Origin of the sequence: Atlantibacter hermannii (assembly GCF_009907385.1) — a bacterium.
Classification (GTDB): domain Bacteria; phylum Pseudomonadota; class Gammaproteobacteria; order Enterobacterales; family Enterobacteriaceae; genus Atlantibacter; species Atlantibacter hermannii_A.
The window spans coordinates 1-57,006 of sequence record NZ_JAAATR010000082.1 but is presented as its reverse complement, the minus strand read 5'-3'; the positions used below and the strand labels follow the sequence as shown (position 1 = coordinate 57,006).

Sequence of the window (57,006 nt, the reverse complement as noted above, 5' to 3'; positions counted from 1 at the left end):
ATGGCGACGGTGCTCTCCACCCTGCAGAACTATTTCGAAAACCAGCTTAACCGTCAGGAGCGTGATCCCAAATGAGCGCGATTTCAGTCAAACAACTGGTGAAGAAATTCCATGGGCAGACGGTGCTGCACGGTATCGATCTTGAGGTCAAACCCGGCGAAGTGGTGGCGATTATCGGGCCGAGCGGCTCCGGAAAAACCACTTTGCTGCGCAGCATTAATCTGCTCGAGCAACCCGATGCCGGCACCATTCAGGTGGGCGATATCACTATTGATGCCGCCAAATCCATGGGGCAGCAAAAGGAGCGGGTGCGCCAGCTGCGCCAGCACGTGGGGTTCGTGTTCCAGAACTTCAATCTGTTTCCCCATCGCACCGTGCTGGAGAACATCATTGAAGGCCCGGTGATCGTGAAAGGAGAGCCGAAAGAGGAAGCCGTGACCCGCGCCCGGGAGCTGCTGGCTAAAGTTGGGTTAACCGGCAAAGAGACCAGCTATCCACGCCGCTTATCCGGCGGCCAGCAGCAGCGAGTGGCCATCGCCCGCGCTCTGGCGATGCGTCCGGATGTGATTTTGTTTGATGAGCCCACCTCGGCGCTCGATCCGGAACTGGTTGGCGAGGTGCTGAGCACCATCCGTCAGCTCGCCGAAGAGAAGCGCACCATGGTGATCGTAACGCATGAAATGAGCTTTGCGCGCGATGTGGCAGACCGGGCAATTTTTATGGACCAGGGGCGAATTGTCGAGCAGGGCCCGGCAAAAGCGCTGTTTGCCCATCCGCAACAGCCACGTACCCGGCAGTTCCTTGAGAAATTCCTCATGCAGTAAGCCAAAGGGCATTATGTGCCGTTAACGCCGGGCTTGCGTCGATGCGCGAGCCCGTAAAGTTTGGCATCAGTGGAAACCATGAAAAATTGCGCCTTAGAGAGTGAATTCATCTTTCTCGTGAATGTTAAGCCCTGCATTCATAGATAAGATAAAGTCCCATTTATGGTAATTTATCCCATCAAAATAATTAATCAATCATACCGGGAACACGTAACGCAGAATGACGGAAAGTGACTTTTTCAAATGGCGGAAAAAGGTTTTCAATCGTTTTCAGGAAACCCGAGACAGTGCAGACGTAGAACATATTCTGGCGAGCGAAACGCAAGCCATGGCGTTCGATTATTATTCGCTGTGCATAAGGCATCCCGTGCCGTTTACTCGCCCTAAACTTACGCTTTTTACCACCTACCGCGACGAGTGGGCGCAGCATTACTATGCGGAAAACTATTTTGCTGTCGATCCGGTGTTAAACCCCAATAATTTGCATCGCGGTTATCTGCCCTGGACCGATGAACTGTTTAGCGGTGCGCCGGATTTCTGGGATGCCGCGCGGGACTTTGGTTTGCGTAACGGCGTTACCCAGACGGCGATGGCGCCGGGACGCGCGCTGGGATTCCTCTCGGCATCGAACCTGCGCGTTCAGGATGCCTGGCTGTCGGAAGATGAACTGGCGTTGCGGCTGCATTATCTGGCCGATCTCAGCATGATGGCGCTGCTGCGCATGAACTCCCCGGCGATGATCGGGCTGGAGATGAAATTCAGCAAACGCGAGCGTGAAATCCTGCAATGGACGGCGGAAGGGAAAACCTCAGCGGAAATTGCCATGATCCTGTCGATTTCGGAAAATACGGTGAACTTCCATCAGAAGAATATGCAGAAGAAATTCAATGCGCCGAATAAAACTCAGGTGGCGTGCTACGCGGTGGCGATGGGACTCATTTAACCGGAGAGAGGCAGATGCGGCAGCAAACGGACGCGGCGGTGATAACGATCACCGCCGCGTTTTTGTTTACTGGCGGTAGGCCTGTTTGATTTGCTTAACGGTATTGCTGAACAGCTCCGCCTGGGCGGTATCTTCCATCTGAGCGATCTGCTTTTCCATCTTAATGATGACACGGCCCGCATCTGCCTGGCCCATCGCCTGGAGCATAAGCGTCAGCAGGTTCTTCATGCAGGAGACTTCCAGTGCCAGTTCCTGAAGATTGTCAGTGGTGGAAAAATCAGGGGTGCTCATTTCTTTACCTCAATGGAATGTTAACGCGCAAACAGGCGTGTTGTTAATCTCAAAGGCGCGGAGTATATCACACCCAATGGAAGTCGGGAGTGGTTGTTTTTTAATCTTGTTGAGGCAAGGTTTATTTAAATAAACATTCCGGTTGAACAGCACTTACTGACTCGCTTGTCAGGACTGAATTATTTGTTTCAACAAAGTTTTTAAATCGTTAAATACTGTCTTTATGGAAAAGGCTTTCACGTTTTCTTCAATGTGTTTTAGATTTTGTTAAAACGATATAAATATAATTAATTGATTAATAATGGTTTTTATTGATTGGCGCGGGCGATTTACGCGGAAATTTAAGAGAAATATTTCCAGAAATGCGAGCATGAACCGCAAAGTACTTTTTTTGCGTTTTAAAGTTGACTTAAAACCCGTTAATATATGGAAAATTATCTGTCAGCAGCGTTATCCCTATTCTGGAGATGTTTCCTTTGATCAACGTTCTTCTTGTTGATGACCATGAACTGGTGCGCGCAGGGATACGACGCATTCTTGATGATATCAAGGGCATTAAAGTCGCAGGTGAAGCCTGTTGCGGCGAGGACGCCGTGAAATGGTGCCGTTCTAACCCGGTGGATGTTGTCCTGATGGACATGAACATGCCCGGCATCGGGGGCCTTGAAGCCACGCGTAAAATCGCGCGCTCAGGTTCTGATATCAAAGTCATTATGTTAACTATACACACCGAAAACCCGCTTCCCGCTAAGGTGATGCAGGCCGGTGCCGCTGGCTATCTCAGCAAAGGCGCTGCGCCGTCCGAAGTGGTGAGCGCAATACGCTCCGTTCACGCGGGGCAACGCTATATCGCATCGGATATCGCCCAACAGATGGCGCTGAGCCAGATTGAGCCTGCAAAAGCGGAATCACCGTTCTCCAGTTTGTCTGAACGGGAATTGCAGATTATGCTCATGATTACCAAAGGCCAGAAGGTGAACGAGATTTCCGAGCAGCTCAATCTCAGCCCGAAAACGGTGAACAGCTACCGTTACCGGATGTTCAGCAAACTGAACATCCACGGCGATGTTGAATTGACCCATCTTGCGATCCGCCATGGCCTGTGCAATGCCCAAACATTAGCCAGCCAGTGAGAGAAGTGTTCGATTCTAAATCTTTTTTAAAAACCGTCACCAACAAGCCCGGCGTCTACCGAATGTATGATGCCGGCGGTACGGTCATTTATGTCGGTAAAGCGAAAGATCTCAAAAAGCGTCTTTCAAGCTATTTCCGTGTCCAGCTTTCCAGCCGCAAGACGGAAGCGCTGGTGGCGCAGATTGAAAATATCGATGTCACCGTCACCCATACCGAGACCGAAGCGCTGCTGCTGGAGCATAACTACATCAAGCTCTATCAGCCACGCTATAACGTGCTGCTGCGCGACGATAAGTCCTATCCGTTTATCTTCCTGAGCGGCGACACCCATCCGCGCCTGGCGGTGCATCGCGGTGCCAAACATGCCAAAGGGGAATATTTCGGTCCGTTTCCTAACGGCTATGCGGTGCGCGAAACGCTCGCCCTGCTGCAAAAGATTTTCCCGATCCGCCAGTGCGAAAACAGCGTCTATCGCAATCGCTCCCGGCCCTGTCTGCAATATCAAATTGGTCGCTGCCTTGGGCCCTGCGTTGAGGGGCTGGTCAGCGAGGAAGAGTACGCGCAACAGGTGGAATATGTGCGTCTGTTTCTGGCCGGTAAAGACGACCAGGTGCTCACGCAACTGGTTACGCGGATGGAAAAGGCCAGCCAGGATCTCGAATTTGAAGAGGCGGCGCGCATTCGCGATCAAATCCAGGCGGTACGCCGCGTCACTGAAAAACAGTTCGTCTCCAATACCGGCGACGATCTGGACGTGATCGGCGTGGCGTTCGATGCCGGAATGGCCTGCGTGCATGTGCTGTTTATCCGCCAGGGTAAAGTGCTGGGCAGCCGCAGCTATTATCCTAAAGTCCCCGGCGGCACTGAACTGGCGGAAGTGGTGGAAACCTTTGTCGGGCAGTTTTATCTGCAAGGCAGCCAGATGCGTACACTGCCATCAGAAATCTTGCTCGACTTTAAACTCTCTGACGAAAGCGTGCTGGCCGATTCGCTTTCAGAAGTGGCGGGCCGCCGCGTCAATGTGCAAACCCGCCCGCGCGGCGACCGGGCGCGCTACCTGAAGCTGGCGCGCACCAATGCCGCTACCGCGCTGGTGACGCGCCTGTCGCAGCAATCCACCATCTCTCAGCGCTTAACGGCGCTGGCGGCGACCCTGAAGCTGCCGGAGATTAAGCGCATGGAGTGTTTTGACATCAGCCACACCATGGGCGAACAGACGGTGGCTTCCTGCGTGGTATTCGACCCAAATGGCCCGCTGCGCGCTGAATATCGGCGCTACAACATCACCGGCATCACGCCCGGCGATGACTATGCGGCGATGAACCAGGTGCTGCGCCGTCGCTATGGCAAAGCTATCGAAGAGAGCAAAATTCCCGATGTGATTTTAATCGACGGCGGCAAAGGGCAGTTGGCCCAGGCGAAAGCGGTATTCGCCGAGCTTGATGTGCCGTGGGATAAACATCACCCGCTGCTGCTCGGCGTGGCGAAAGGCGCGGATCGTAAAGCCGGGCTGGAAACGCTGTTTTTTGAGCCGGAAGGGGAGGGGTTTTCGCTGCCGCCGGATTCACCGGCGCTGCATGTGATCCAACATATCCGCGATGAGTCGCACGATCATGCCATCAGCGGTCACCGTAAAAAACGCGCCAAAGTTAAAAATACCAGTACCCTCGAAACCATCGAAGGGATTGGCCCGAAGCGCCGCCAGATGTTGCTGAAATACATGGGCGGTTTACAGCCGTTGTTAAATGCCAGCATCGAAGAGATCGCCAAAGTTCCTGGTATCTCACAGGCTCTGGCAGAAAAGATCTACTACTCGTTGAAACATTAGGGGCTATGTAGCAACATAGCCTTAATTTCCACTGACTACAGACAGTTACCCTGCGCCATGCGAATGAATATTCCGACTTTACTTACTCTGTTTCGTGTCGTCCTGATCCCGTTTTTCGTGTTGGCGTTCTACCTGCCGTTTAACTGGGCCCCGTTCGCCTGCGCGTTTATTTTTTGGGTGGCGGCGGTGACCGACTGGTTCGACGGCTACCTGGCGCGTCGCTGGAACCAAAGCACCCGATTTGGCGCGTTCCTCGATCCGGTGGCGGATAAAGTGCTGGTTGGCATCGCGATGGTGCTGGTGGTCGAACATTATCACAGCTGGTGGATCACGCTGCCTGCGGCCACCATGATTGCCCGTGAAATCATTATCTCTGCGCTGCGTGAGTGGATGGCGGAGATTGGCAAACGCGCACGCGTGGCGGTGTCCTGGATCGGCAAAGTTAAAACCACCGCGCAGATGGTCGCGCTAATTGGCCTGCTGTGGCGTCCGAATATCTGGGTTGAATACGCCGGAATCGGGCTTTTCTTCGTCGCTGCGGTGCTGACGTTCTGGTCGATGTTCCAGTATTTGCACGCGGCGCGCGGCGATTTGCTTGAACCGTGATCGAATAGACGCAAAATTCAGCAAACGAATCAGTATCAAAGAAAATTTCGTTGACTCATTGCGTCAGGTCAGTAGAATGCAACGCATCGAACGGCAGCACGGTTTGCCAGAAGATAGCAAAATCAAGTAATTAGATTATTACCTGATGAATGCGGGAATAGCTCAGTTGGTAGAGCACGACCTTGCCAAGGTCGGGGTCGCGAGTTCGAGTCTCGTTTCCCGCTCCAGATTTTGATACCGGCAAGTTTGCAGGTGTCCGCCTGAAAAGGCAGCAGTATTCGGCGCGTTAGCAAAGCGGTTATGTAGCGGATTGCAAATCCGTCTAGTCCGGTTCGACTCCGGAACGCGCCTCCAATTTTCCCGAGCCCGGGTGGTGAAATCGGTAGACACAAGGGATTTAAAATCCCTCGGCGTTCGCGCTGTGCGGGTTCAAGTCCCGCCCCGGGCACCACGGGAAATAAAGAATAAAATCAATGATAAGCAGTGTCGTGTAAACCACCTTCGGGTGGTTTTTTATTGCCTGAAATTTGGCGCTGCCTGATACGTTGCGCATAAATCCGTCCAGTTTATTTTGCTAACCCCGGCCTGACCCTGTCCCACAGCGCCGGGTTATCGCTTTCGTCCTTCAGGCCCACTCCCGTCAACCGCCGCAAAAATGCCTGCTCCAGCAGCCAGGCCAGTTTAAACGCCGCCGCATCATAGCCCAGCCCCTCCGGGCGGATGTTGGAAATGCAATTGCGCTCTGATTCAATGCGCGCGCGCTCAGGTTTCCACGTCAGATAGACGCCGAGGCTATCCGGCGACGACAGCCCTGGCCGTTCGCCGATCAGGATCGCTACCGCCTTGCTGTTCAGGCATTCGCCGATATCGTCGCCCAGCGCGACCCGCGACTGGTGGGCCAGCACCACCGGGCCGGTGGATAACCCCAGCGTCGCCAGAAAGGGCAGCAGCGCCTTCACCAACGGCACCGCCTGACGGTGAACGGCATGGGAAGAGAGCCCGTCGCCAATCACCAGCAGCACATCGTGCGGCGATGCGCGCCGGGCCGTCAGCATCTCGCGGCTCGGCTCATCCAGACGCCGCCCCAGATCGGGCCGGTTAAGATACACAGCACGATCGGACGCCTGGCTGTGAACCGTCAATGTTTCCAGATCCAGCGCGGCGAGCTGGGCGGCGAGGGTATCACTGTCAAACGGCTGATGAATGGCGTCCCGCGCCTGAGCGTGGGCCAGGCCAAATTTCAGCACTTCGGCGGTGGGCAGGCTTGCGCCGCTGCGTCCCAGCGCAATCCGGGCGTCGGTAAACTGATTGAGCGCTTTCCAGGCATCGGGCGCGTGCATGGCTTCTCCTTACGGCATGGCAGTGAGCAGGGGATGGCTGGCGCCGGTTAAGCGCAGCTGCCCCTGGCTATCGATAATCTGCATCTGGCTCAGCCAGTGGGCGAATTCCGGCGCGTGTTTTAGCCCCAGCAATCGCCGCGCGTACAGCGCGTCGTGGAAAGACGTGCTCTGGTAATTCAGCATGATGTCATCCGCACCCGGTACGCCGATCAGAAAAGTCAGCCCGGCGTTGCACAGCAGCGTCAGCAGGGTATCCATATCATCCTGATCCGCCTCGGCGTGATTGGTATAACAGACGTCGCAGCCCAGCGGCAGCCCCATCAACTTGCCGCAGAAATGGTCCTCCAGCCCGGCGCGGATAATCTGCTTGCCGTCGTACAGGTATTCCGGGCCGATAAATCCCACCACGGTATTCACCAGCAGCGGATCGAAATGGCGCGCCACCGCGTAGGCGCGCGCTTCGCAGGTTTGCTGGTCGACGCCGTGGTGGGCGTTGGCCGACAGGCAGCTCCCCTGGCCGGTCTCGAAATACATCACGTTGTCGCCGAGCGTGCCGCGCTTCAGCGACAGCGCCGCGTCGCGCGCTTCCGCCAGCAAAGAGAGGGAAATCCCAAATCCACGGTTCGCCGCCTCTGTGCCGGCCACCGACTGGAATACCAGGTCCACCGGCGAGCCGCGCTCGATAAGCTGGAGGGTATTCGTCACGTGCGTTAACACGCATGACTGCGTGGGAATGGCGAAGCGCTGGATAATGTCATCCAGCATATGATTGAGCCGATCCAGCACCGGCAGGCTGTCGCTGGCCGGATTAATGCCCACTACCGCATCGCCCGCCCCGTACAGCAGGCCGTCGAGCAAGCTGGCGGCGATGCCTTTGAGATCGTCCGTGGGATGGTTGGGCTGGAGCCGCACGCTTAAGTGGCCTGGCAGGCCAATGGTGTTGCGAAAGCGCGTGACCACCCGGCATTTGCTGGCCACCAGTATCAAATCCTGATTACGCATCAGCTTGCTCACCGCCGCCGCCATCTCTGGCGTCACGCCGCGCGCGATACGGCTCAGCGTGGCGCTGTCTGCCTCATCGCTCAGCAGCCAGTCGCGAAAATCGCCTACCGTTAAATGGCTGATGGGCGCAAAGGCATCGGCGTCGTGGGTATCGACAATTAAGCGCGTCACTTCATCGGATTCATAAGGAATCAGGGGATGGGTCAGCAGGTCGCGCAACGGAACATCGGCAAGCGCCATCTTCGCCGCCATGCGCGCTTCGGCGCTCTCCGCCGCCACGCCCGCCAGGCTGTCGCCGGAACGGGCGGGTGTCGCCTTCGCCATCACGTCTTTCAGGCTGGCGAACCGGTAAACCCGGTGCGCCAGAGTGGTGCGATACATGCGTTTCTCCTTACGACAGCGCCCGCAATTGCGGGTCGAGCGCCGCGCGCTGGCGCGCCGGGGCTGAGATGCGGAACCACACGTAGCCGCCCAGCATCATGGCGGCGAAAATCAGCGCCAGCACCGTGTTGTAATAAATCATCGCCGCCAGACACAGCACCGCCATTCCCAGGGCAAACGCAGGCGCGACCGGGAACAGCGGCGCGTTAAACGGGCGGATCAGATTCGGCTCGCTGCGGCGCAGCTTAAACAGCGCCAGCATAGAAACGATATACATAACAATAGCGCCAAATACCGACATGGTGACGATGCACGCCGTTAACGGCATCCCGCTGATGGTGATCAGCGAATCAGAGAAGATAGCTGCGATGCCCACCACGCCGCCCGCGAGGATCGCCAGATGCGGGGTGCGGGTGCGGCGATTGACCTTCGCCAGCGAGGCGGGGAGGAACCCGGCGCGCGCCAGGGAAAATATTTGCCGGGAATAGCCCATGATAATGCCGTGGAACGACGCCACCAGTCCGAACAGCCCCAGCCAGACCAGCATATGCAGCCAGCCGCTGCTGCTGCCGACCACCATCTTCATCGCCTGCGGCAGCGGATCGTTGATAGTCGACAGCGTGCGCCAGTCGCCCACGCCGCCCGCGAACACCATCACGCCCACCGCCAGCACCGTTAAGGTGACAATGCCGCCTCCCAGCGCGCGGGGAATGGTGCGTTGCGGGTCGCGGGCTTCTTCCGCCGCCATCGAGGCTCCTTCAATGGCCAGGAAAAACCAAATTGCGAACGGGATCGCGGCAAACATTCCCGGCAGCGCCAGGTTGCTGAAGCTCTCCGCGCCCGCCCAGCCGTTGGCGGTAAAGTTATCCCAGGAGAAGCCCGGCGCAACCACGCCCATAAACACCAGCAGCTCGAAGATCGCCAGCAGCGTGACAATTAGCTCAAAGGTGGCGGCAATGCCGACGCCGAGGATATTCAGCGTCATAAAGATCAGATACGCCCCGACAGCCACCCATTTCGGATCCAGCGCCGGGAATTGCACGTTCAGATAGGCGCCAATCGCCATGGCGATGGCGGGCGGCGCAAAGACAAACTCGATCAAGGTGGCGAACCCGGCGATAAACCCGCCGGTCGGCCCGAAGGCGCGATACGCATAGGCAAACGGCCCGCCCGCGTGGGGAATAGCGGTGGTCAGTTCGGTAAAACTGAAAATAAAGGCGCAATACATCGCGGCGATAGCCAGCGCCACGACCAGAAATCCCAGGGTGCCGGCCTGTGACCAGCCGTAGCTCCAGCCGAAATACTCCCCGGAGATCACCAGCCCGACGGCAATCCCCCATAAACGGAAGCTGCCCAGGGTGCGTTTTAGTGTTGTTGGTTGTTCGGTTACGCTTGCCATACTTTACCTCGCCAGAATGGAAAAACCTGACAGGGCGTTGCAAAGCGCGTACCAGAGCAGCAAACCCGCTAAAAATGCCTCTTTCGAGGGGGGCGACAATCCCGTCTGCGCGAAAATGCGCCACCGTATGCACCAGTTCGGTGAATCGCGATTGCGACTTTCTGCTGACGGTGAAAGCGCTGCCGCCACGCTATGTTCATCAAAAAGCGGAGGAAATTATGATGGCCTGGCGACCTTTTCTGACTGTTATCGTGAATCCTCAACCTATACTCGTGGTGAACCGCTCACGCGCCCGGCTCAGGCTGGTAGTAAGCGGACCGTTTATTCTGGCGACGACGCGCGACAAGCCGCGCTGATTGCCATGCGATGCAGGAGAACTGGAATGCCGCTGAATAATCCGCTGCTGCCGTTACTGGCGCAGTCGCCGTTCATTGTGCTGGATGGCGCGCTGGCCACCGAGCTGGAGGTGCGCGGTTGCGACCTGGCGGATACTCTCTGGTCAGCAAAGGTATTAATGGAAAACCCTGAGTTGATTTACCAGCTACATCTCGATTACTTCCGGGCCGGAGCGCAGTGCGCCATCACCGCCAGCTATCAGGCCACGCCAGCCGGGTTTGCCGCCAAAGGCATTAATGAAGCGCAGTCTCTCGCCCTGATTAAACAGAGCGTGGCGCTGGCGCAGCAGGCGAGGGCGGAACAGCCCAACAGCCGCGCGCTGCTGGTTGCCGGGTCCGTTGGGCCTTACGGGGCGTATCTGGCAGACGGGTCGGAATATCGCGGCGATTATTTCCTCACGCCGGATGAATTTTGCGATTTTCACCGGCCGCGCATCGCCGCGCTGGTTGAGGCGGGCGTTGATCTGTTGGCCTGTGAAACGCTGCCGTCGTTTGCCGAGACGCGCGCGCTGCTGACGCTGTTAAGCGAATTCCCGGACGTCACCGCCTGGTTTTCTTTCACCCTGCGCGACAGCCGGCATTTGAGCGACGGCACCCCGCTTGGCAACGTGGCGACGCTGCTGGACGGGCACGATCGGGTGCTCGCGTTGGGCGTTAACTGCATTGCGCTGGAACAGACCACGGCGGCGCTGCAAAACCTTCACGCCCTCACCACGCTGCCTCTGGTGGCGTATCCCAATTCCGGCGAGCAGTACGACGCCGTCGCTAAACGCTGGACCCAGGGCGCGCGCCGTTGCCATTCGCTGGATCATTATCTGGACGACTGGCTACAGGCTGGCGCGCGGCTGATTGGCGGATGCTGCCGCACCACCCCGGCGGATATCGCGCGGCTGGCGCAGCGCCGGGGGTAATGCGTTCCCGATTCACCCCAAAATCGCGTTATAATTGCGTGAAACTGTGGGTAACGCACGCCAGAGGAGGCGACCGTATGAATCAGGGACCACTGAATGAAAAAGAGCTGGAATGGCTTGATGATGTCTTAGCGAAGTATGCCAGCGAACGCTCGGTGGTGGATGTTTCCGAGCTGGACGGCATGCTGACCGCGCTGCTGTCCGGGCCGTCGATGCCTGAACCCAGCGAATGGCTGGTGGCGCTGTGGGGCGGGGCCGACAACGTGCCGAAATGGCAGAACGAGCGCGAAATGGAGCGCTTTATGACCCTGGTGTTCCAGCATCTGGAAGACGTGGAAGATCGGCTGAGCGCTTATCCAGACCAGTTCGAACCGCTGTTTGGCGAACAGGACGTGGAAGGCGAAACCTGGATTGCGGTCGAAGACTGGTGCTATGGCTATCTGCGCGGCGCAGAGCTGTCGGACTGGTCGGCGCTGCCGGACTCCCATCGTCTGTCGCTGGATTCTATCGCCCTTCACGGACGGGAAGATAATCTCGGCCTGTTGGAAAAAATGACCCCGGAAGAGTACCAGCGCAGCATTGATGATATTCGCCTGGCGGCGCTGAGCTTGTATGAATACTGGTCGGAAAATCAGCATCCGGAACCTGACGCGCCGACGCCTTATATTGCGGAAGCTAAAGTGGGACGTAACGATCCTTGTCCCTGCGGCAGCGGCAAAAAATATAAAAACTGCTGCTTGCACTAAGCGCGAAATAAACCGGCCCGAAAAGCCGGTTTATTTTTTTAATTAATCACGCAACATAATGTTATTGTTCGTTGTATATTTATATATATAGCGACGCAATGATAATTTCAGGCACAACAAGCAGTTAGCTTACTTCTTAACCGCAACTTTGCAAAAACTCGATCAAAAGCACGTTTAACCCTTTCTGGTTAATACCACTTTTGTGTTACATCAAATCTTATATATCCCGTATCCCGCAAAATACCTGCCTTAGAACGATACACACCATTGATGGATTAATTGAAGGCAAGGTAATGAGTAAGAAATGGAAATGGATTATTGGGCTGCTGTTTGTCGGCGTTGTACTGGGCGGGGCATTGGCGGTTTCATCAATGTGGGTGATGCACAAAACGTCGGAAACCTCGTTTTGCCTCTCCTGCCACACCATGCAAGCGCCTTATGAAGAGTACCAGGGCTCTGCGCACTTTATGAACCAGAAAGGCATTCGCGCCGAATGCCACGATTGCCATATTCCCCAGTCCGGTATGGACTATCTGATCACCAAAATCCGCGCGAGCAAAGATATCTATCACGAGTTCGTGACCGGAAAAATCGATACCCCGGAAAAATTCGAAGAGCACCGGCTGGCGATGGCGCAAACCGTCTGGGATCAGCTGAAAGCCAACGACTCGGCGACCTGCCGCTCGTGCCACCAGTTTGACGCCATGGATCTGCAAAAGCAGAGCGCTGACGCGCAGAAAATGCATGCGCTGGGCATCAAGGAAAAACAGACCTGTATTGATTGCCATAAAGGCGTTGCGCACTTCCCGCCTGAAATCACCATCGACAGCAAAGCGCACGATGCGCTGATGGAACATGCGCGCCAGACCCCTGCTGATGCCAAAACAGTGTATCCGGTCGCGCCTGCGTCGCTGGGCAACCTGGGCACCGTTTATCCAGCCACCAAACTGGCCGTGGTCGGTAAATCCGGCGATGCGCGTGAAGTGGAAATTACCGGCAGCCAGATGCAGGGCGCAGAGCAGGTGATTTACCTGTCGGCTGGCCAACGCCTGGTGCTGGCAACGCTGACAGAAGAAGGCCAGAAAGCCGTTAAGGTTTCCGGCGACTGGGAAAAAGATCCGTATGGCAACGCCTGGCGTAGCGTGTCGCTGCGCGCGCCGCTCGCTGAGCCGGCGCTGGACAAACCTGACGAGATTTGGAATTACGCCAAAACCCTCGATCAGGCGTACTGCTCCGGCTGCCACGCCCCGATTTCATCCGAGCATTACACCCTCAACGCCTGGCCTTCCGTAGCAAAAGGGATGGGCGCGAGAACCGACATCAGCGCCGAGGATTTAGACATCCTGACCCGCTGGTTCCAGTACCACGCTAAAGATATCGCCACCAGGGAATAACAGAAAAGGATTAATAAAGGAGAACCTATGAATCTTACACGACGCAATTTTATTAAATATGCTGGCGGTTCCGCCGGTGCGATGATGATCACTTCCGCCATCCCGATGCAGGCCTGGGCAGCGGAAGCGCCGGGCAATGCGATCCTGACCGCCGGGCGCTGGGGCGCGATGTACATCGAAGTCAAAGACGGCAAAATTGTTTCTTCACGCGGCGCGCTTGCGAAAACCATTCCTAACTCGCTGCAAACCACCGCGCCGGACCAGGCCCATACGCCGTGCCGCGTTAAGTATCCCATGGTGCGAAAAGGCTTCCTGAACGCGCCGGGCAAACCCGATGGCAAACGCGGCAGAGATGAGTTTGTGCGCGTTTCCTGGGAAGACGCCCTGAAACTGATCCACGAGCAGCATGCGCGTATTCGCACCGAGCATGGCCCGTCTTCAATTTTCGCAGGCTCCTACGGCTGGCGCTCCAGCGGCGTGCTGCATAAAGCCCAGACTTTGCTGCAACGCTATATGAGCATGGCGGGCGGTTATACCGGCCATACCGGCGACTACTCAACCGGCGCGGCGCAGGTGATCATGCCGCACGTGGTGGGCTCCGTAGAAGTGTATGAACAGCAGACCGTCTGGCCGGTGGTGCTGGAGCACAGCCAGGTGGTAGTGCTGTGGGGCCTTAACCCGCTCAACACCCTGAAAATCGCCTGGAGCAGTACCGACGAGCAGGGCCTGGAGTACTTCAACAAACTGAAAGCGTCCGGTAAAACGGTAATCGCCATCGACCCGATCCGTTCCGAAACCATCGAGTTCTTCGGCGACAAAGCCCAGTGGATTGCGCCGAACATGGGCACCGACGTGGCGATGATGCTCGGTATTGCTAACGTACTGGTGGAAAAAGGCCTGCACGACAAAGCCTTCCTGGAAAAATACACCACCGGCTACGGCGAATTTGAAGCCTATCTGACCGGCAAGAGCGATAACACGCCGAAAACGCCGGCCTGGGCCGAGAAAATTTGCGGCGTTCCGGCGAAGCAAATGGAAATCCTGGCGGAAATTTTTGCCAAAAACAGAACCATGCTGATGGGCGGCTGGGGTATTCAGCGCCAGCAGTACGGCGAACAGCGCCACTGGATGCTGGTGACTCTGGCGGCGATGCTCGGCCAGATCGGGACCGAAGGCGGCGGTTTCGGCTTCTCTTACCATTACTCCAACGGCGGCAACCCGACCCGCAGCGGCGGCGTGCTGTCGGCTATTTCTGCCAAGATTGCGGGCGGATCTTCAGCAGGCAACGACTGGGCGACGTCCGATGCCGTGGAAGCCTTCCCGGTAGCGCGTATCGTTGAAGCGCTGGAAAACCCCGGCGGCAAATACCAGCATAACGGTAAAGAACAAACCTTCCCGGATCTGCGGATGATCTGGTGGGCCGGCGGCGGCAACTTTACTCATCACCAGGACACTAACCGCCTGGTGAAAGCCTGGCAGAAGCCGGAAATGGTGGTCATCTCCGAGTGCTACTGGACGGCGGCGGCCAAGCATGCCGATATCGTTCTGCCGATCACTACCTCGTTCGAGCGCAACGACCTGACCATGACCGGCGACTACAGCAACCAGCATCTGGTTCCGATGAAGCAGGTTATCGCACCGCAGTTTGAAGCGCGTAACGATTTCGACGTGTTCGCGGACATGGCGGAACTGCTGAAGCCTGGCGGCAAAGCAGCCTACACCGAAGGCAAGAGCGAAATGGACTGGCTGCGCGAGTTCTACGACGTGGCGCAGAAAGGCGCACGTCAGCAGCGCGTCAACATGCCGCAGTTCACCGCATTCTGGGAAGCCAACAAGCTGATCGAAATGCGTAAGAATCCGAAAGAAGAAGCCTTTGTACGCTATGCCGATTTCCGTAAAGATCCGGTAATGAACCCGCTGGGCACCCCGAGCGGCAAAATCGAGATCTACTCGAAAACCATCGAAGGCTTTAACTATAAGGATTGCCCGGCGCACCCGACCTGGCTGGAGCCGGACGAGTGGGCAGGTAACGCTAAAGAAGGCGAACTGCAACTGCTGACCGCGCACCCGGCGCACCGCTTGCACAGCCAGCTCAACTACGCTTCGCTGCGTAAAGAGTATGCGGTAGCCAACCGCGAGCCGATCTATATCCATCCGGAAGACGCCAAAAAACGCGGCATTGCCGATGGCGATCTGGTACGCGTCTGGAACGCTCGCGGCCAGGTGCTGACCGGCGCGAAAGTCACCGACGGCATCAAGCAGGGCGTGGTGTGTATCCATGAAGGCGCATGGCCGGATCTGGATTACGCAGGCACCGGGATTTGTAAAAACGGCGGGGCCAACGTGCTCACCAAAGACATCCCGACCTCGCGTCTGGCGAACGGCTGCGCGGGCAACACCGCGCTGGTGATGGCGGAGAAATACACCGGCCCGGCGCTGGAGCTGACCGCGTTTACCCCGCCGATGGGCGCGTAATCGCGTAACTGAAAAGGGCGGAAACCGAAGTTTCCGCCCTTTTTTTATCCTGCTTCCGGCAACAAGCCGGTGGCAATCAACGCCTGAATCACAATAATCCCGATGCCGCAGGCGAATATCAGCGCCAGCAGCGGCGTCCCGCCCATCACCCGATACGCGGCACCGCTGTGCTGTTGACGGCTTTTCCACACCAGCAACGAGGGGATAATCAGCGCCAGGATCGCCAGCGCCACCCCGGCATAGCCCAGCGCCATGACAAACCCCTGCGGATAAAAGAGCGCAAACACCAGCGGCGGCGCGAAGGTAATCAATCCGCTCTGAATACGCCCGGAAGCTTTGCGGCTGCGCTGGAACAGATCGCTCAGATAATCGAAAAGGCCTAACGACACGCCGAGAAACGACGTCGCCAGCGCCAGGTCGGCAAACAGGTGTACCGCCAGCTCGACGTGCGGGCTGGCGACCACTTCACGTACCGCCTGCAACAGGCCGTTTAATCCGCTGTGGTTGGCGATCAGCCCGCTGAAGGTGGCGGAATCAATGGCGCCCAGCGTCGCCAGCTGCCAGAAGATGTAGGCCACCAGCGGGATCGCGCTCCCGGTGATAAACACCAGGCGCAGCTTGCGCAAATCGCCATTCAGATAGCTGACCACGCTCGGCACGCTGCCGTGAAAACCAAATGAGGTGAAAATCACCGGGATCGCTGAAAGCGCCAGGCCTTTTTCGAGCGGCATCGTCAACAGGTTGGCCTGGTGGATATGCGGCATCATCAGCGCCAGCATCACGATCAGCAGAACAATTTTGGCGCTGAACAGCAGGCGGTTAAACATATCCACCATATGGGTGCCGATACAGACAATACCGCCCGCCACCAGGGTAAACATCAGCACGCCGCCGGAGGGCGTGACAGAGGTTGACAGCCACTGCGACAGGCTGGACGCCAGCAGCTCTCCCGCGCCGCTGATATAGGCGGCAGTCAGGGCATACATCAAAAACAGCATACTGAAGCCGGTCAGCCATTGACCGTATTTGCCCAGATAGCGGCGCGCCAGCGAGCCGAGGCCCGTATCGGCGGGCACATGTTGATATACCTCGACCAGCAGCAGCGCGGTGTAACACATCAGCGCCCATAAGCCGACCAGTAAGATAAACGTTACACCAAAACCCACGCCAGCCGCAGCCAGCGGCATCGCCAGCATTCCGGCGCCAATCGTGGTGCCGGCGACGATAAAAGTACTGCCAAGAGTGCGATTCTTCACGCTTCCCTCTGAAAGAAATGAATTCCATATTGAATTATGCGGCGCAGGGTATGTGAAAAATAGCGTTTCGTCAAATTTGAGTTACGCGTATCGTAACGGAATGTTTACATAATGAAAGGTGTATGATAAATGCGATTTCTTGCGGCCACACAAGATCGGTCCCCGGAAGAAGACGTATCCTGCGTTTTTTACCGGAGAGAAAATGATGACATCCATTCACGGTCATGAAGTGTTAACGATGATGCTGGCGGACGGCCAGTGCTGGACAACGGAACGCCTGGTCGCGGCGATTGAAGAAAAATTTGGTCAGGCAGCGCGCTTTTATACCTGTTCCGCAGAAGGGATGACGGCGGGAGAATTAGTGGAATTTCTGGCGGCGCGCGGAAAGTTTATCCCGGTAGATGAAGGTTTCGTCACCCATAAAAGTAAAATCTGTCATCATTAAAAAAGCGGGCGCAATGGCCCGCTTCATTATTTAAGCCTGGGCATCCAGAGTTGCCAGCTCTTTATCAACGAAATAAAGCCCTTCGTTGCTTTTACCCACCAGACGTAATTTATCAATCACCGATTTAAACAGTTTTTCTTCTTCATGCTGTTCGGCGACATACCATTGCAGGAAATTAAAAGTCGGATAATCCTGGCTGGTCATCGCGGTGTGGGCCAGCTCATTAATCTGCCGGGTAATTAACTGCTCGTGCTCATAAGTGGCATTAAATAACTCGTCAAGAGACGCGTATTCGGCGAACGGGCTGGCTATCTGCTTGATTTGCGGCAGGCTGCCGGTATCGGTCAGATAATCAAACAGACGCTGCATATGGCCCATCTCTTCCTGCGCGTGACGACGTAAAAATGCCGCTGCGCCTTCAAAACTGTGATAGCTGCACCAGGCGCTCATTTGTTGATAGAGCAGGGATGAAAATAATTCCAGATTCATTTGCTCATTTAATTTTTCAAACATTTCAGGTTTAAGCATACGTGCTCCGAATCAAAGGGCAGGGCGATATTGTGGGCTACTATAATTTGTTATTAATTCATTTGCAAAAAGTAACGTAAAAGAAATTAATAAGTAAAAATGCAAATGGTAATTAAAATCATTAAATAAAAACGGCGCGGCAATATCGATAAATAATACTGACGTATTCAGTGAAGTGAGCGGGAAATAATAGCCGTCATGCTAACTAAAAGGCAGCACGCCAGGTGCTGCTTTTTGTTAATAAACGGGCTGGCTGGCGGGTAGCGCGACGCCCTGGCACTGGTAATTCAGGGTCACGCTTTCGTTCAGACACTGGGTGCCGCTAATCACGCTACAGGTATAAATCGGGTCGCCGTAGCGTACCGCGCGATCGTAGCCCCAGTTCTGACACTGTTTTGTAGCGGTAGAGAGGGCCAGATAATCATCGATTCTGGCCCGTTGCAGCGCGGGGACGTTAAAACCCAGCTGTACCAGCCCCATCATTTGATTGCCGCCGGTCACCTCTGGGTTTTTAGTGATAGTGCAGCCAGTAAGGCTCAGAAAAAATAGTGCCGCTAGCGGTCGAAACATGGCGATTTCCATCAGAGTAACATACCACCATCATCGCACAGCGACTGTCATTCAATGGGTTAAATAGCGCCCATTGCCACGCTTATCTGTGCTTATCGTCTGACGCGCGCCGATGAAAATGTGAACGCAGTATTAATTTATAAAACATTTTTTCATTTATTCTGAAAGTGTGTTTGCCAGATGGCATTGTGCCGCTATCATAAGCAACTTAAGACATATGCTGGAGAAAACCGATGAAAATTGCACTGATGATGGAAAACAGCCAGGCGGCGAAAAACCCCATCATTCTCAACGAACTGAAGGCAGTGGCCGATGAGAAAGGGTATTCGGTCTTTAACGTAGGGATGAACGGCGAAAACGATCACCATCTGACCTATATCCATCTGGGCATCATGGCCAGCATCCTGCTGAATGCCAAAGCGGTGGATTTTGTGGTGACCGGTTGCGGCACCGGCCAGGGCGCGCTGATGTCGTTGAACATTCATCCGGGCGTGGTTTGCGGCTACTGCATCGATCCGGCGGACGCGTATTTGTTCTCCCAGATCAATAACGGTAATGCGCTGGCGCTGCCGTTTGCCAAAGGTTTTGGCTGGGGCGCGGAACTCAACGTGCGCTTCATTTTTGAAAAAGCCTTTACTGGCCGCAAAGGGGAAGGCTATCCGCCGGAGCGTAAAGAGCCGCAGGTTCGTAACGCAGGCATCCTGAACCAGGTGAAAGCTGCCGTGGTGAAAGAAAATTATCTCGATACGCTGCGCGCCATCGACCCGGAACTGGTGAAAACCGCGGTTTCCGGCGAGCGCTTCCAGCAGTGCCTGTTCGAAAACGGTCAGGATAAAGAAATCGTCGCCTTCGTGCGCGAGATCCTGGGCTAATAGCTCTACGGCGTCGTTCAGGCGACGCCGTTTATTTACCCCTTCGACGAAACCTGGTTACCGGCCTTTGCCGATAACCGCAGCGTATCCACCATACCGGCCAGACAAATCAGGGCGATAAACAAAAACGCCAGCCGAAAACCCATTCCCTGCGTGGCAGCCATATCCAGCCATTGCGCCAGCTTATCTCCCAGCCGAATACTGATCGCTCCAAGGGTGATCCCTAATCCTACTGCCAGCTGCGATGCGGTACTGAACAGCGTATTGGCGTAACTCATCTCTTCAGGCGGCACGTCTGCGAAGGCGAGGGTGCTGACGCCGGTGAACTGAATCGAACGGAACACGCCGCCGAGATACAGGATCAGCAGGATCAGCCACACCGGCGTGTGCGGCGTAAGCAGCGCACAGGCGATTAACGACAGCACATTCAGCAGGCCGTTAATCAGCAGCAGCTTTTTAAACCCCAGCCAGCGGATCAGCGGCGTGGTGGCGGGTTTAATGGTGAGATTGCCGACAAACACCGCCAGCACCAGCAGCCCGGAATGAAAGGGATCCATACCGAAACCGACCTGGAACATCAGCGGCAGCATAAAAGGCACCGCGCTGATGGAGGCGCGGAACAGCGAACCCCCATACATCGTCACGGCGAAGGTTTTTATCTTCAGCGCATCCATGCGGATCATCGGCCAGGCGCTACGGCGGAAATGCCGCAGGGAAAAGCCCAGCGCCGCGATGCCGAGCGCCATTAATCCAGCGGCTAACCACACGTCCGGCTGCTGCGCGCCCAGTATTTCCATCCCATACACCAGGCTTATCATCGCCACGCCGGTACTGATAAAACCCACGCCGTCGAAGGGGCGACGCTCCTTATCCATGAGCGCGGGAATCAGCCGCCACGCCAGCGCCATGGCGATCAGCCCGAGCGGCAGATTGATATAGAAAATCCAGCGCCAGTCGGCATAGCGGGTAATAAACCCGCCGAGCGGCGGCCCGATAATCGGCGCAACCAGCGCAGGCCATGTCAGGGTAGCAATGGCTTTAATCAACTGGTTTTTGGGCGTGGTACGCAATACCGCCAGCCTGCCCACCGGCACCATTAGCGCGCCGCCGATCCCCTGAATCACCCGCATGGCGACAAAGGCTTCCAGGCTTTGCGCCATCCCGCAAAATACCGATGACAGCGTGAATATCGCCAGCGCCAGAGTGAATACCGAACGCGCGCCGAACCGGTCAGCTATCCAGCCGCTGGCAGGGATAAACACCGCGAGGGTCAGTAAATAGGCGCTGATACCGATATTAAGATCCACGGCTTCTACGCCAAACGTGCGGGCCATTTCCGGCAGAGCGGTGGCGATCACCGTTCCGTCGAGAAATTCCATAAAGAATGCGCCCGCAACCAGCAGCGCCGTGGGGGAAAGGCCGCGTTGCGACGAGGAGACTTCAGCCATTTTTTCCTTACCTGATTAAAAAAAATTTATAATATTTAATATTTATTTTGTTGCCATAATGTAATGATTTTTATGGATTATTGGCGAACAACGGTTTGTTTATCGGTGATTTTATGTGATCAAAATCTCAAAATGATTGATTTTTGTGATGGTGATCATATTATTAGGCCATTGCGAGATCACCTGCACATAACAAACGAATAACAACGGAGCACACCATGAAACTGCGCGCTATCCTGAAAAGCATGTTCAAAAATTACTGCAGCACCTTCAAAGACGTCCCGCCGGGCGCGATGTTCTAAGTTCTGCTTAAAAAACCTGCTGCGGCAGGTTTTTTTTCGTCCCTGCTATGGGTATTCATCCAACTTATCAGTTAACGATATCATTCCCTGTGATGCGCAGGCTCGCGTTTTAATGCATTTGCCGTTACGCTGCGCTGCTAAACCAAGGAGAACAAGATGTCGCAACCCTTAACCCCAGAAGACGAGCTGGTCTCGGATATCGTCGCCTGTCAGCTGGTCATCAAACAGATCCTCGACGTCATTGACGTCATCGCGCCTGTTGAAGTGCGTGAAAAAATGGCCAGCCAGCTGAAATCCATCAACGTTGGGGCCAGTGCCGCCGCTGATCCGGTGACGGTGCGGGCGGTGCAAAAAGCGATCGCGCTGATTGAACTGAAATTCACGCCGCAGAACGAAGCGCATTAATCACCCGTGAAGTGAACAAAAGCCTGCACCTGTTTGCGGGCTTTTTTGTTTGCGTGAGACGAGATGATCGAACGGTAATTAGTTACAACATACTTATAGACGCCTCATGTTCCCCCGCTGCGGCGTCGAGGTCGAGGTCAGTCTGGCAGCGGCTACATCGGCGCCGGAAAGCGGTCCGCGCTTCGCATATCCCGTTTTTTTGTACCAGGCTTAAAGGCCAGATTATCTGCCAGAGCATGTGGAGCACCATGAAAGAGCAAAATCGTACTATCGGCATCGCGCCTTACGGGGGATCGGCAGGCGGATGGGGCGCGTTGAAGGCGGTTGCTGATGCCATTCGCGGCCAAATGTCGATGAAGCAGGACGTGATTGCCCTGTTCAAAGTTAACCAGCCGCAGGGGTTTGACTGCCCGGGGTGCGCCTGGCCCGATCCGCAGCATGCCTCATCATTCGAATTTTGCGAAAACGGCGCCAAAGCCGTCTCCTGGGAGGCGACCAGCAAACGCACCACGCCGGAATTTTTTGCCGCGCATACGGTGAGCGAACTCTGGGAACGTAACGCCTTTGAACTGGAAGGTGAGGGTCGTCTGACGCACCCGATGAAATACGATCCGGCAACCGATACTTACCAGCCCATCGAGTGGCAAACCGCCTTCAGGGAAATCGGCGAGCATTTACGCCGCTACGACGATCCTGACAGCGTGGAGTTTTACACCTCAGGACGTGCCTCCAATGAAGCGGCTTTCCTCTGGCAACTTTTCGCCCGCGAATACGGCACCAATAACTTCCCGGACTGCTCGAATATGTGCCATGAACCGACCAGCGTCGGCCTGCCGGAATCGATCGGCGTGGGTAAAGGCACCGTTGAGCTGGACGATTTCAATCACTGTGATTTAGTGCTGTGCATCGGCCACAACCCGGGCACTAACCATCCCCGCATGCTTGGCACCCTCCGTGAAGTAGCAAAACGAGGCGCGACGATTGTCGCCATTAACCCGCTGCGCGAGCGCGGTCTTGAGCGTTTCACCTCGCCGCAAAGCCCTGTCGAAATGCTTTCGCTCAGCTCGACTGAACTGGCCTCGACCTACTACAAAGTGCGGGTGGGCGGCGACGCGGCGATGCTGAAAGGCGTCATGAAAATATTGCTGTCGATGCATGAAGAGCGAGTGAATAACGGCCAGCCGGGGGTACTGGATGAAACCTTTATCCGCGAGCACACCGAGGGATTCGAGGCGCTGAAAGCCGATCTGGACGCCACCGAGTGGGCGCATATCCTGGAAGTTTCCGGTATGGAGCGCAAGGAAATTCAGCATGTGGCTCGCCTCTACGCCAGCGCGCAACGCACCATCGTTTGTTACGGCATGGGGATCACCCAGCATCAGTACGGAACCCAGAACGTCCAGCAAATCGCCAACCTGCTGCTGCTACGCGGCAACATTGGCAAAAAAGGCGCGGGTATCTGTCCACTGCGCGGCCATTCCAACGTTCAGGGCGATCGCACCGTGGGGATCACGGAAATTCCCTCGCAGACATTGCTCGACAGCATCGAGCGGGTGTTTGGCTTCAAGCCGCCGCAGAAGCACGGGCACGGCGCGGTTGCGGCGATTCAGGCGATGCGCGACGGCAAAGCCAAAGCGCTGCTCTGCCTGGGAGGCAACCTGGCGGAAGCGATATCCGACCCGCAGGTGACCTTCCCGGCAATGCGCAAGCTCGATCTGGTGGTGCATATGGCCACCAAACTCAACCGTTCGCATCTGCTGCTGGGCAAGCACAACTATCTGCTGCCGGTGATTGGCCGTACAGAAATTGACGAGCAGGCCTCTGGCGCGCAAAGCATCACGGTAGAGGATTCGATGTCGATGGTGCATGCGTCACGCGGATCGTTACAGCCCGCTTCGCCGCACCTGAAGTCAGAGCCCGCGCTGGTGGCGGGGATTGCCAAAGCGACACTGCCCAACACGGTTGTCAACTGGGACCGGCTGGTCGAGGATTACAGTTTTATCCGCGAAAAGATCGAGGCGGTGTTCCCGGCCTTTGCCGACTACAACGAACGGGTGAAAAAGCCGGGCGGCTTTCGGCTGTATAACGCGGCGTCTGAGCGCGTCTGGAACACGCCATCCGGTAAAGCGCAGTTCAACGTGATGCAGGGGATTAATGAGGATCCGCGCTCGCTGAAATGTCACGACCTGGTACTTACTACGCTGCGCAGCCACGATCAGTACAACACCACGCTGTATGGACTGAACGATCGCTACCGCGGCGTAACGGGACGGCGCGACGTGCTGTTTATCAATCCGGATGAGGCGGAAAAACGCCAGTTGCGGGTGGGTGACCAGGTCAATATTGTGGCCCTCGATCCTGACGGCAACCCGACGTCGCGGCGGATGCATAATCTCACCATCGTGGTGATTGATATGGCACCCGGCTCGGTCGGAGCTTATTATCCGGAAGCTAACGTACTGGTGCCGCTGGACAGCCACGATACCCAAAGCGGTATCCCGGCGTACAAGAGCATTCCGATTGCGATGGAACATATGGACGTCCCGGTGGAAACGGCCGGGACTCGGCGTTAGGCGGGCCAGTGGTCGAACCCCGGCCGGGGGTTCTCATCCCCCCAGGCATGGAGCGGATAAGAAAAAGGCCCGTACTGTGTACGGGCCTTTTTCAGAAATATGGCGGTGAGGGGGGGATTGACTCGCTTCGCTCGCCCTGGGGGCAGCCTGTTCGCTACGCGCCCAGTCTGTCCCACTGGCTGCGCCAGTGGTCGAACCCCGGTCGGGGATTCTCATCCCCCCCCCCGGGCACAGAGTTGAAAAGAAAAAAGCTCATACTTTCGTATGAGCTTTTTTCAAAATATGGCGGTGAGGGGGGGATTCGAACCCCCGATACGTTGCCGTATACACACTTTCCAGGCGTGCTCCTTCAGCCACTCGGACACCTCACCATATTGTTTTTGCTGCCCCACTGCGTGGGGCAACGGGGCGCTACTATAGGGAGTCAGGCTAAAACGGTCAAGCGGAATTTATCCTTTCGCGCGCGTTCGGTTAAGGGTTGAACATATTCACGCATTGCGAATAAAACATGTCCGCCAGCCGCTAAGACCCATAAAAAAAGCGCGTACTCGACGCGCTTTCAGTGAGGCAGAATTACATCCTTTCGACGGTCTGGATACCGAGCGTTTCAAGACCAATCTTCAACGTTTTCGCGGTCAGCAGAGCCAGCTTCAGGCGGCTCTGACGCACGCCTTCGGTTTCTGCGGTGAGGACAGGGCAGTGCTCGTAGAAGCCAGAGAACAGTCCCGCCACATCGTACAGATAGGCGCACATCACGTGCGGCGTCCCCTCGCGGGCTACGGTGGTCAGCGTCTCTTCGAACTGTAACAGGCGCGCCGCCAGCGCCGCTTCACGCTCTTCGGTAATATTCACCGGCGCGGTCAGCATGCTCTCTTCAATGCCCGCTTTACGGAAAATTGACAGCACGCGGGTATAGGCATACTGCATGTAAGGCGCGGTATTGCCTTCAAACGCCAGCATATTGTCCCAGTCGAAAATGTAATCGGTGGTGCGGTTTTTCGACAGATCGGCGTATTTTACCGCGCCAATCCCCACGGCGTTCGCCAGGGTTTCCAGCTCGTCGGCAGGCATGTCGGGGTTCTTTTCCGCCACCAGGCGACGTGCGCGCTCCAGCGCTTCATCCAGCAGGTCGGACAGCTTCACGGTACCGCCAGCGCGGGTTTTGAACGGCTTGCCGTCTTTGCCCAGCATCATGCCGAACATATGGTGCTCCAGCGGCACCGAATCCGGCACGTAACCCGCTTTGCGCACGATGGTCCACGCCTGCATCAGGTGCTGATGCTGACGGGAATCGATGTAATACAGCACGCGATCGGCATGCAGCGTTTCATAGCGGTATTTGGCGCAGGCGATATCGGTGGTGGTGTACAGGAAGCCGCCATCCTTTTTCTGGATGATCACCCCCATCGGCTCGCCTTCTTTATTCTTGTATTCGTCGAGGAACACCACCGTCGCGCCTTCGCTCTCCACCGCCAGCCCTTTGGCTTTCAGATCGGCAACGATACCGGCCAGCATCGGGTTGTACAGGCTTTCACCCATCACATCGTCGCGGGTTAAGGTGACATTCAGGCGCTCATAAGTGATCTGGTTCTGGGTCATGGTGATATCGACCAGCTTGCGCCACATCTCACGGCAGTATTCGTCGCCGCCCTGCAGCTTCACCACGTAGTTACGGGCGCGCTCAGCAAAGGCTTCGTCTTCGTCGTAGTGCTTTTTGGCTTCGCGATAGAAACCTTCCAGATCGGCCAGCGCCATTTCACCGGCGTTTTCGTTCTGCTGCTTCTCCAGATAGGCAATCAGCATCCCGAACTGGGTGCCCCAGTCGCCCACGTGATTCGCGCGGATCACGTTATGGCCGAGGAATTCCAGCGTGCGCACCGCCGCGTCGCCGATGATGGTGGAACGCAGATGGCCGACGTGCATCTCTTTCGCTACGTTCGGCGCGGAATAGTCCACCACGATCGTTTGCGCCGCCGCTTTCGGCACGCCGATACGCTCGCTCAGTACCGCGCTGTCCACCAGGCTCGACAGATACGCCGGATCGAGGAAGATATTGATAAAACCCGGTCCCGCGATTTCAACTTTATTAGCAATCCCGGCGAGATCGAGGTGGGTCAGCACAAGCTCTGCTAACTGTCGCGGCGGCATGCCCAGTTTTTTAGCAACGGACATCACGCCATTAGCCTGATAGTCGCCGAACTGTGCTTTGGCCGACTGGCGAACCTGAGGTTCACAATCGGCAGGTGCGCCTGCGGCAATCAATGCCTGACTGACTTTATCGGAAAGAAGAGCCTGAATATTCACCGGAATACCTTACGTTAAACACGCAGTTCGCAGCGGAACCGCGTTATGTCTATGGAAAAATAAGGCGGAAGTATACTGCATTTGGATTGCAGCGTCAGCAATGGCGCGGTGCGGTTGAAAAGCCGGTTAAAACTTGGTGGAACAGCCGCTTCAGGGTAGATTAACGACGATTTAGCGAAAACCGGAAACCGAGATGCAAGACTGGCAATCAATTGAAGAATTACAGGATATCGTGGCGGATTTGCCGCGTTTTACCGACGCCTTAACCGGGCTGGCCGCGCGCCTGGGCCTCGACATTGCGCCGCTGGATGCCGACCATATCTCACTGCGCTGCCACCAGAACGCCACCGCCGAACGCTGGCGCAAGGGCTTTGAGCAGTGCGGCGCGCTGCTGTCGGAAAATATCATCAACGGTCGGCCCATTTGCCTGTTTAAGCTCGACCAGCCGGTTAAGGTGGCGCACTGGGCGTTCAGCGTGATCGAACTGCCCTGGCCGGGAGAGAAACGCTACCCGCATGAAGGCTGGGAGCATATCGAAATCGTGCTGCCGGGCGAGCCGGAAACGCTTAACGCCCGCGCCGTCGCGCTGCTGAGCGATGAAGGGCTCTGCCAGAAGGGCATTGCAGTAAAAACCAGCACGCCGAAAGGCGAGCGCGAGCGGCTGCCTAACCCGACGCTCGCCGTGACCGATGGCGCAGTGACCATAAAATTCCATCCCTGGTCGATTGAAGCCATCGTCGCCAGCGAGCAGGAATAACTTCACGTGCGGCGATGGCGCGCCAAAGCCGCGCTACCGCCTCATCCAGCGCGGCGTCGCGACAGACGACGTGAATGGATAGCGCGCCTTCAGACGGGCACCCACCACGCGGTAGCGTTCATCAGGTGCCACTCCATAGCCGAAAACCCCCTGCACCCCGCTACGAAAGCGCCTCTGTCACGCCGGGCGCGGTGGGAAATTCCCTGTCCGCGACCCACACAGGCAACACGCTTTCAACGTATTAGTTCCGTTTGACGCTATCGCTGTGACGGCGGTCCGATTGTTGGTTGAAATTGAATGCCATGATACGTTGCCCTGCTTTATCGGTGCCTTCAGACGAACATTTGGCAAGGATGACACAACAGTTTTCACAGTTCTTAGGGGATTCAATGGCTTTACTGGAAATTTGCTGTTACTCGCTGGCGTGCGCGATAACGGCCCAATCCGCCGGAGCGGATCGTATCGAATTATGCAGCGCGCCGGCGGAAGGGGGGTTAACGCCCTCTGCGGGCACCTTAAAGGCGGTTCGCGCCCAGATTTCTATACCCGTGCATCCCATCGTGCGTCCGCGCGGTGGAGACTTTTGTTACAGCGCCAGCGAATTCGCCATCATGCTTGAGGATATCGCGCTAATCCGCGATCTGGGCTACCCCGGACTGGTGACGGGCCTTCTCACTGAGGATGGCGAGGTGGATATGCCGGGCATGCGCCAAATTATGGATGCTGCCCGGGGCATGGCGGTGACCTTTCACCGCGCATTTGATATGTGTGCTAACCCGTTCAATGCGATGGATAATTTACGTGAGTTAGGCGTGGCGCGGGTGCTCACATCGGGTCAGCAGGCCAGTGCCGAAAAAGGTATTTCAAAAATTGCGGAACTAATCGCGCACTCCGATGCTCCAATCATTATGGCTGGTGCTGGCGTACGGCCTGGCAATCTGGACAAATTTATCGCGCAGGGTGTGAAAGAGCTTCACAGCTCGGCGGGCAAGCAAGTCCCGTCCGCCATGCGCTATCGCAATCCGGGCGTATCGATGTCTGCCGACCCAGAGGCAGATGAATACTCCCGCTACTGCGTGGATGGTGAAGCCGTCGCTGCCATGAAAGCGGCACTGGCAACCGCCCCGTAATGTGAACCGTTTTTTTACCGCGCATCATGTCGCCCAATATGATGTTTGCTCGTACCAGGCCCCGGCATTTTGCTGGGGCTTTTTTTATGCCGATAAACGAAGCGGTACAAAAAAGCCACATCAGGCGGTCGTTAAATAGAGTGTGAAATGAACGTGTTAATAACATAATAACGTTAAGCGCGCTCTAAGCATTATTTATGAAGCAATAGCGCTGACGATGTTTATTGCGCTTCGCTTAAGCGGAATATATTTTATATCGGTAATAAATTTCCCATAAAATTTACCGCGTCGTATGGCGTAAATCCGCTTTTGCGCTACCTAAAGGAATTGCTAAAAGGTAAGTAAATAATTCAAATAAAATCTAATTATTAACGCCGGAACCTGGTGTGTTAAGCGTTGGGGAGAAGTGTTCATCTAATATCCTGTAAATTAACGTTATCCGGCGTGAGTTATTTTATAACAAACATTTCCGTGATGAAATATTTGTAGGAAGTGTTGCCTTGATTGCATTTTTTGTTTCGCTTAAACCTGACGCGTAAAACAAAAATTTATACCATTAACCGTTTATTTTATTGTCTGGATTGGCGTTATGTTAAAGCATGAGCCAGAATTAAACACCGGGCGAAAATAGCGTCTAATAATTGTTTGCGCTCTGACGAGTTTTTTTCTTCGTAGATTAACTTTCATTGAGCCTTATCTCAAGGTACAGGATGGCTATGCCTTTTTTATAGCCCATGTTGCCCCGATACCCTGAGATAACCCTCCCACGATCCCTTACTCAGGCAGCTATGGGCTGTTAAGAGAGGAAGATGGTGCTGTTCAGCAGTTTCTGGCAGGCGGGTTATGAGGGTGCCGATCATATCAACCGGCTGGGCGTGCCGCTTTCAATGAATGAGGCCACCGGTCATCTGGAGCGCGCGGCGGAGGATTACGGCAGGCTTAAGCGGTTTGATGTTGCCACGGTGCGGGAAAGCGTCGGCTGGCGGCTGGCGGATCGTCAGGGCCAGTATGATTTCTCATCGGTGGCGAAGCGCATGATCGCCGCCCGTGAGCATCACATCCAGGTAAGCTGGACCGTTTGCCATTACGGCTGGCCAACAGAGTTATCGATTCTGGAGGCGGATTTCGTGCCGCGCTTTGCCCAGTTTTGCGGCGCGCTGGCGCGCTTTCTGAAACCCTGGTATCGCGATGCGCCGGTATATTCGCCCGTTAATGAGATCTCGTTTACCAGTTGGGCGTTGTCGGTGGGATTTATCCCCTCGTCGGAGCCGCCGGGGGAGGAGACCGGCCGCGCCTGTAAACGCCAGCTGGTGCGCGCCGCCATCGCCGCCTGCGATGCCATCTGGCAAGCCGACAGCCGGGCGCGAATTTTACACTGCGATCCGATTATCCATCTGCTGGCGAACCCACAGGACGAGGCGTCGCAACGGCTCGCCGTCGCAGAAACCCACGCCCAGTATCAGGCGTGGGACATGCTGTGCGGCAACGAAGCGCCGGAACTAGGCGGCGCGCCGCGCTACCTCGACATCATTGGCGCGAATTATTACCACAACAACCAGTGGCAGGTTGATAACCGTCAACCTCTGCCCTGGCATTTAGGCGATGCGCGGCGCAAGCCGCTATTTGAAATGCTTGCAGAACTGCATCAGCGATACCGACGGCCGCTGCTGTTGGCGGAAACCAGCCATGTCGGCAGCGGGCGCGGAGCCTGGATAAATCACATTGCAACGGAAGTGGCGCACGCGCAGCTGGCGGGAGCGGACATGCTCGGCATCTGCGTGTATCCGATCCTCGATCGACCCGACTGGGAAGATGCGCAGGTCTGGCATCGCAGTGGTTTGTGGGAACCGCTGCATGAGGGCGCCGATCCGCTATTGCGAAAAATAGATTTCCCCTACGCGCACGCACTACGCCGCGCGCAACGTTCTCTTGCACATTTTCAGGGCCAGCATCGCTTGCGACAGGCTGGTAAGGGGCAAACAGTGAATACCAAGACGCTTATTGTTTTTAGTCATTTACGTTGGGATTTTGTCTGGCAGCGACCACAGCATTTATTAACGCGCCTCGCGCAACATTACCCTGTGGTGTTTATTGAAGAACCGGTATATGAAGAGGGCGCGGCGGGATTACACCGCGCCACGCCCGCGCCGAACGTCACCGTTATTCGTCCCCACAGTCCCGTCCATGCGCCGGGTTTCCACGATGAGCAAATCGCGCAGTTACAGCCGTTAATGACCGACCTCAGCAGTGAATTTCCCGAACCGATTATCTGGTTTTATACCCCGATGGCGCTGCCGCTGGCGGAGCCTTTTCATCCGTCGCTGATGATCTACGACTGCATGGATGAGCTCTCGGCCTTTAAAAACGCGCCGCGCCAGCTGTTGCAGCGTGAATCGGCGCTGTTGACCCGCGCCGACCTGGTGTTCACCGGCGGGCCGAGCCTGTACGCGGCGAAGCAGAACCGCCATGACAATGTCTGGTGCTTCCCCAGCAGCGTTGACGCGGTGCATTTCGAGCAGGCGCTGGATCGGCAAAACGCCCATCCGTTGCAGGATGAGGTGCCGCATCCCCGGCTCGGCTATTACGGGGTTATCGACGAGCGTATTGATTGCGGGTTGATTGCCGCGCTGGCGGATGCTAACCCAGCGTGGCAAATCGTGATGGTCGGGCCGGTGGTGAAAATCGACCCCGCCAGCCTGCCGCAGCGCGCCAATATTCATTACTTCGGCCAGCAGCCCTACCAGGCGCTGCCGCAGTTTTTAGCCGGGTGGGACGTCTGCCTGATGCCGTTCGCCCTCAACGCCTCGACCCGCTATATCAGCCCGACCAAAGTACTGGAGTATATGGCAGCGGCGTTGCCCATTGTCAGTACCGCTATTACCGACGTGAAAGTGCCGTATGGCGATATCGTCTGCGTGGCGGATGACTCTGAGGCGTTTATCCACGGTTGCCAGCAGGCGCTGGCCCTCAGCGACAGCGGACGCCAGGACCAGGCGCAGCGGATGAAATCGATCATCAACGCCACCTCCTGGGATTCGACGGTCGATGCCATGCATAAACTGATGGCCGAGGCATTACGGGAAAGCGAAACCCGCGACGACGCGGCTGTCGAAGCCCGCCCGTCGCCCGCCGCGCCGGGGGTCACTCGTATCCCTGCCACCACCAAACAGGATGCGCATTTCGCCCGCTGCCTGATCCTCGGCGCGGGGCCCACCGGTCTGAGCGCCGCGCTGCATATCGGTAGTGAAGCGGTACTGCTGGAAAAAAACGCCACGGTAGGCGGCTGGTGCCGCTCGGTAGAGGACAACGGGTTCACCTTCGATTACGCGGGCCACATTATGTTTTCCGCCGATCCGTACGTGCTGGAAATGTATGAACTGCTGTTGAAAGACAATCTGCACTGGCAGGATCGTGAAGCCTGGGTTTACAGCCAGAACACCTATACCCGCTACCCGTTCCAGGGCGCATTGTACGGATTGCCCGCGCCGGTGATCAAAGAGTGCATTCTTGGCGCGGTGGAGGCGCAATACAACGCCGCAAACCGCCTGCAACCGGCGAATGCGTCCGCGCTGAAAATGGAAGATTGCTGCGGCGACGGGGCCGTGCCGCAGGATGATTGCACGCTCACCGCGCGGGATAAACGCGCCGCCAACTTTGAGCAGTTTATCTACCAGACCTGGGGAGCCGGCATTGCCAGGTATTTCGCCGTTCCCTACAACCAAAAATTGTGGAAAGTCCCGTTGTCGGAAATGGAGACGTCCTGGCTTGGCGGGCGGGTGCCGCTGCCGGATATCGGGCAGATCATCGACGGCGCGCTGGCTCCCAGCACGAAGCCCGTCGGTCCTAACGCCCGTTTTGGCTACCCCTTGCGCGGCGGCTTCCAGGCGCTGATGTCCGGTTTTCTGCCGCTGCTGAAAGGCAAGCTGGAAACCAACGCCAAAATCATCAAACTGCTGCCGCGCGAACATATCGCGGTGCTGGCGGATGGGCGGCGCTATCGCTATGAACAACTGATCAGCACCATGCCGCTGCCGGTACTGGTCAATATGCTCGACGGCGACGTGCCCGCAGAGGTGCTCAGCGCCGCCAGGGGATTGCGACACACCTCGGTGCGCTGCGTCAATCTGGGTATCGGACGTCGCGATCTTACCGAGAAGCACTGGGTTTATTACCCGGAAGAGACCATTTTCCACCGCATCTTCGTGCAGGGTAACGCCAGCCCTTACTGTAATCCGCCGGGCGGGTGCGGCCTGACCTGCGAAATCACCTATTCCCAGGACGTGCCGCTGCCGGTAGACGGACAGGCGCTGATCGACCGCTGCATCGAAGAGTGCATCAGGGTGGGCATGATTAACGCCGATGACGAGATCCTCACCGCCAATCTGGTGGATATCCCCTACGCCTACGTGATCTATGACCACGCGCGGGCGGCGAACGTCGAAACGGTGCGCCAGTGGCTGCTGAACTATGACGTCATCCTGGCGGGGCGTTACAGCGAGTGGGAGTATTACAATTCGGATCACGCCTTCCTGGCGGGCAAAAAGGCAGCGGAGAAAGTGGCGTCACGCCTGAAACGCGTGGGCGCAGGGATGTAATCGTCAGGCCGCCGGGTCACCGGCGGCCACTGCATCAGGGCTTGCGGGCCACCAGCACCGCGCGCAGCGGGGCAGGGTAGCCTTCAATGGTTTTGCTGTGGTCGTCCGGCGACAGGAACGCCTCCAGCGAATCGGTGGTCATCCAGCCGGTGCGGCGCTGCTCTTCCAGCGAGGTCACACAGTGATCGACAATGCGCACATCGACGAACCCGCATTTTTCCAGCCAGTTTTTCAGCGCCAGCGCGGACGGAATAAAATAGACGTTGCGCATCTGCGCGTAGCGATCGCCCGGCACCAGCACGGTGTTTTCATCACCTTCCACCACCAGGGTTTCCAGCACCAGTTCGCCTTCAGAGACCAGTTGATCTTTTAACTGCCACAGGTGATCCAGCGGCGAGCGGCGGTGATACAGCACGCCCATCGAGAACACAGTATCAAATGCTTTTAGGGCCGGTAGCTGCTCGATGCCCAGCGGCAGCAGATGCGCGCGCTGGTCGTCGCCCAGCAGCTTGCGCACCGCTTCGAACTGGCACAGGAACAGTTGCATCGGATCGATGCCCACCGCCAGATGCGCGCCCGCGCCGATCATCCGCCACAGATGATAGCCGCTGCCGCAGCCCACGTCGAGGATGGTGCGGCCTTCCAGCGGCGACAGGTGCGGCAGCACGCGCTCCCATTTCCAGTCTGAGCGCCATTCGGTATCGATATCCACGCCATACAGCGAAAACGGCCCTTTGCGCCACGGCATGAGATTGCGCAGCAGGGTTTCAATGCGCTGGCGATGTCCGTCGCTCAGCGGCTGTTCCGACTGCGCGGTGACGCTGTGCAGCAAATCGAGATAATGCGGGGTCAGGGTCGGCAGGTGTTCAACGCTGCTGTGCCAGAGTTTGAACTGGCCGTGCAGCGACTCGCGCTGCCACTGGGCGATCTGCGCCGGCAGCGTTTCCAGCCACGGCGCCAGCGGGCTGCAGGCGATGCGCTGGTAAAATTTACCGAAATCAATCATGGTTGCCACCCGCTTTCAGGGCCACCAGCGAGCCAAAGTTAAAGCACTGGAACCACAGTTCGCAGTGCTCAAAACCGGCCTGATGCAGGCGTGTTTTGTGGGTTTCCACCGAATCAGTGAGCATCACGTTTTCCAGCATGCTGCGCTTCTGGCTGATTTCCAGCTCGCTGTAGCCGTTGGCGCGTTTAAAATCGTGGTGCATGTTGAACAGCAGATCGCCCACTTCGCTGTCTTCAAAACTGAATTTTTCCGACAGCACCAGCGCGCCGCCGGGGATCAGCCCCTGATAGATTTTGTTCAGCAGCGTCTGGCGATCGGCCGGATTGAGGAACTGGAGGGTGAAGTTAAGCACCACCATGGAGGCGTTTTCGATGGCGATATTCTGGATATCGTCTTCGACCACCTGCACCGGCGTCTGGGCTTTAAAGGCATCGATATGGCGGCGGCAGCGCTCCACCATGGCGGCGGAGTTGTCGACGGCAATAATCTGGCAGCCTTCATGGGAAATATTGCGGCGCACCGACAGCGTCGCCGCGCCCAGCGAACAGCCCAAATCGTAAACCTGCGTATTCGGCTTCACGAAGCGGCCTGCCAGCATACCGATCATCGAGATAATATTCGAATAGCCAGGGACGGAACGCTGGATCATGTCGGGGAAGACTTCAGCCACGCGTTCATCAAAGGTCCAGTCGCCGAGTTTAGCTACCGGCGCAGAGAAAAGGGTGTCGCGGTCAGACATACAAAAATTCCGGGAATAACGAAAGGCGCGTATTTTGCGCTAATGAATCGAGAAAACCAACTCCCACGGCATATACCAGACGTTAGCCAGCACCATCAGCAACATCGAAACCCAGGTAGCGCTGGCTCCGGAGCGCCGCCAGCGGATCAGCCGGTGGTGATAGCCGTAGTAGTGCAGCAGGCGTCCGATAATCATCAAAATGCCGCAAACGTGCACCATCCAGGTCTCCGCGCCGTTCATTTCCATAAACAGCAGCAGGAGCAGCGCCACGGGGATATTTTCAACCGCGTTACCGTGAATACGGATCACGCTTTGCAGTTCGCTAAAGCCGCCATCGCCGTAAGAAACGCGGTATTGCATGCGCATGCGCACCACGTCCAGAGAAAACTTAAGCAGTAACAACGCTCCCAACACGGCATACAGCGCGCTGACCATACAAACTCCCTTTAGAACCAAAAATGGCTTTACGTATCATAGCCTGGAGTCACGGGAACTCTCCACCGCCTAAAGGAGTGAGTTTTGATGGGGGATAGCAGGCTCGCGTCCGATGCCGGTTAACGCGGCCTGCATTGTCGGCCACAAGGTATGCACCAGCTCCGGCGCCTGGGCAATATCGGGGGTGTGTAAAAACAGGTACGGCGTGGTGGTCTGTTGCCAGTCAGCGAGTTTACCCAGCCAGGCCTCGAAAAACTCGGCATTACGCGCCATATCGTCACTGCCGATAAACCGCACCATCGGATTTTCTGCCGTTACCAGCGCATGCACCGGCACCTTAGGTTTTTTGCGCTGGGCGTCGATGATTTCCTGCGTGGTGGGGATCGCCGAATGCACCGGACGGCTGTCTAGCATCACCCGGTTGACGCCGCGCTGGCGGAGGCCGCGATTCAGCGCCTGTTCCGCGTCGCCTTTGGCGAAAAACGCCGGGTGGCGCACTTCCACGCCGTAAGTGAATTCGCCAGGCAGCCCGCCGAGAAACGCCCACAGCGCCGGGAGATCCTGCGGGCCAAACGTCGCCGGGAGCTGTAACCAGTACTGGCCGATGCGCCCGGCGAGCGGGGATAAGCGGGTGAAAAATTCCTGCGTGAGATCCTCGCACTGGCGCAGCGCGGCCTGGTGGGAAATGGTCGCCGGAAATTTAAAACAGAAGCGGAAATCGTCGGTGGTCTGGGCGCGCCAGCGTTCAACAATCTCCGCTTTCGGCAGGGCGTACAGGGTGGTATTGCCCTCCACGCAATTAAAGTGGCGGGCGTAATCCTCCAGCGTACTGATACCGAGCCGCCCCCATTTGGGGTGCGACCACTGCGGCAGGCCGATATAGATCATAGGGCGGCGATGATCTCCTCCACCGAACGCACGCGGGCGATGCGGGGGAATATATGGCTGAAACTGTTCTGGTGTTGCCCGGCGCTGGCCGCGCTGCAGGCGTCTTCCGCCAGGATAAGCGAGAAGCCAAGCTCCCAGGCGTTGCGCGCGGTGGATTCCACGCCGATATTGGTGGAGATCCCGCACAGCACGATGGTGTCGATACCGCGGCGACGCAGCTGCAACTCCAGGTCGGTGCCGTAGAATGCGCCCCACTGGCGTTTGATGACTTCAATATCGCTGTCGCGTTTTCCTAAGGCCACCGGGTAGTGCCACCATTCCTGCGGCAGCGCCTGGGCAGGGGCGGGGGCATCCACCGGCTGCTTCAGCGCTTCGGCGAAATCGGGCGACCAGCCCACGCGCACCATCACCACCGGCGCGCCGTTGGCGCGAAAGTGTTCTGCCAGCCGCGCGCTGCGGGCGACCACCTCGTCGGCAGTGTGGGGGCCACCGGCGAACGGCAGAATGCCTTCCTGCAAATCGATAATCACTAAGGCGGTAGAGGCGGTGTTTAACGTCAGCATAGTCATCTCTTCATTATGGGAAATTTTCGTTACCTTACCTGCACCTGAGGGCGGATCGGGCCGCAAATTTTGTTAATTTTTGTGAGAATCGACCGTTCGGCGCATAGCAATCGCGCGACCAGACGGGTTCGGGCTTATCGTAGTGCGGAAATTCCAGTATAATAGCCGCCTTTTTTCATCCAGTGTAAAGCTGCGACAGTGGTGCCTGCGGGGCAGGTGACAAACGGCCTGCGGCAAAATTAAGGGATATCTCATGCGTACAGAATATTGCGGGCAGCTCAATAAGTCCCATGTGGGACAAGAAGTGACGCTGTGTGGTTGGGTTAATCGTCGTCGCGATCTCGGTAGCCTTATTTTTATCGACATGCGTGACCGTGAAGGCATTGTTCAGGTGTTCTTTGATCCCGACCGCGATGCGGCGTTCAAGCTGGCTTCCGAGTTGCGTAATGAGTTCTGCATTCAAATCAAAGGCCTGGTGCGCGCGCGCGACGAACGCAATATTAACCGCGACATGGCGACCGGCGAAGTGGAAGTGTTCGCCACCGAACTGAACATCATCAACCGCGCCGAGCCGTTGCCGCTGGACTCTAACCAGGTCAACACCGAAGAAGCGCGTCTTAAGTACCGCTACCTGGATCTGCGTCGTCCGGAAATGGCTCAGCGCCTGAAAACGCGCGCGAAAATCACCAGCTTCGTGCGCCGCTTTATGGACGACCACGGTTTCCTGGATATCGAAACCCCGATGCTCACCAAAGCCACGCCGGAAGGCGCGCGCGACTATCTGGTGCCGTCTCGCGTTCATAAAGGCAAATTCTACGCGCTGCCGCAGTCGCCTCAGCTGTTCAAGCAGCTGCTGATGATGTCCGGTTTTGACCGTTACTATCAGATTGTGAAGTGCTTCCGTGACGAAGACCTGCGCGCCGATCGCCAGCCGGAATTTACCCAGATCGATGTGGAAACCTCGTTCATGACCGCGCCGCAGGTGCGTGAAGTGATGGAACAGCTGGTTCACGATCTGTGGCTGGATGTGAAGGGCGTGGACCTGGGCGCATTCCCGGTAATGACCTTTGCCGAAGCCGAGCGTCGTTACGGTTCCGATAAACCGGACCTGCGTAACCCGATGGAGCTGGTGGACGTCGCCGATCTGGTGAAAGACGTGGAATTCAGCGTCTTCGCAGGCCCGGCCAACGATGCCAAAGGCCGCGTGGCTGCCCTGCGCGTACCGGGCGGCGCTGAGCTGACCCGTAAACAGATCGACGAATACGGCAAGTTCGTGACCATTTATGGCGCGAAAGGCCTGGCGTACATTAAAGTTAACCAGCGCAGCGCCGGTATTGAAGGCATCAATAGCCCGATCGCCAAATTCCTTAACGCCGACATCATCAACGCGATCCTTGAGCGCACCGGCGCGCAGGATGGCGACATGATTTTCTTCGGCGCGGACAACAAAAAAGTCGTCGCCGACGCGCTGGGCGCGCTGCGCCTCAAGCTGGGCAAAGATCTGAAAATCACCGACGAAAACGCCTGGGCACCGCTGTGGGTCATCGACTTCCCGATGTTTGAAGACGACGGCGAAGGCGGCCTGACCGCGATGCATCACCCGTTCACCTCACCGAAAGACATGACCGCCGCCGAGCTGAAAGCCGCGCCGGAAAATGCCGTGGCGAACGCCTACGATATGGTGATCAACGGTTACGAAGTGGGCGGCGGCTCGGTGCGTATCTACAGCGGCGAGATGCAGCAGACCGTATTCGGCATCCTGGGCATCAACGAACAGGAACAGCGCGAGAAATTCGGCTTCCTGCTCGACGCCCTGAAATTCGGTACTCCGCCGCATGCGGGCCTGGCGTTCGGTCTGGACCGTTTGACCATGCTGCTCACCGGCACCGACAACATTCGCGACGTGATCGCCTTCCCGAAAACCACGGCGGCGGCCTGTCTGATGACCGAAGCGCCGAGCTTCGCCAACCAGGCGGCGCTGGAAGAGCTGGGCATCGCGGTGGTGAAGAAGGAAGAGAAAAACTGATATGGCCTATAAGCGTCCCGTTTCTGTCCTGGTGGTGATTTTTGCGAGAGATACGAAGCGGGTGCTGATGTTGCAGCGGCGCGATGACCCGGAATTCTGGCAGTCGGTTACCGGCAGCGTAGAAGAAGGGGAAACCGCGCCGCAGGCCGCCGCGCGTGAAGTAAAGGAAGAGGTCTCGATTGACGTTGCTGCTGAGCAACTGACCTTGATGGACTGTCAACGCACGGTGGAGTTTGAAATTTTTAGTCATTTACGTCATCGCTACGCGCCGGGAATCGAGCGAAATACCGAATCCTGGTTTTGCCTGGGGCTGCCGAGCGAGCGGGAAATTGTGTTCACCGAACACTTAACCTACCGCTGGGTGGATGCTGCGCAAGCCGCAGCGCTCACCAAATCGTGGAGCAACCGGCAAGCGATTGAAGAATTTGTTATTAACGTAGCCTGAGAAGGCGCGCTCTTTGAGGAAAAATTTATGGCAGGTCACAGTAAATGGGCCAACACCAAACACCGCAAAGCGGCACAGGATGCCAAACGCGGTAAGATTTTCACCAAAATTATTCGCGAGCTGGTTACCGCTGCGCGTTTAGGCGGCGGCGATGCCGGCTCCAACCCGCGTCTGCGTGCGGCAATTGATAAAGCGTTGTCGAACAACATGACCCGCGACACCCTGAACCGTGCGATTGCGCGCGGCGTGGGCGGCGATGACGACGCGAACATGGAAACCATCATTTATGAAGGTTACGGTCCTGGCGGCACGGCGGTGATGGTGGAATGCCTGTCCGACAACCGCAACCGCACCGTGGCGGAAGTGCGCCATGCCTTCAGCAAATGCGGCGGTAACCTGGGCACTGACGGTTCCGTAGCCTATCTGTTCAGCAAGAAAGGGGTGATCTCTTTCGAAGCGGGCGATGAAGACGCCATCATGGAAGCGGCTCTGGAAGCCGGTGCGGAAGACGTGGTGACCTTCGATGACGGCGCGATTGACGTCTATACCGCGTGGGAAGAGATGGGCGCGGTGCGTGATGCGCTGGAAGCCGCTGGCCTGAAAGCCGACAACGCCGAAGTCTCCATGATCCCGTCTACCAAAGCCGATATGGACGCGGAAACCGCGCCGAAACTGCTGCGTTTGATCGACATGCTGGAAGACTGCGACGATGTGCAGGAGGTTTACCACAACGGTGAGATCTCCGACGAAGTCGCTGCAACGTTGTGATTATTGCTGTAGCCAAACCGGAGGCGCGTGATGGCAATTATTCTCGGGATTGATCCGGGGTCACGCGTTACCGGCTATGGCGTGATCCGCCAGGTCGGCAGGCAGCTCAGCTATCTCGGCAGCGGCTGCATCCGCACCAAAGTGGACGATTTGCCCTCGCGCCTGAAGCTTATCTACGCGGGGGTGAGCGAAATCATTACCCAGTTCCAGCCGGACTATTTCGCCATCGAGCAGGTCTTTATGGCGAAAAACGCCGACTCGGCGCTGAAGCTCGGCCAGGCGCGCGGCGTTGCGATTGTCGCGGCGGTCAATCATGATCTGCCGGTCTTCGAATACGCCGCCCGTCAGGTTAAGCAGACGGTGGTCGGCATCGGCAGCGCCGAGAAAAGCCAGGTGCAGCATATGGTGCGCACCCTGCTAAAACTGCCCGCCAACCCGCAGGCAGATGCGGCAGATGCGCTCGCCATCGCCATCACCCATTGCCACATCAGCCAGAACGCGACACAGATGAGCGAGTCGCGGCTTAATCTGGCAAGAGGGCGGTTAAGATAAATCAGGCTGGATATCTATCCAGCCTTTTTTATATGATAGCCTTATCTTCCTCACGCATCCCTGCGTGAACCTCAGGAAACATTTTTAGCCGCTAACCGCAGGAGCGTATTGTGATAGGCAGACTCAGAGGCATCGTTCTGGAAAAGCAACCCCCGCTGGTATTACTGGAAGCGGGCGGTGTCGGTTATGAAGTGCATATGCCGATGACCTGCTTTTATGAGCTCCCGGAGACGGGGCAGGAAGCGGTGGTGTTTACCCATTTCGTGGTGCGTGAAGATGCGCAACTGCTGTTTGGCTTCAATAATAAGCAGGAGCGCACTTTGTTCCGCGAATTAATCAAAGTGAACGGCGTTGGCCCGAAACTGGCGCTGGCGATCCTTTCCGGTATGTCTGCCCAGCAGTTCGTCAACGCCGTCGAGCGCGAAGAGCCCGCGGCGCTGGTGAAGCTGCCGGGTATCGGCAAAAAAACCGCCGAGCGCCTGGTCGTGGAAATGAAAGACCGCTTCAAAGGCCTGCATGGCGATCTGTTTACCCCGGCTGCCGATCTGGTGCTTACGTCGCCTGCCAGCCCGGCCAAAGACGACGCCGAAGCGGAAGCCGTTGCCGCGCTGGTGGCATTGGGTTATAAACCGCAGGAAGCGAGCCGTATGGTAAGCAAACTGGCGCGTCCTGATGCGGACAGCGAAACCCTTATCCGCGAAGCATTACGCGCGGCATTGTGAGGTAACGGATGATAGAAGCAGACCGCCTGGTTTCCGCTGCGAACATAACCCAGGAAGAGATCATAGACCGGGCCATTCGTCCGAAGCTGCTGGAAGAGTATATCGGCCAGCCGCAGGTGCGTTCGCAGATGGAGATCTTTATCCAGGCGGCCAGGCTGCGCGGCGATGCGCTGGATCACTTACTGATTTTCGGCCCGCCGGGGCTGGGTAAAACCACGCTGGCTGGCATCGTGGCCAATGAGCTGGGCGTTAATCTGCGCACCACCTCCGGCCCGGTGCTGGAAAAAGCCGGCGATCTCGCCGCCATGCTCACCAACCTTGAACCGCACGACGTGCTGTTTATTGACGAAATTCACCGCCTGTCGCCGATGGTCGAAGAGGTGCTGTATCCGGCGATGGAAGATTACCAACTGGATATCATGATTGGCGAAGGCCCGGCGGCCCGTTCCATCAAAATCGACCTGCCGCCCTTTACCCTGATTGGCGCAACGACCCGCGCCGGATCGCTGACGTCGCCGCTGCGCGACCGTTTCGGCATCGTGCAGCGGCTGGAGTTTTATCAGGTGGCGGATTTGCAGCACATCGTTAATCGCAGCGCCCAGCATATGGGCCTGGATATGAGCAACGAGGGCGCGCTGGAAGTGGCTAAGCGCGCGCGCGGCACGCCGCGTATCGCCAACCGGCTGCTGCGCCGGGTGCGGGATTTCGCTGAGGTGCGCCATAACGGGATGATTTCCCAGGACGTGGCGTCCCAGGCGCTGGATATGCTTAACGTTGACGCCGAAGGCTTCGACTATATGGACCGCAAGCTGCTGCTGGCGATTATCGATAAGTTCTTCGGCGGGCCGGTAGGGCTGGATAACCTGGCGGCAGCGATTGGCGAAGAGCGGGAAACCATTGAGGATGTGCTGGAGCCCTTCCTGATCCAGCAGGGCTTTTTACAGCGCACGCCGCGTGGCCGTATGGCGACGACGCGCGCCTGGCAGCATTTCGGGATCACCCCTCCGGCGATGCCGTGAGGTAACAAGGGCGGACATTTCCGCCCTTTTTTGTTATGCCGCGCTTTTCTTCATCATGGTGAGAATAAACATCAGCGCCGCCGCCAGCACCACCGATGGGCCTGCGGGCGTGTCGTAAAACGCCGAGAACGTCAGCCCGCCAGTCACGGCGATCATGCCGATAATCACCGCAATACCCGCCATCTGCTCCGGAGTGCGGGCAAAACGCCGCGCGGTAGCCGCCGGAATAATCAGCAGCGACGTGATAATCAGCGCCCCGACAAACTTCATCGCAACGCCAATCGTTAACGCCGTGACCAGCATCAGCAGCATTTTCACACGCTGGAGCTTAACGCCGTCGACAAAGGCCAGGTCCGGGCTGATGGTCATTGCCAGCAGGCTGCGCCACTGCCACGCCAGCACCGCGATCACAATCGCCACCCCAATGGCGATGGAAATAATGTCCGCCGGGGTGACCGACAGCAGATCGCCAAACAGATAGGCCATTAAATCCACCCGGATATTGGACATCAGGCTCACCACCACCAGGCCCAGCGACAGCGCGCTGTGGGCCATGATCCCCAGCAGGGTATCAATCGCCAGGTGCGGACGTTTTTCCAGAATCACTAACCCCACCGCCAGCAGCAGCGTCACGGCGATCACCGCATAAAACGGATTGACGTTCAGCAGCAGACCAAAGGCGACGCCCAGCAGCGAGGCGTGGGCGAGGGTATCGCCGAAGTAGGACATGCGCCGCCAGACCACAAATGAACCCAGCGGGCCTGCGGCGCAGGCGAGCAGCATCCCGGCAAACCAGCCGGGCAATAATAATTCAATCATGAGTGACCGTTTCCCCGACGCAGGACAATCCGACCCTGAAGGTCGTGGCGATGATTATGATGGTGGCGATAGATGCCCAGTTGTTCCGCGCCGCGCGGGCCGAACATTGAAATAAATTCCGGGTGCATCGACACCACTTCCGGCGTGCCGGAGCAGCAGATATGGTGATTCAGGCACAGCACGTCGTCGGTTTTCGCCATCACCAGATGCAAATCGTGGGACACCATCAGCACCGCGCAATCCAGCTCGCAGCGCAGTTTGTCGATCAGATCGTACAGCGCCACCTGGCCATTGACGTCCACGCCCTGGGTTGGCTCATCCAGCACCAGCAACTGCGGCTGATTGAGCAGCGCCCGCGCCAGTAAAACGCGCTGGTTTTCACCGCCAGATAATTTTTGCATCGGCGCATCGATCAGATGCCCGGCCTGCACGCGCTTGAGCGCGGGTAGAATATCCTGCTTGCGCGCGCCGGGGCGCAGGCGCATAAAGCGGCTCACCGTCAGCGGCAGGGTGGCATCGAGGTGCAGCTTTTGCGGCACATAACCGATGCGCAGGTTGCGGTCGCGCTTGATCACCCCTTCGTCGGGTGCTACCAGCCCTAATACCACGCGCACCAGCGTGGATTTCCCTGCGCCATTCGGGCCGAGCAGCGTCAGGATCCGGCCCGGCTTCAGGCCGAGCGACACGTCAGACAGCACGCGGCGCTGCCCAAACGAGACGGAGACATTTTCCAGTGAAACTAAATTCGTCATGAGAAATTAAGCGTTGCAGAAGTTATCGAATGTTATAATATCACATTCCCGAGCCGATTAACGACGGATAGTTAAATAATGTTACATAAAAAGACGTTTCTTTGCGCTGCACTTTCAGCAGCCGTATGGGGTGGAGTTGTGGCAAACGCGCAGGCGGCGGTCGTCGCTTCGCTTAAACCTCTTGGATTTATCGCTTCAGCCATTGCCGATGGCGTGACTGATACAGAAGTATTACTTCCCGATGGTGCCTCCGAGCATGATTATGCGCTGCGCCCGTCTGATGTAAAACGCTTACAAAACGCGGACTTAGTTGTCTGGGTTGGCCCGGACATGGAAGCCTTTATGCAGAAGCAGGTCAGCCAGTTCCCGGAGCAAAAAAAGGTCACCATGGGCGAATTGCCCGACGTGAAACCGCTGCTCATGAAAGGTGAAGATCATGACCATGACGACGAACACGGGCACGATCATGGCGCTGAAAACGGTGACCACGATCACCATCACGGTGAATATAACATGCATATTTGGCTTTCGCCTGAGATCGCGCGGGCTTCAGCGGTTGCAATCCATGGAAAATTAGTGGAACTTATGCCGCAAAGTAAGGCCAAACTAGACGCCAATCTGCAGCACTTTGAGGCACAATTAGCCCAAACCGATAAGCAGGTTCGCGATGAGCTGGCACCGTTGAAAGGGAAGGGGTATTTCGTTTTTCATGACGCCTACGGCTACTATGAAAAACATTACGGTCTTACGCCCCTGGGTCACTTTACCGTTAACCCTGAAATCCAGCCTGGTGCGCAGCGTTTACATGAAATCAGAACACAGTTGGTTGAGCAAAAAGCAACCTGCGTTTTTGCTGAGCCACAATTCAGGCCAGCGGTAATCGAAGCCGTTGCCAGGGGGACGTCTGTTCGTATGGGAACACTCGATCCGCTGGGAACTGAGGTGAAATTGGGCAAGGACAGCTATAGCGACTTCCTGACCCAGTTGGCAAACCAGTATGCGAGCTGCCTGAAAGGAGATTAACGAGGAAGTGAATACGTGCAACAGATAGCCCGCTCTGTCGCCCTGGCATTTAACAACCTGCCACGCCCCCATCGCGTGATGTTGGGGTCACTAACTTTTCTTACACTTGCGGTCGCCGTCTGGCGACCGTACATCTATCACCCCGAAGCTGCCCCGATTGTCAAAACCATTGAGCTTGAGAAGAGCGAAGTGCGTTCCCTGCTGCCCGAAGCGAGTGAGCCTATCGATCAGGCCCCGCCGGAAGAAGATGAGTCCATCCCGCAGGACGAGCTTGATGATAAAACCGCAGGCGAAACCGGGGTTCACGAATATGTGGTTTCTACCGGCGATACCCTGAGCAGCGTACTGAACCAGTACGGCATTGATATGGGGGATATCAGCACTCTGGCGAACGTCGATAAAGACCTGCGTAATTTAAAAATCGGTCAGCAAATCTCCTGGACCTTAACCCCGGAAGGCGAACTGCAACGCCTGACCTGGGAGATGTCGCGCCGTGAAACCCGCACCTACGATCGCGTCGACGGCGGGTTCAAAATGAGCAGTGAAATCGCCGAAGGCGACTGGGTGAACAATGTGCTGAAAGGCACCGTGGGCGGCAGCTTTGTCGCCAGCGCCAAAGACGCCGGATTAACCAGCAGCGAAATCAGCGCGGTGATCAAAGCCATGCAGTGGCAGATGGACTTCCGCAAGCTGAAAAAAGGCGATGAGTTCTCGGTGCTGATGTCGCGCGAAATGCTCGACGGTAAACGCGAGCAGAGCCAGTTGCTGGGCGTGCGTTTACGCTCCAGCGGCAAAGATTACTACGCGGTGCGCGCGGAAGACGGGAAATTCTACGACCGTAACGGTTCCGGGCTGGCGAAAGGCTTTATGCGTTTCCCGACGGTAAAACAGTTCCGCGTCTCTTCCAACTTTAACCCGCGCCGCCTCAATCCGGTGACGGGCCGCGTCGCCCCGCACAGAGGCGTGGACTTCGCGATGCCGCAGGGTACGCCGGTGCTGGCGGTAGGGGATGGCGAAGTGGTTGTCGCCAAACGCAGCGGCGCGGCAGGGTACTACGTCGCCGTGCGTCACGGTCGCACTTACACCACGCGCTATATGCACCTGAAAAAGCTGCTGGTGAAACCGGGCCAGAAGGTGAAACGCGGCGATCGCATCGCGCTGTCGGGCAACACCGGCCGCTCTACCGGTCCGCACCTGCATTTCGAAATGTGGATCAACCAGCAGGCGGTGAATCCGCTGACGGCTAAACTGCCGCGCTCTGAGGGCCTGACCGGTAAAGACCGTTCGGATTACCTGGCGCAGGTCAAAGAAGTGGTCCCGCAGCTGCGTTTTGATTAATCCTGCCGTTCAGGACAAAGCCGACCTCCCTCCGGGCGTCGGCTTTTCTTTTGTCTCACGCGCCATCAGACGCTAAAATAACGGATTATTTTGCCCATTCTGTTGGGCGCCAGACGGAAAAGGGCATGGAAAAAAGAACTCACCACGAATTTATTCCCACATTTAAAAACGAATTTTTTCATCCGCGCTACTGGGGAGCCTGGTTGGGGATTGCCGCTATCTCTGCGATGGCGCTAACGCCCCCCGCGCTTCGCGATCCGTTACTGGCAACGCTGGGCCGGATAGGCGGTCGGTTTGGTAAAAGCGCCCGTCGTCGCGCGCGTATCAATCTGCTTTATTGTTTCCCTGAATATTCTGAAGAAAAACGCGAAGCCATCATCGATAAGATGTTTGAAACCGCGCCGCAGGCGATAGTCATGATGGCTGAGCTGGCGATTCGCGACCCTAAAAAGGTTATGCCGCGGGTTAACTGGCAGGGCGCGGAAATACTCGAAACGTTCCGTCAGAACAACGAAAACGTTATTTTCCTGGTGCCTCATGGCTGGGGCGTGGATATTCCCGCGATGTTGCTCTCCTCTCAGGGGCAAAAAATGTCGGCAATGTTTCATAACCAGCAAAACAAACTGATTGATTACTGCTGGAACCGCGCCAGAAGACGCTTCGGCGGCAGTATCCACGCCCGTAACGATGGTATAAAGCCGTTTATCACCGCGATTCGCAAAGGTTATTGGGGGTATTATCTGCCGGACCAGGACCACGGCGCGGAGCACAGCGAGTTTGTCGATTTCTTTGCGACCTATAAAGCGACATTGCCTGCCATAGGACGCATGATGAAAGTGTGCCGTGCGCGCGTGGTGCCGCTGTTCCCGGTCTATAACGCCAAAACCCACTGTCTCGACGTGTATATCCGCCCGCCGATGGACGATCTTAACGACGCCGACGATCGCACCATTGCCCGGCGCATGAATGAGGAAGTGGAGATTTTTGTTCGCCCCCATCCTGAGCAATATACCTGGATCCTGAAATTGCTGAAAACGCGTAAAGAAGGGGATATTGAACCTTACAAACGCAAGGATCTGTGGCCGAAAAAGAGATAGCGCCTGAACTGATGCCGGGCTCATCAGGCGACCGGCATCGTCATCAGGGGATTAGCGGGCTGTCTGCTCTTTCAACTGCGCCGCAAAACGCTGTTGAGACTGCGCGACATAACGTTGTAACCCCTCGCGATCGATAAACGCCTCTTTATCGCCCGCCGCCAGGCGGGCCATTTTCCCGGCCAGATCAAAACGCTCCCCTTTATTGGCAACAAAGATATCAACATGCTGCGCAGCCAGTATGCGGAAACTGCGCTCAATATCTTCAGTAAGGGTCGGATAATTTTTATTATCGACCAGGTCATAGCCTGGCGTGGCAAGGCTATCGGCATAAATCATTGTCTTCCCATCCGCAAGGGTAACTAACCATGAGGTGCTGCCTGGCAGATGGCCCGGCGTCAGTAACGCCTTGATGGTTACGTCGCCCAGACGCAGGACATCGCCGTCCTCAACAAGGATATCGGTCTTTACGGGAGGAAACGGCAGGGCATCCCCCAGCGCAAAATCATCTTTGCCACCACGCGCCATCTGTTCGGCATTGGGTCGGCTGGCGACCAGCTTCGCGCCGCTCCACGCTTTGAGCCTGGCAATGCCTCCGGCCTGGTCGAGCCTGGCGTGGCTATTGAGGATCAGGCGGATGTCCGCAATATGAAAGCCCAGGGCGCGGATGTTTTGCCGGATCTGCGCGGCGCTGGCATCCAGCGCGCCGTCGATCAGCACGTGCCCCTTGGGCGTGGCGATCAGCACCGAGGACAAGTTTTCAGTGCCTACATACCAGACGCTCTCTGCAATCCGGAACGGTTTCACCGGTTTTGCCCAGTCAACGAACAGCGAGTAGGGGGGCGCATCCGCCAGCGGTTGGTTGGGATCCAGCGCGGCGTGGCTGGTAAAAGAACTAAACGACATCAGGCAGGCCATCATTAATGCGGAACGTTTCATAACTTCTCCTTTTAATAAGGAGCCGAAGTATAATGAGCATAAATTTAATAAGGTGCAATTGAGTCTCTTATCAGTGAATATCCTGCAACTGGATTTAAATCTCCTCAAAGTGCTGTACGTGATGTTAACCACCGGCTCTACCAGCCTGACGGCAAAGCAACTGGGCCTGAGCGCTTCTGCCGTTAGCCACGCGCTCAACCGGCTGCGGGAATCGCTGGACGATCCGCTGTTTCGTCGCGAAGGTAACCAGCAGGTTCCCACCTTGTTCGCTCTGAGTCTGAAAGAAAAACTGGTTCCGCTGTTCGTCTCGCTGAATGAAGAATTATTTAGCGAAGAAGCTCACGACCAGCGCCGGTTTCGTGTGGCGTTGCCACCCGCGCTTAATGTGCTGCTGACGCCGGAACTGGCGCGTCGCGGCCAGAGTGCCGATGCGGTAATTGAGTGCGTACCGTTTGAACGCCGTGCCTGGCGCGATGAGCTGGTCGAAGGGAAAGTCGATTTGGTGATTGCCGTAGGGGATCATCAACAGCAGCTCAGCGCCCTGCATTATGAACGGGTCGGCAGCACGCGGCTGATTGTGGCGTACGGTCCACCGTTACTGAAGCGAATGAAAGGGCGGGAGAGCATCGATTTTTCAGCGCTTCAGGACTTCAACCATTTTTACTGCCACCCCTGGCCGCAGGCGATCAACGAACTGGACCGGCAGCAGGCGCGCGAAGGCGTGGCGCGGCATCTGGCTTTTATCTGTCAGGATTACAGCCAGCTTGCCCCGGCGCTGCGCAGCGCGCCGCTCCTTGCGGTGATCCCGACGCCCTGGTTCGCCACGCTGGTGGATAAAGCGCAAATTTCTACCCTGCCGCTGGAGGGGTTTCAGGCGCAGGGAAATCTGTTTTTGCAGTACCGAAAATCTACCGTAGCGTGGAAGCAAACAATAATAACCGGGCTGAAACAGGTGTTATCCCGCTATTATCTGCGCTAATGTCATTGTGGCCGGTCAGTTATTAACCGGCATTTTGTTAACCCGCCATTTCGCTATTTTGCTGATCGATGCGCTTATTCGCCTCGCCGCTTTCATTCAGCGCTTTGCTGGCGGCTTTTTCAGCATGTGCGGCGCTGTAGGCGGCTAAATGTCCTATTACGATGGCATAAATACTCATTAAAGAAACCCACAGAATACTGTCTTTCCACCATATTAATGTGGGTATTGTCAGCGCCGCCCATACCAGCGCCAGCGTCAGATGAAATTTAGCCATTCTGCTGGCCGTCATTTTTACTCGCATAGTCTTTTCCCGCTACAACACGTGCCCAAAATATGTACTCATTATCTGTCTGCTTATTGGCATTAAACCTTCAATGTGAATTATCCTTTCGGGTTATTTTATCATCAGGACTGACGCCAGATATAAGCGTAGTCGCGATATCTAAAGGTGAAGGTTTATTTTTGTTACACAATGTACAGTGACGGCCATAATTATCAGGGAGATGAGATAATTATGTTATGAGAAAAATACGATATATTTCTGAGGAGAGATTGTCGGCAAGTAACAGAAAGTTGCCCCGTCTTTCCGGGGCAACGGTGATTATAAATAGGTTTTCAGTAACGCTTCGAGGCTATTCTGGTCGGCGGCAAATAACCGGATCCCTTCTGCCAGTTTTTCGACCGCCATGGCATCCTGATGATGTTGCCAGAAAAATTCCGCTTCGCTTATCGCAGCCGGTTTTGGCTGCACGTCGCCGTGATAAGCCAGTGGGGAAGGCACGGGCGCGTCGCTTTCTTTCAGCTTCGCCAGCAGTTGTGGTGAGACGGTCAGACGATCGCAGCCGTTGAGCGCCAGCACCTGCTCTGGCGTACGGAAGCTGGCACCCATAACCACCGTCTGGTAATCGTGCTGTTTGTAAAACTGATAGATCTTGCGTACCGACTCCACGCCGGGATCGTTATCGGGAGTAAAAACCGTGTCCGGCTGGTTTTTTTTGTACCAGTCGTAGATGCGGCCCACAAACGGCGAAATTAAAAATACGCCTGCATCGGCACAGGCTCTGGCCTGGGCGAAAGAGAACAGCAGCGTCAGGTTACAGTGAATACCCTCTTTTTCCAGCACGCTGGCGGCGCGGATGCCCTGCCAGGTAGCGGCCAGTTTAATTAACACGCGGTCTTTGCCGATGCCTTTCTCTTCATACAGCGCTATCAGTTGCCGCGCTTTATTGATGCTGGCTTCGGTGTCGTAAGAGAGCCGGGCATCCACTTCGGTCGAGATGCGCCCGGGGACGCTTTTGACTATCAGCGCCCCGATGCTGACCGCCAGATAATCCGCGATAGCGGAGGGCCTGGCCTCGCCGCTACTGGCGCGTGATTTCACCGTCGCCACCGCGTCTTCCACCAGCTTCTGATATTGGGGAAGCTGCGCCGCTTTATAGATTAGCGACGGATTGGTCGTGGCGTCTTCGGGTTGATAAGTGGTAATACTGTCAATATCCCCGCTGTCAGCGACAATCACCGTGTGCTGCTTTAATTGCTCAAGCTGATTCATACTGATACCTGTTATTTATCTTCATTAATAAGGAGGGGCCCTCTCCTTATTGTCACATTACGCTTATTTTGCCTGAGCGACCCGCGAGGTCAGGCCAGGCATATTAAAGCACTCGGCTTCATTCTGGATCATGTCTTTAATTTTATTCACCACATAACGCTCCGGCTCCACGCCGAAGGATTTCAGATTGGCAAAGAGGGTTTGCATCTCTTTTACCACGTCCGGTTTTTCATAGTTATAGTGGCCGCTGAGTTCGAGGATCTCTTTCAGTAATTCCGGTTCACTAAAGATCTGCTCTTCGGTTTTATTTTTATGCTCGTCGGTCATCCATTTTTCCCATTTGTGGCTGAGTACGCATTCACGGGTCAAAACGGTTTTGAAATTCGATGCCGATTTAATAAAGCCTTTCGCCGCCAGGTCTTTTTCAACTTCCGCCAGTTTGAGATAGGCACGAGTTTCGATGGTGCCGTAAGCCGGCGCGACATTCATGGCGGTAATGCCAAGACCCGGATGCTTCAGCAGGATCTCGTCAGGCAGATAGTCGCCGTTATGCTCCTTCAGGCCCACGCCGTGGCGGGTGCTGATGGCGGAAAGCTCTGCGGACTGTTTGTCGTTAAAGTTGCCGACGTTTTTGGTCAGGCGGGTCAGCGTGCCGGTCTGGCCGACGATAAACAGCGGCTGCGGCAGGCCTTCGGCAGACAGGCGCTTGTTCAGCTCCACGATAAAGCCTTCATAGGCGCTGATATCGGTCAGGCCGCCGTTGGTCTCTTCGGTGCCCACTTCATAGAAGAATTCTTTCAGGTTATTGGCTTTACGGTACTCTTCGCAGAAACGGATCAGCTCGACGGTGCGGCTCAGCACCAGTTCGATGTCGATCACTTTCCCGACCACATACGGGTCTTTGGTCGGGTCGATGTGCAGCAGATCGAAACCGGCATCCATATCCACCTGATAAGAGCGGCGCGCCAGCGCCATGGCTTCGGCTTCCGGGATGTGGTCTTTACGCTCTTTATCGCGCTGCCACGGGCCGCCGTGGTCGCGACACAGGAAATAATCGCCGTCGAAACCGACTTTTTCCGCCATCGCTTTCAGATCGGCGGCGAAGCGGAACTGATCCCAGTTATTCACATAGCCCGCGCCAAATTCATCAGCGTCCACCTGGTTGCGGCTGGCAATAAACATCAGCGGAAGATCTTTTTCTTTGCCTAATTCAAAACACGCCTGAATAAGGGCCGGCGACATCGGGCCAATACCTAGCATCGTGGATTTACCCCCGTTCACAATATAATCCACGTACTGCTTCATTGTATTTTTCATGATAACTCCTTAGACGTTTTTGATATCTGAAGTGACAGGTTTTTTAACGGCTTCTTTTTTCACCGCATCGTTAATATTCGGACGTAATACGTGCAGACAAATCGCCGTGACAATAACGCCAATAGCCATATCGATGACGTACCACATTGGGGCTTTATTCACGCCCGCCAGTACAATTAATCCGCCGTGCGGGACCATACATTCCACGCCGTGCAGCATCGCCAGACCGGCACCGACGGCGCTGCCGATAATGATTGAGGGCAAAACGGTTTTAAGATTTTTAACGGCGAACGGGATCGCGCCTTCGGTAATACCGATAAAGCCCATAAAGGCGGCGGAGGAGCCCATGCGTTTTTCGTCCTCCGCCCATTTGCGGTGCGAAATATAGGTCGAAAGCGCAATGCCCAGCGGCGGGATAGCGCAGGCGATACGGTACGCGCCGTTCGGGCCATAAATCCCTTCGGCCATCAGCGCCAGGGTGAATGCGGTAGCGGTTTTATTCACCGGCCCGCCCATATCAAAGGCCGCCATCGCGCCGAGGATCAGCCCCAACACCAACCCGCTGCCGCCCTGCATATTGGAGAGCATCGCCACCAGCCATTTCATCGCCACCCCAATCGGGCCGATCAGCACATACAGATACAGCATCCCCACCAGGCAGGTCGACACGATAGGGATGATCAGGATTGGCATCACCGGCATCAGCGACTTGCCGACTTTCCAGGTTTTAATCCACTTAGCGACATAGCCGCTCAGGATGCCGAGCAGCATGGCGCCAAGAAAGCCAGTCACTACTCGGTCATCGCCCAGCGGGGTGCTGGCCATAAAACCGGTGATCAAACCCGGCGTCAGGCCCGGCTTCCCGGCAATGGAGTAAGCGATATACGCGGCGAGCACCGGGATCATCATCCCCAGGCCCGCGCTGCCGATAGCGCCGAGGTTCAGTAAAAACGGATTGGTAACCACAATCCCTTTACCCGGCACGGCTTCACCGCCCACCAGCGACAGCGATAAACAAATCCCGCCCACCACCACCACCGGCATCATATAAGAGACGCCGGTGCTGAATGCCTTAATTAATTCGTCTTTAATGGCTTTCATATTATTCGACATATTCTATTCCTCGCTTCCCGTTTATTGACGCAGCAGGCGAGACCGTGCGTAGGCCTCGCGCCTGAGTGCGAAAATAACGGGTTCACAGAAAGCTAATTAACGTTGTGCGGCACGAGTATTTTAAATATTACCGTGCAAGCTGTTCCGCTTTATTAATAATGGCCGCCGGATCGCGGATCACTTCCGCCGGATTTAATGAAATTACCCGACCCGCGTCTTCCATTTCTTCAAAACGTTCCACGCCTTCGATGCCAATCGCCACCGCCAGAATAACCACATCCGCCCCGGCAATCTCGTCTTCGCTTAATTCGTTTTCAATCCCCATTCCGCCCTGGGTTTCGACTTTAACTTCATAGCCACGTTTTTTGCATTCCTGCTCAATCGCTTCTTGCGCCATATAGGTATGAGCAACACCGGTAATGCAGGCTGCGACGCCGACAATTTTCATAATTAACTCCTGAATGTTGAGATGACTTTAAATATTTAATGTTTGGATCATCAGGTTGTAGAGTACCGTGACGTTTGCGGCATGTTTTATTTCATGGCGAAAATCCTCTTTCATCAGTTTCCGGGCCAGGGTGGAAAAATATTTCATGTGCTCATTCGGATCGGCAGATTTACTGACCGTCAGCATAAACACGGTTTCCACCTGCTGGTCGCCCCAGGTAATAGGTTGAGCGAGCGTCGCCATACTGATGGTGGAATGATCAATATGGTCGGATTTGGTATGCGGAATAGCGAAGCCATAGCCCACGGCGGTAGAAAATGAATCTTCCCGCGCCCAGATATCGTCACACAGCCGATCGCGATTATCGGTGCGATGATGCAGCCAGAGGTTATCGGTCATCATCTTAATCACTTCGTTTTTATCGCTGGCGTCGAGGCCGCAGAGGATAAACTCCGGTGCCAGAATCGGCTTTTTGCTGGCGGGCTTCACGTCCGGCGTTTGCAGCGCGGCTTTCACGTCCGCTGAAGATTTCAGCGCGATAATCTGCTGCGCCAGCTGCTGGCAGCGGGCGTAATCCAGTTCACGCAGCGCGTGTTTGACGGCGGGAATGGCGGTGCCGCTCATGCTGAGTTCGTCAAAGCCCATACCGGTAAACAGCGGCAGAAAATCTTTGCTGGCACCCAGTTCGCCGCAGATGCCGATCCATTTTCCGGCGCGGTGCACTTCGTCTGCGGCGTAACGCATGGCGCGTAAAAATGACGGTGCGTAATTGTTGTAAACCGCCGCCACCTGGGAATTCCCCCGGTCGGCGGCAAAGAAGTACTGGGTCAGATCGTTGCTGCCAACGCTGAAAAAGTCGGCGTGTTCAGCGATTTCCGGGATAGCGAAGATCACCGACGGGACTTCCAGCATCACGCCCAGCGCGATAGCGTCATCGAAGGGGAGGCCCTCGGCGCGCATCATCTGCTTAACGCTCTCCAGCATCTCGCGACACCAGATCACCTCATCCACGTGAGAAATCATCGGGATCATGATTCTGGCGTTGCCCATGGCGGAGGCGGTAAGAATCGCTTTTAGCTGCATGGCAAACAGCTCGCGATAGTGCGGATAGGTACGCACCGCGCGAAATCCCAGGAACGGGTTCTCTTCTTCGCCGATACGCAGGTAGTCCACCGGCTTGTCGCCGCCGATATCAAAAGTGCGGAAGATCACCGGCTTGCCCCCGGCACAGGCCATCACCCGGGTATACAGCTCCGCCAGCTCGGGATAATCCGGCGGCGTTTCCCGGTCCATAAACGACATTTCGGTACGGAACAACCCAACGCCCTCCGCGCCATTGCGGAACGCCGCTTCGGCTTCCGCCAGGCTGGCGATATTGGCGGCAATTTCCACGCGCTGCCCGTCGCAGGTGGCGGCCGGTTGGTGCACCGTGGTCAGCATTTGCTGCTGCATCTTTTCCTGCACCGCCATTTCATGACGGTAATAGCGCAGCACCTGCTCATCCGGCGCGGTGATTAAAATGCCTGGATTGCCGTCGATAATAATGTCCCGCTGCGGCGCCAGCGCGAGGCGGGTAAAATCGATATCCGTCAGGGTAGGGATGCCCAGTGAACGGGCAAGGATCGCGGTATGCGACGTTTTCCCGGTAGAGGAGAGCACCATGCCTGCCAGCCACTGCTTATTAATGGCGAGGAATTTACTCGGCGTCAGGCTGTCGGCCAGAATGATTGACGGTTGGGTCAGTTCAAGGCTGTTTTGCGGCAAAGCCTCCGCGCCATAAATCGCGGTTAACAGCTGGGTGGTAATATCCAGCACGTCGAGGGTGCGCTCTTTAATATATTTACTGGACGATCGATTCAGAATATCGCATAAATCTATCGCCGCCCGAATAATAGCCGACCAGCTATTTTCGCCATTGTCAATATACCCACAAGTCGCCCGCTGAAATTCCGCGTCGGTAAGAATGGATATATGCGCCTGAATAATATCATGCTCAACGCCCTGTTTTATTTCCAGCGCAGCGCGCTTTTCTTCTTTTAACGCCTCCAGCCCGTCGATAAGGTGAATCTTTTCCTGCGCGGCGGGGGCGATGTGACCCGGATTGCGCGCGAATAACTCGTCAAATGTCAGGCTCTGGATCATGACCGGCCTGGCGATAGCTACGCCGCCGCTGATGCGTGAGCCCTGAATAAAACTCAGCCGGGTTTCCCGCAGCGAGCGCGGCAGATAGCCATTTGGCGCAGGGATCTCTTCCTGCGGCGCAGTTTCATAGCCGGGCAGCTTTTTTAATAACGCCGCGAGCTGAGACGCAGCCTGGCGGGCATCTTCGCCCTCAAGCGTAATGTCGCAAATATCATTAAATAACGTATCGGTCGCTACAATTGATAGGGCGCTTTTGGCGCTGCCCTCCAGGCCGGTACGCTTATTTTTCCAGCGCACGTTAGCCTGAAAAGAATTACACAGACGTTCGATATGTCCTGCCGGTCTGGCGTGAATACCATCCCTGAGATCGCACTGATACGTTATTATTTCTGACATAACCACTCCCAAAAACGGTAATCGAATACGAATTAAATTTTTTGAGTAAACAGGCTGTGCTGCATTTCATGGTTATATCCTTTATCGTTATCGCCGTTGTTTGAATAGAAAAAAAGTGACCTTTACAGGAAATAAATTTCCGACGCCGTGTTTTGTGATCGCAGTCATGAAATTAATTTGCTATACCAGAAGATGTCGAAATTACTATTAATACGCGTTTATTGATATTTATTCGCCAGCGAGCCCTGAGGTACAAAATAAATAACGCTATTTTTGTACCCGGATGGTGAGCATTATGCAGTTTCGCGGATTGCTATTTGATTTAGACGGCACCCTGGTTAACTCGCTGGATTTTGTCGAACGCGCCTGGCGCGCCTGGGCAAATAACAAGGGGCTGGACGAGCAGGCGGTTTGCGATTTTTTGCACGGCAAACCGGCGGTCAGTACGCTGCGCCACTTTATGCCCGACGCCAGCGACGCGGTGATAAACACCGAATTTTTGCTTCTGGAGGCCTATGAGGTCCGTCATGCCGTGGGCATGACGCCCGTGTCTGGCGCGGTGGCGTTTCTTCACCAGCTCAATGCCCTTGGCGTGCCCTGGGGGATTGTCACCTCGGGCTCGCTGAAAGTGGCCTCCGCCCGCATCCGCCATGCCGGTTTACCGTTTCCCGCCGCGCTGGTCACCTGTGAAAGTATTCGGCACGGCAAACCCCACCCCGAACCGTTCTTACTGGGCGCGCAAAAGCTCAGTTTACCGGCGTCCTGCTGCATCGCCTTTGAAGACGCTTACGCGGGCCTGCTGTCTGCCCGGGAAGCGGGCTGCGCCGTGGTTGACGTCCGGACGCCGCAGTCGGTGGCGCACGATGTGGATACGCACGCCACCCTCGTTCATTACTGCGACCTCGCCATCACCCCTCTGGGCGGGGGCGAATTTTTCCTCAAGTTTTAGCAATGGAGTTGACTATGCCTTCCAGAAAGACCCTGGCGAATGCCATTCGTTTTCTCAGTATCGACGCAGTACAGAAAGCCAAATCCGGTCACCCGGGCGCCCCGATGGGCATGGCTGACATTGCCGAA

General features: G+C 56.2%; 54 protein-coding genes and 4 tRNA genes (1 of these 58 only partly in view). 34 read left to right on the top strand and 24 right to left on the bottom strand.

The window, feature by feature from the left end; all coding sequences use genetic code 11:
* The 3 genes from tcyL to sdiA all read left to right on the top strand — a co-directional run.
* Positions 1-75 carry the 3' end of a cystine ABC transporter permease gene (gene tcyL, locus GV764_RS18540; protein WP_161661404.1) on the top strand. 594 nt of this gene lie to the left of the window's left edge, so the window shows 75 of its 669 coding nt (coding positions 595-669); the start codon falls outside the window, past its left edge; its stop codon occupies positions 73-75.
* Positions 72-824, top strand: a complete 753-nt coding sequence (tcyN, locus tag GV764_RS18535) for an L-cystine ABC transporter ATP-binding protein TcyN (protein ID WP_161661403.1) — start codon at positions 72-74, stop codon at positions 822-824. The genes tcyL and tcyN overlap by 4 nt, the downstream gene beginning before the upstream one ends.
* 220 nt (positions 825-1,044) lie before the next feature.
* Entirely contained in the window at positions 1,045-1,767 is a 723-nt protein-coding gene (gene sdiA / locus GV764_RS18530; protein WP_161661402.1) for a quorum-sensing transcriptional regulator SdiA, read from the top strand.
* Between the two features lie 66 nt (positions 1,768-1,833).
* Here the strand turns inward: sdiA and GV764_RS18525 are convergent, their stop codons facing one another.
* Positions 1,834-2,058, bottom strand: coding sequence for a DUF2594 family protein (locus GV764_RS18525; RefSeq protein ID WP_161661401.1), 225 nt, complete (start codon positions 2,056-2,058; stop codon positions 1,834-1,836).
* Between the two features lie 476 nt (positions 2,059-2,534).
* Here GV764_RS18525 and uvrY point away from each other — a divergent pair, with 476 nt between their 5' ends.
* From uvrY to GV764_RS18495, 6 genes are all read left to right on the top strand, one after another.
* Positions 2,535-3,191, top strand: coding sequence for a UvrY/SirA/GacA family response regulator transcription factor (gene uvrY, locus GV764_RS18520; protein ID WP_125291873.1), 657 nt, complete (start codon positions 2,535-2,537; stop codon positions 3,189-3,191).
* Entirely contained in the window at positions 3,188-5,020 is a 1,833-nt protein-coding gene (uvrC, locus tag GV764_RS18515) for an excinuclease ABC subunit UvrC (protein WP_161661424.1), read from the top strand. The genes uvrY and uvrC overlap by 4 nt, the downstream gene beginning before the upstream one ends.
* 57 nt (positions 5,021-5,077) lie before the next feature.
* On the top strand, positions 5,078-5,626 hold the full coding sequence (gene pgsA, locus GV764_RS18510) for a CDP-diacylglycerol--glycerol-3-phosphate 3-phosphatidyltransferase (protein ID WP_161661400.1): 549 nt from the start codon (positions 5,078-5,080) through the stop codon (positions 5,624-5,626).
* A gap of 151 nt (positions 5,627-5,777) precedes the next feature.
* Positions 5,778-5,853: transfer RNA gene (locus GV764_RS18505), tRNA-Gly, on the top strand.
* 53 nt (positions 5,854-5,906) lie between these two features.
* Positions 5,907-5,980 (top strand) — tRNA-Cys (locus GV764_RS18500).
* Between the two features lie 10 nt (positions 5,981-5,990).
* Positions 5,991-6,077, top strand: a tRNA-Leu gene (locus GV764_RS18495).
* Between the two features lie 115 nt (positions 6,078-6,192).
* On the opposite strand, the gene eutC is transcribed toward GV764_RS18495, so the two are convergent.
* The 3 genes from eutC to eat are packed head-to-tail and all read right to left on the bottom strand — an operon-like array spanning position 6,193 to position 9,748.
* Complete coding sequence (gene eutC, locus GV764_RS18490) at positions 6,193-6,966, bottom strand: ethanolamine ammonia-lyase subunit EutC (protein WP_161661399.1); 774 nt, start codon at positions 6,964-6,966, stop codon at positions 6,193-6,195.
* A gap of 9 nt (positions 6,967-6,975) precedes the next feature.
* Positions 6,976-8,349 (bottom strand): ethanolamine ammonia-lyase subunit EutB, encoded by a 1,374-nt coding sequence (locus GV764_RS18485; RefSeq protein WP_161661398.1) that lies wholly within the window; start codon positions 8,347-8,349, stop codon positions 6,976-6,978.
* Between the two features lie 10 nt (positions 8,350-8,359).
* The gene (gene eat, locus GV764_RS18480) at positions 8,360-9,748 is read right to left on the bottom strand and encodes an ethanolamine permease (RefSeq protein ID WP_161661397.1); all 1,389 of its coding nucleotides are present in this window, start codon (positions 9,746-9,748) and stop codon (positions 8,360-8,362) included.
* Positions 9,749-9,822: 74 nt separating this feature from the next.
* On the opposite strand from eat, the gene GV764_RS18475 reads away from it, so the two are divergent.
* The 5 genes from GV764_RS18475 to GV764_RS18455 all read left to right on the top strand — a co-directional run bounded on the left by GV764_RS18475 (position 9,823) and on the right by GV764_RS18455 (position 15,669).
* Complete coding sequence (locus GV764_RS18475; protein WP_161661396.1) at positions 9,823-10,104, top strand: hypothetical protein; 282 nt, start codon at positions 9,823-9,825, stop codon at positions 10,102-10,104.
* Between the two features lie 26 nt (positions 10,105-10,130).
* On the top strand, positions 10,131-11,054 hold the full coding sequence (gene mmuM, locus GV764_RS18470) for a homocysteine S-methyltransferase (protein ID WP_161661395.1): 924 nt from the start codon (positions 10,131-10,133) through the stop codon (positions 11,052-11,054).
* A 77-nt stretch (positions 11,055-11,131) separates the two neighbouring features.
* Positions 11,132-11,800, top strand: coding sequence for a YecA/YgfB family protein (locus tag GV764_RS18465; protein WP_161661394.1), 669 nt, complete (start codon positions 11,132-11,134; stop codon positions 11,798-11,800).
* 293 nt (positions 11,801-12,093) lie between these two features.
* Positions 12,094-13,194, top strand: coding sequence for a NapC/NirT family cytochrome c (locus GV764_RS18460; RefSeq protein WP_161661393.1), 1,101 nt, complete (start codon positions 12,094-12,096; stop codon positions 13,192-13,194).
* Between the two features lie 27 nt (positions 13,195-13,221).
* Entirely contained in the window at positions 13,222-15,669 is a 2,448-nt protein-coding gene (locus GV764_RS18455) for a molybdopterin guanine dinucleotide-containing S/N-oxide reductase (RefSeq protein ID WP_161661392.1), read from the top strand.
* A 44-nt stretch (positions 15,670-15,713) separates the two neighbouring features.
* Here the strand turns inward: GV764_RS18455 and tyrP are convergent, their stop codons facing one another.
* Positions 15,714-16,925 carry a tyrosine transporter TyrP gene (gene tyrP, locus GV764_RS18450; protein ID WP_161661391.1) on the bottom strand — a complete coding sequence of 404 codons (1,212 nt, stop codon included), beginning with the start codon at positions 16,923-16,925 and terminating at the stop codon, positions 15,714-15,716.
* A 205-nt stretch (positions 16,926-17,130) separates the two neighbouring features.
* Here tyrP and GV764_RS18445 point away from each other — a divergent pair, with 205 nt between their 5' ends.
* Positions 17,131-17,370, top strand: a complete 240-nt coding sequence (locus tag GV764_RS18445; RefSeq protein WP_161661423.1) for a YecH family metal-binding protein — start codon at positions 17,131-17,133, stop codon at positions 17,368-17,370.
* Positions 17,371-17,400: 30 nt separating this feature from the next.
* Here GV764_RS18445 and ftnA read toward each other — a convergent pair whose 3' ends face one another.
* Positions 17,401-17,898, bottom strand: a complete 498-nt coding sequence (gene ftnA, locus GV764_RS18440; protein ID WP_161661390.1) for a non-heme ferritin — start codon at positions 17,896-17,898, stop codon at positions 17,401-17,403.
* A gap of 237 nt (positions 17,899-18,135) precedes the next feature.
* Positions 18,136-18,468 carry a YecR family lipoprotein gene (gene yecR / locus GV764_RS18435; protein WP_161661389.1) on the bottom strand — a complete coding sequence of 111 codons (333 nt, stop codon included), beginning with the start codon at positions 18,466-18,468 and terminating at the stop codon, positions 18,136-18,138.
* 233 nt (positions 18,469-18,701) lie between these two features.
* Here yecR and GV764_RS18430 point away from each other — a divergent pair, with 233 nt between their 5' ends.
* Positions 18,702-19,340, top strand: coding sequence for an RpiB/LacA/LacB family sugar-phosphate isomerase (locus GV764_RS18430; protein ID WP_161661388.1), 639 nt, complete (start codon positions 18,702-18,704; stop codon positions 19,338-19,340).
* A gap of 35 nt (positions 19,341-19,375) precedes the next feature.
* On the opposite strand, the gene GV764_RS18425 is transcribed toward GV764_RS18430, so the two are convergent.
* A complete protein-coding gene (locus GV764_RS18425; protein WP_161661387.1) occupies positions 19,376-20,788 on the bottom strand; it encodes an MFS transporter in 1,413 nt (470 codons plus the stop codon).
* A 218-nt stretch (positions 20,789-21,006) separates the two neighbouring features.
* Here GV764_RS18425 and azuC point away from each other — a divergent pair, with 218 nt between their 5' ends.
* The 3 genes from azuC to GV764_RS18410 all read left to right on the top strand — a co-directional run bounded on the left by azuC (position 21,007) and on the right by GV764_RS18410 (position 24,068).
* Complete coding sequence (gene azuC, locus GV764_RS18420; RefSeq protein WP_085949471.1) at positions 21,007-21,090, top strand: stress response protein AzuC; 84 nt, start codon at positions 21,007-21,009, stop codon at positions 21,088-21,090.
* A gap of 156 nt (positions 21,091-21,246) precedes the next feature.
* Positions 21,247-21,495 (top strand): DUF2766 family protein, encoded by a 249-nt coding sequence (locus GV764_RS18415; protein ID WP_161661386.1) that lies wholly within the window; start codon positions 21,247-21,249, stop codon positions 21,493-21,495.
* Between the two features lie 248 nt (positions 21,496-21,743).
* A complete protein-coding gene (locus GV764_RS18410; protein WP_161661385.1) occupies positions 21,744-24,068 on the top strand; it encodes an FdhF/YdeP family oxidoreductase in 2,325 nt (774 codons plus the stop codon).
* A 283-nt stretch (positions 24,069-24,351) separates the two neighbouring features.
* Here GV764_RS18410 and GV764_RS18405 read toward each other — a convergent pair.
* Positions 24,352-24,439, bottom strand: a tRNA-Ser gene (locus GV764_RS18405).
* Between the two features lie 202 nt (positions 24,440-24,641).
* Positions 24,642-26,372 (bottom strand): arginine--tRNA ligase, encoded by a 1,731-nt coding sequence (argS, locus tag GV764_RS18400; protein ID WP_161661384.1) that lies wholly within the window; start codon positions 26,370-26,372, stop codon positions 24,642-24,644.
* A gap of 193 nt (positions 26,373-26,565) precedes the next feature.
* Here argS and GV764_RS18395 point away from each other — a divergent pair, with 193 nt between their 5' ends.
* From GV764_RS18395 to GV764_RS18385, 3 genes are all read left to right on the top strand, one after another.
* A complete protein-coding gene (locus tag GV764_RS18395) occupies positions 26,566-27,129 on the top strand; it encodes a VOC family protein (protein ID WP_161661383.1) in 564 nt (187 codons plus the stop codon).
* Positions 27,130-27,518: 389 nt separating this feature from the next.
* The gene (gene cutC, locus GV764_RS18390) at positions 27,519-28,259 is read left to right on the top strand and encodes a copper homeostasis protein CutC (protein ID WP_161661382.1); all 741 of its coding nucleotides are present in this window, start codon (positions 27,519-27,521) and stop codon (positions 28,257-28,259) included.
* An 809-nt stretch (positions 28,260-29,068) separates the two neighbouring features.
* Positions 29,069-32,854, top strand: coding sequence for an FAD-dependent oxidoreductase (locus tag GV764_RS18385; RefSeq protein ID WP_161661381.1), 3,786 nt, complete (start codon positions 29,069-29,071; stop codon positions 32,852-32,854).
* 34 nt (positions 32,855-32,888) lie between these two features.
* Here GV764_RS18385 and cmoB read toward each other — a convergent pair whose 3' ends face one another.
* The 5 genes from cmoB to GV764_RS18360 form a co-directional block, all read right to left on the bottom strand.
* Positions 32,889-33,860, bottom strand: a complete 972-nt coding sequence (gene cmoB, locus GV764_RS18380; protein ID WP_161661380.1) for a tRNA 5-methoxyuridine(34)/uridine 5-oxyacetic acid(34) synthase CmoB — start codon at positions 33,858-33,860, stop codon at positions 32,889-32,891.
* Complete coding sequence (gene cmoA, locus GV764_RS18375; RefSeq protein ID WP_161661379.1) at positions 33,853-34,599, bottom strand: carboxy-S-adenosyl-L-methionine synthase CmoA; 747 nt, start codon at positions 34,597-34,599, stop codon at positions 33,853-33,855. The genes cmoB and cmoA overlap by 8 nt, the downstream gene beginning before the upstream one ends.
* Positions 34,600-34,638: 39 nt before the next feature.
* The gene (locus tag GV764_RS18370) at positions 34,639-35,034 is read right to left on the bottom strand and encodes an MAPEG family protein (RefSeq protein WP_125291902.1); all 396 of its coding nucleotides are present in this window, start codon (positions 35,032-35,034) and stop codon (positions 34,639-34,641) included.
* 69 nt (positions 35,035-35,103) lie between these two features.
* On the bottom strand, positions 35,104-35,922 hold the full coding sequence (locus tag GV764_RS18365; RefSeq protein WP_161661378.1) for a DUF72 domain-containing protein: 819 nt from the start codon (positions 35,920-35,922) through the stop codon (positions 35,104-35,106).
* Complete coding sequence (locus GV764_RS18360; protein ID WP_161661377.1) at positions 35,919-36,485, bottom strand: hydrolase; 567 nt, start codon at positions 36,483-36,485, stop codon at positions 35,919-35,921. The genes GV764_RS18365 and GV764_RS18360 overlap by 4 nt, the downstream gene beginning before the upstream one ends.
* Before the next feature lie 253 nt (positions 36,486-36,738).
* Here GV764_RS18360 and aspS point away from each other — a divergent pair, with 253 nt between their 5' ends.
* The 6 genes from aspS to ruvB all read left to right on the top strand — a co-directional run bounded on the left by aspS (position 36,739) and on the right by ruvB (position 42,017).
* Positions 36,739-38,511, top strand: coding sequence for an aspartate--tRNA ligase (gene aspS, locus GV764_RS18355; RefSeq protein ID WP_161661376.1), 1,773 nt, complete (start codon positions 36,739-36,741; stop codon positions 38,509-38,511).
* Position 38,512: 1 nt separating this feature from the next.
* Positions 38,513-38,956, top strand: a complete 444-nt coding sequence (gene nudB / locus GV764_RS18350; protein ID WP_125291906.1) for a dihydroneopterin triphosphate diphosphatase — start codon at positions 38,513-38,515, stop codon at positions 38,954-38,956.
* Between the two features lie 27 nt (positions 38,957-38,983).
* On the top strand, positions 38,984-39,724 hold the full coding sequence (locus GV764_RS18345; protein ID WP_002462916.1) for a YebC/PmpR family DNA-binding transcriptional regulator: 741 nt from the start codon (positions 38,984-38,986) through the stop codon (positions 39,722-39,724).
* A gap of 30 nt (positions 39,725-39,754) precedes the next feature.
* A complete protein-coding gene (gene ruvC / locus GV764_RS18340) occupies positions 39,755-40,276 on the top strand; it encodes a crossover junction endodeoxyribonuclease RuvC (protein WP_125291907.1) in 522 nt (173 codons plus the stop codon).
* A gap of 110 nt (positions 40,277-40,386) precedes the next feature.
* Positions 40,387-40,998 carry a Holliday junction branch migration protein RuvA gene (gene ruvA, locus GV764_RS18335; protein WP_125291908.1) on the top strand — a complete coding sequence of 204 codons (612 nt, stop codon included), beginning with the start codon at positions 40,387-40,389 and terminating at the stop codon, positions 40,996-40,998.
* An 8-nt stretch (positions 40,999-41,006) separates the two neighbouring features.
* A complete protein-coding gene (ruvB, locus tag GV764_RS18330; RefSeq protein WP_161661375.1) occupies positions 41,007-42,017 on the top strand; it encodes a Holliday junction branch migration DNA helicase RuvB in 1,011 nt (336 codons plus the stop codon).
* A gap of 33 nt (positions 42,018-42,050) precedes the next feature.
* On the opposite strand, the gene znuB is transcribed toward ruvB, so the two are convergent.
* Positions 42,051-42,836, bottom strand: a complete 786-nt coding sequence (znuB, locus tag GV764_RS18325) for a zinc ABC transporter permease subunit ZnuB (RefSeq protein WP_161661374.1) — start codon at positions 42,834-42,836, stop codon at positions 42,051-42,053.
* Positions 42,833-43,588 (bottom strand): zinc ABC transporter ATP-binding protein ZnuC, encoded by a 756-nt coding sequence (gene znuC, locus GV764_RS18320; RefSeq protein ID WP_125291911.1) that lies wholly within the window; start codon positions 43,586-43,588, stop codon positions 42,833-42,835. The genes znuB and znuC overlap by 4 nt, the downstream gene beginning before the upstream one ends.
* A 78-nt stretch (positions 43,589-43,666) precedes the next feature.
* Here znuC and znuA point away from each other — a divergent pair, with 78 nt between their 5' ends.
* The 3 genes from znuA to lpxM all read left to right on the top strand — a co-directional run bounded on the left by znuA (position 43,667) and on the right by lpxM (position 47,046).
* A complete protein-coding gene (gene znuA, locus GV764_RS18315; protein ID WP_161661373.1) occupies positions 43,667-44,611 on the top strand; it encodes a zinc ABC transporter substrate-binding protein ZnuA in 945 nt (314 codons plus the stop codon).
* 15 nt (positions 44,612-44,626) lie between these two features.
* On the top strand, positions 44,627-45,949 hold the full coding sequence (gene mepM, locus GV764_RS18310) for a murein DD-endopeptidase MepM (protein ID WP_161661372.1): 1,323 nt from the start codon (positions 44,627-44,629) through the stop codon (positions 45,947-45,949).
* A 125-nt stretch (positions 45,950-46,074) separates the two neighbouring features.
* Positions 46,075-47,046 (top strand): lauroyl-Kdo(2)-lipid IV(A) myristoyltransferase, encoded by a 972-nt coding sequence (lpxM, locus tag GV764_RS18305; RefSeq protein WP_161661371.1) that lies wholly within the window; start codon positions 46,075-46,077, stop codon positions 47,044-47,046.
* Between the two features lie 51 nt (positions 47,047-47,097).
* Here the strand turns inward: lpxM and GV764_RS18300 are convergent, their stop codons facing one another.
* On the bottom strand, positions 47,098-47,982 hold the full coding sequence (locus GV764_RS18300) for an HARLDQ motif MBL-fold protein (RefSeq protein ID WP_161661370.1): 885 nt from the start codon (positions 47,980-47,982) through the stop codon (positions 47,098-47,100).
* A gap of 73 nt (positions 47,983-48,055) precedes the next feature.
* On the opposite strand from GV764_RS18300, the gene GV764_RS18295 reads away from it, so the two are divergent.
* Positions 48,056-48,961 (top strand): LysR family transcriptional regulator, encoded by a 906-nt coding sequence (locus GV764_RS18295; RefSeq protein WP_161661422.1) that lies wholly within the window; start codon positions 48,056-48,058, stop codon positions 48,959-48,961.
* A 37-nt stretch (positions 48,962-48,998) separates the two neighbouring features.
* Here GV764_RS18295 and GV764_RS18290 read toward each other — a convergent pair whose 3' ends face one another.
* From GV764_RS18290 to ptsP, 6 genes are all read right to left on the bottom strand, one after another.
* Positions 48,999-49,262 carry a monooxygenase gene (locus GV764_RS18290; RefSeq protein ID WP_161661369.1) on the bottom strand — a complete coding sequence of 88 codons (264 nt, stop codon included), beginning with the start codon at positions 49,260-49,262 and terminating at the stop codon, positions 48,999-49,001.
* A 300-nt stretch (positions 49,263-49,562) separates the two neighbouring features.
* A complete protein-coding gene (tal, locus tag GV764_RS18285) occupies positions 49,563-50,513 on the bottom strand; it encodes a transaldolase (RefSeq protein WP_161661368.1) in 951 nt (316 codons plus the stop codon).
* A gap of 63 nt (positions 50,514-50,576) precedes the next feature.
* The gene (locus tag GV764_RS18280; RefSeq protein ID WP_161661367.1) at positions 50,577-51,830 is read right to left on the bottom strand and encodes a class II D-tagatose-bisphosphate aldolase non-catalytic subunit; all 1,254 of its coding nucleotides are present in this window, start codon (positions 51,828-51,830) and stop codon (positions 50,577-50,579) included.
* A gap of 9 nt (positions 51,831-51,839) precedes the next feature.
* Positions 51,840-52,943, bottom strand: coding sequence for a PTS fructose transporter subunit IIC (locus GV764_RS18275; RefSeq protein WP_161661366.1), 1,104 nt, complete (start codon positions 52,941-52,943; stop codon positions 51,840-51,842).
* A gap of 127 nt (positions 52,944-53,070) precedes the next feature.
* Positions 53,071-53,391 carry a PTS fructose transporter subunit IIB gene (locus GV764_RS18270; protein WP_161661365.1) on the bottom strand — a complete coding sequence of 107 codons (321 nt, stop codon included), beginning with the start codon at positions 53,389-53,391 and terminating at the stop codon, positions 53,071-53,073.
* Between the two features lie 27 nt (positions 53,392-53,418).
* Positions 53,419-55,929 (bottom strand): phosphoenolpyruvate--protein phosphotransferase, encoded by a 2,511-nt coding sequence (ptsP, locus tag GV764_RS18265; protein ID WP_161661364.1) that lies wholly within the window; start codon positions 55,927-55,929, stop codon positions 53,419-53,421.
* Positions 55,930-56,224: 295 nt separating this feature from the next.
* On the opposite strand from ptsP, the gene GV764_RS18260 reads away from it, so the two are divergent.
* Both GV764_RS18260 and GV764_RS22255 read left to right on the top strand, forming a co-directional pair.
* Entirely contained in the window at positions 56,225-56,878 is a 654-nt protein-coding gene (locus GV764_RS18260; RefSeq protein ID WP_161661363.1) for an HAD-IA family hydrolase, read from the top strand.
* A gap of 14 nt (positions 56,879-56,892) precedes the next feature.
* Positions 56,893-57,006: hypothetical protein (locus tag GV764_RS22255; RefSeq protein WP_161661362.1), on the top strand; the 114-nt coding region annotated here is incomplete at its 3' end.

Excerpts from the sequence above, each read along its gene's own strand:
- GV764_RS18370 (WP_125291902.1), bottom strand. The coding sequence starts at position 35,034 with ATGGTCAGCGCGCTGTATGCCGTGTTGGGAGCGTTGTTACTGCTTAAG.
- mmuM (WP_161661395.1), top strand. The coding sequence starts at position 10,131 with ATGCCGCTGAATAATCCGCTGCTGCCGTTACTGGCGCAGTCGCCGTTC.
- GV764_RS18275 (WP_161661366.1), bottom strand. The coding sequence starts at position 52,943 with ATGTCGAATAATATGAAAGCCATTAAAGACGAATTAATTAAGGCATTC.
- GV764_RS18430 (WP_161661388.1), top strand. The coding sequence starts at position 18,702 with ATGAAAATTGCACTGATGATGGAAAACAGCCAGGCGGCGAAAAACCCC.
- GV764_RS18270 (WP_161661365.1), bottom strand. The coding sequence starts at position 53,391 with ATGAAAATTGTCGGCGTCGCAGCCTGCATTACCGGTGTTGCTCATACC.
- GV764_RS18415 (WP_161661386.1), top strand. The coding sequence starts at position 21,247 with ATGTCGCAACCCTTAACCCCAGAAGACGAGCTGGTCTCGGATATCGTC.
- azuC (WP_085949471.1), top strand. The coding sequence starts at position 21,007 with ATGAAACTGCGCGCTATCCTGAAAAGCATGTTCAAAAATTACTGCAGC.
- GV764_RS18465 (WP_161661394.1), top strand. The coding sequence starts at position 11,132 with ATGAATCAGGGACCACTGAATGAAAAAGAGCTGGAATGGCTTGATGAT.
- GV764_RS18290 (WP_161661369.1), bottom strand. The coding sequence starts at position 49,262 with ATGCGAGTAAAAATGACGGCCAGCAGAATGGCTAAATTTCATCTGACG.
- znuA (WP_161661373.1), top strand. The coding sequence starts at position 43,667 with ATGTTACATAAAAAGACGTTTCTTTGCGCTGCACTTTCAGCAGCCGTA.
- GV764_RS18280 (WP_161661367.1), bottom strand. The coding sequence starts at position 51,830 with ATGAAAAATACAATGAAGCAGTACGTGGATTATATTGTGAACGGGGGT.
- GV764_RS18460 (WP_161661393.1), top strand. The coding sequence starts at position 12,094 with ATGAGTAAGAAATGGAAATGGATTATTGGGCTGCTGTTTGTCGGCGTT.
- aspS (WP_161661376.1), top strand. The coding sequence starts at position 36,739 with ATGCGTACAGAATATTGCGGGCAGCTCAATAAGTCCCATGTGGGACAA.
- tal (WP_161661368.1), bottom strand. The coding sequence starts at position 50,513 with ATGAATCAGCTTGAGCAATTAAAGCAGCACACGGTGATTGTCGCTGAC.
- sdiA (WP_161661402.1), top strand. The coding sequence starts at position 1,045 with ATGACGGAAAGTGACTTTTTCAAATGGCGGAAAAAGGTTTTCAATCGT.
- nudB (WP_125291906.1), top strand. The coding sequence starts at position 38,513 with ATGGCCTATAAGCGTCCCGTTTCTGTCCTGGTGGTGATTTTTGCGAGA.
- cmoA (WP_161661379.1), bottom strand. The coding sequence starts at position 34,599 with ATGTCTGACCGCGACACCCTTTTCTCTGCGCCGGTAGCTAAACTCGGC.
- eat (WP_161661397.1), bottom strand. The coding sequence starts at position 9,748 with ATGGCAAGCGTAACCGAACAACCAACAACACTAAAACGCACCCTGGGC.
- ruvB (WP_161661375.1), top strand. The coding sequence starts at position 41,007 with ATGATAGAAGCAGACCGCCTGGTTTCCGCTGCGAACATAACCCAGGAA.
- eutC (WP_161661399.1), bottom strand. The coding sequence starts at position 6,966 with ATGCACGCGCCCGATGCCTGGAAAGCGCTCAATCAGTTTACCGACGCC.
- GV764_RS18425 (WP_161661387.1), bottom strand. The coding sequence starts at position 20,788 with ATGGCTGAAGTCTCCTCGTCGCAACGCGGCCTTTCCCCCACGGCGCTG.
- GV764_RS18365 (WP_161661378.1), bottom strand. The coding sequence starts at position 35,922 with ATGATCTATATCGGCCTGCCGCAGTGGTCGCACCCCAAATGGGGGCGG.
- GV764_RS18395 (WP_161661383.1), top strand. The coding sequence starts at position 26,566 with ATGCAAGACTGGCAATCAATTGAAGAATTACAGGATATCGTGGCGGAT.
- GV764_RS18445 (WP_161661423.1), top strand. The coding sequence starts at position 17,131 with ATGACATCCATTCACGGTCATGAAGTGTTAACGATGATGCTGGCGGAC.
- znuB (WP_161661374.1), bottom strand. The coding sequence starts at position 42,836 with ATGATTGAATTATTATTGCCCGGCTGGTTTGCCGGGATGCTGCTCGCC.
- ruvC (WP_125291907.1), top strand. The coding sequence starts at position 39,755 with ATGGCAATTATTCTCGGGATTGATCCGGGGTCACGCGTTACCGGCTAT.
- tcyN (WP_161661403.1), top strand. The coding sequence starts at position 72 with ATGAGCGCGATTTCAGTCAAACAACTGGTGAAGAAATTCCATGGGCAG.
- GV764_RS18410 (WP_161661385.1), top strand. The coding sequence starts at position 21,744 with ATGAAAGAGCAAAATCGTACTATCGGCATCGCGCCTTACGGGGGATCG.
- yecR (WP_161661389.1), bottom strand. The coding sequence starts at position 18,468 with ATGTTTCGACCGCTAGCGGCACTATTTTTTCTGAGCCTTACTGGCTGC.
- GV764_RS18455 (WP_161661392.1), top strand. The coding sequence starts at position 13,222 with ATGAATCTTACACGACGCAATTTTATTAAATATGCTGGCGGTTCCGCC.
- znuC (WP_125291911.1), bottom strand. The coding sequence starts at position 43,588 with ATGACGAATTTAGTTTCACTGGAAAATGTCTCCGTCTCGTTTGGGCAG.
- cutC (WP_161661382.1), top strand. The coding sequence starts at position 27,519 with ATGGCTTTACTGGAAATTTGCTGTTACTCGCTGGCGTGCGCGATAACG.
- GV764_RS18525 (WP_161661401.1), bottom strand. The coding sequence starts at position 2,058 with ATGAGCACCCCTGATTTTTCCACCACTGACAATCTTCAGGAACTGGCA.
- GV764_RS18475 (WP_161661396.1), top strand. The coding sequence starts at position 9,823 with ATGCCTCTTTCGAGGGGGGCGACAATCCCGTCTGCGCGAAAATGCGCC.
- ptsP (WP_161661364.1), bottom strand. The coding sequence starts at position 55,929 with ATGTCAGAAATAATAACGTATCAGTGCGATCTCAGGGATGGTATTCAC.
- GV764_RS18485 (WP_161661398.1), bottom strand. The coding sequence starts at position 8,349 with ATGTATCGCACCACTCTGGCGCACCGGGTTTACCGGTTCGCCAGCCTG.
- lpxM (WP_161661371.1), top strand. The coding sequence starts at position 46,075 with ATGGAAAAAAGAACTCACCACGAATTTATTCCCACATTTAAAAACGAA.
- GV764_RS18260 (WP_161661363.1), top strand. The coding sequence starts at position 56,225 with ATGCAGTTTCGCGGATTGCTATTTGATTTAGACGGCACCCTGGTTAAC.
- GV764_RS18300 (WP_161661370.1), bottom strand. The coding sequence starts at position 47,982 with ATGAAACGTTCCGCATTAATGATGGCCTGCCTGATGTCGTTTAGTTCT.
- cmoB (WP_161661380.1), bottom strand. The coding sequence starts at position 33,860 with ATGATTGATTTCGGTAAATTTTACCAGCGCATCGCCTGCAGCCCGCTG.
- ftnA (WP_161661390.1), bottom strand. The coding sequence starts at position 17,898 with ATGCTTAAACCTGAAATGTTTGAAAAATTAAATGAGCAAATGAATCTG.
- pgsA (WP_161661400.1), top strand. The coding sequence starts at position 5,078 with ATGCGAATGAATATTCCGACTTTACTTACTCTGTTTCGTGTCGTCCTG.
- GV764_RS18345 (WP_002462916.1), top strand. The coding sequence starts at position 38,984 with ATGGCAGGTCACAGTAAATGGGCCAACACCAAACACCGCAAAGCGGCA.
- GV764_RS18360 (WP_161661377.1), bottom strand. The coding sequence starts at position 36,485 with ATGCTGACGTTAAACACCGCCTCTACCGCCTTAGTGATTATCGATTTG.
- GV764_RS18385 (WP_161661381.1), top strand. The coding sequence starts at position 29,069 with ATGGTGCTGTTCAGCAGTTTCTGGCAGGCGGGTTATGAGGGTGCCGAT.